At 72.6% G+C, this 55,700-nt stretch carries 51 protein-coding genes (2 of these 51 running past the window's edge); 22 read left to right on the plus strand and 29 right to left on the minus strand.

Annotated features, from left to right (window positions below):
• The 4 genes from IEZ20_RS31940 to IEZ20_RS31955 form a co-directional block, all read right to left on the minus strand.
• Positions 1–288 carry the beginning of an ATP-dependent DNA helicase gene (locus tag IEZ20_RS31940; RefSeq protein WP_189305154.1) on the minus strand. Its footprint begins 1,704 nt before the window's first position, so 288 of the gene's 1,992 nt are visible here — the first part of the coding sequence; it begins with the start codon at positions 286–288; the stop codon falls past the left edge of the window.
• A 496-nt stretch (positions 289–784) separates the two neighbouring features.
• A complete protein-coding gene (locus tag IEZ20_RS31945) occupies positions 785–1,555 on the minus strand; it encodes a GNAT family N-acetyltransferase (RefSeq protein WP_189305155.1) in 771 nt (256 codons plus the stop codon).
• Between the two features lie 122 nt (positions 1,556–1,677).
• Complete coding sequence (locus tag IEZ20_RS31950) at positions 1,678–3,870, minus strand: IucA/IucC family protein (RefSeq protein WP_189305156.1); 2,193 nt, start codon at positions 3,868–3,870, stop codon at positions 1,678–1,680.
• 254 nt (positions 3,871–4,124) lie between these two features.
• On the minus strand, positions 4,125–5,579 hold the full coding sequence (locus IEZ20_RS31955) for a diaminobutyrate--2-oxoglutarate transaminase family protein (protein WP_189305157.1): 1,455 nt from the start codon (positions 5,577–5,579) through the stop codon (positions 4,125–4,127).
• 354 nt (positions 5,580–5,933) lie between these two features.
• Here IEZ20_RS31955 and IEZ20_RS31960 point away from each other — a divergent pair, with 354 nt between their 5' ends.
• Positions 5,934–7,160, plus strand: coding sequence for a trypsin-like serine peptidase (locus IEZ20_RS31960; protein ID WP_189305158.1), 1,227 nt, complete (start codon positions 5,934–5,936; stop codon positions 7,158–7,160).
• A gap of 66 nt (positions 7,161–7,226) precedes the next feature.
• Here IEZ20_RS31960 and hflX read toward each other — a convergent pair whose 3' ends face one another.
• The 6 genes from hflX to miaA all read right to left on the minus strand — a co-directional run bounded on the left by hflX (position 7,227) and on the right by miaA (position 15,804).
• Positions 7,227–8,717 (minus strand): GTPase HflX, encoded by a 1,491-nt coding sequence (gene hflX, locus IEZ20_RS31965; RefSeq protein ID WP_189305159.1) that lies wholly within the window; start codon positions 8,715–8,717, stop codon positions 7,227–7,229.
• Positions 8,718–8,893: 176 nt separating this feature from the next.
• On the minus strand, positions 8,894–10,417 hold the full coding sequence (locus IEZ20_RS31970; RefSeq protein WP_189305160.1) for a M1 family metallopeptidase: 1,524 nt from the start codon (positions 10,415–10,417) through the stop codon (positions 8,894–8,896).
• 82 nt (positions 10,418–10,499) lie between these two features.
• Positions 10,500–12,833, minus strand: coding sequence for a RelA/SpoT family protein (locus tag IEZ20_RS31975; RefSeq protein WP_189305161.1), 2,334 nt, complete (start codon positions 12,831–12,833; stop codon positions 10,500–10,502).
• A gap of 185 nt (positions 12,834–13,018) precedes the next feature.
• Complete coding sequence (gene dapF / locus IEZ20_RS31980; RefSeq protein WP_189305162.1) at positions 13,019–13,888, minus strand: diaminopimelate epimerase; 870 nt, start codon at positions 13,886–13,888, stop codon at positions 13,019–13,021.
• Between the two features lie 159 nt (positions 13,889–14,047).
• Positions 14,048–14,758, minus strand: coding sequence for a hypothetical protein (locus IEZ20_RS31985; RefSeq protein ID WP_444545263.1), 711 nt, complete (start codon positions 14,756–14,758; stop codon positions 14,048–14,050).
• 107 nt (positions 14,759–14,865) lie between these two features.
• Entirely contained in the window at positions 14,866–15,804 is a 939-nt protein-coding gene (gene miaA, locus IEZ20_RS31990; protein ID WP_189305163.1) for a tRNA (adenosine(37)-N6)-dimethylallyltransferase MiaA, read from the minus strand.
• A gap of 183 nt (positions 15,805–15,987) precedes the next feature.
• Here miaA and IEZ20_RS31995 point away from each other — a divergent pair, with 183 nt between their 5' ends.
• Both IEZ20_RS31995 and IEZ20_RS32000 read left to right on the plus strand, forming a co-directional pair.
• The gene (locus tag IEZ20_RS31995) at positions 15,988–16,284 is read left to right on the plus strand and encodes a hypothetical protein (RefSeq protein WP_189305164.1); all 297 of its coding nucleotides are present in this window, start codon (positions 15,988–15,990) and stop codon (positions 16,282–16,284) included.
• Positions 16,285–16,308: 24 nt separating this feature from the next.
• Positions 16,309–16,596: an antitoxin gene (locus IEZ20_RS32000; protein WP_189305165.1), complete on the plus strand. Its 288-nt coding sequence runs from the start codon at positions 16,309–16,311 to the stop codon at positions 16,594–16,596.
• 221 nt (positions 16,597–16,817) lie between these two features.
• On the opposite strand, the gene IEZ20_RS32005 is transcribed toward IEZ20_RS32000, so the two are convergent.
• A complete protein-coding gene (locus IEZ20_RS32005) occupies positions 16,818–17,531 on the minus strand; it encodes a class III extradiol dioxygenase subunit B-like domain-containing protein (protein ID WP_189305167.1) in 714 nt (237 codons plus the stop codon).
• 346 nt (positions 17,532–17,877) lie between these two features.
• Entirely contained in the window at positions 17,878–19,407 is a 1,530-nt protein-coding gene (miaB, locus tag IEZ20_RS32010; RefSeq protein ID WP_189305169.1) for a tRNA (N6-isopentenyl adenosine(37)-C2)-methylthiotransferase MiaB, read from the minus strand.
• Positions 19,408–19,757: 350 nt separating this feature from the next.
• Between miaB and IEZ20_RS32015 the strand changes: the two genes are divergently transcribed.
• Entirely contained in the window at positions 19,758–20,174 is a 417-nt protein-coding gene (locus tag IEZ20_RS32015; protein WP_229896371.1) for a regulator component, read from the plus strand.
• Positions 20,167–21,321 (plus strand): MAB_1171c family putative transporter, encoded by a 1,155-nt coding sequence (locus IEZ20_RS32020; RefSeq protein ID WP_189305172.1) that lies wholly within the window; start codon positions 20,167–20,169, stop codon positions 21,319–21,321. Before IEZ20_RS32015 ends, IEZ20_RS32020 begins: the two co-directional genes overlap by 8 nt.
• 159 nt (positions 21,322–21,480) lie before the next feature.
• On the opposite strand, the gene IEZ20_RS32025 is transcribed toward IEZ20_RS32020, so the two are convergent.
• Positions 21,481–22,293: an SDR family NAD(P)-dependent oxidoreductase gene (locus IEZ20_RS32025; RefSeq protein ID WP_189305173.1), complete on the minus strand. Its 813-nt coding sequence runs from the start codon at positions 22,291–22,293 to the stop codon at positions 21,481–21,483.
• A 279-nt stretch (positions 22,294–22,572) separates the two neighbouring features.
• Here IEZ20_RS32025 and IEZ20_RS32030 point away from each other — a divergent pair, with 279 nt between their 5' ends.
• Complete coding sequence (locus IEZ20_RS32030) at positions 22,573–23,949, plus strand: chitinase (RefSeq protein ID WP_189305175.1); 1,377 nt, start codon at positions 22,573–22,575, stop codon at positions 23,947–23,949.
• 57 nt (positions 23,950–24,006) lie between these two features.
• On the opposite strand, the gene IEZ20_RS32035 is transcribed toward IEZ20_RS32030, so the two are convergent.
• The 4 genes from IEZ20_RS32035 to IEZ20_RS32050 form a co-directional block, all read right to left on the minus strand.
• Positions 24,007–24,639, minus strand: a complete 633-nt coding sequence (locus tag IEZ20_RS32035) for a DUF1697 domain-containing protein (protein ID WP_189305178.1) — start codon at positions 24,637–24,639, stop codon at positions 24,007–24,009.
• Between the two features lie 124 nt (positions 24,640–24,763).
• Positions 24,764–25,432, minus strand: a complete 669-nt coding sequence (locus IEZ20_RS32040; RefSeq protein WP_189305180.1) for an RES family NAD+ phosphorylase — start codon at positions 25,430–25,432, stop codon at positions 24,764–24,766.
• Positions 25,432–26,115, minus strand: coding sequence for a hypothetical protein (locus IEZ20_RS32045; RefSeq protein ID WP_189305182.1), 684 nt, complete (start codon positions 26,113–26,115; stop codon positions 25,432–25,434). Before IEZ20_RS32045 ends, IEZ20_RS32040 begins: the two co-directional genes overlap by 1 nt.
• Before the next feature lie 138 nt (positions 26,116–26,253).
• Positions 26,254–26,796 carry a hypothetical protein gene (locus IEZ20_RS32050; RefSeq protein WP_189305184.1) on the minus strand — a complete coding sequence of 181 codons (543 nt, stop codon included), beginning with the start codon at positions 26,794–26,796 and terminating at the stop codon, positions 26,254–26,256.
• A gap of 243 nt (positions 26,797–27,039) precedes the next feature.
• Between IEZ20_RS32050 and IEZ20_RS32055 the strand changes: the two genes are divergently transcribed.
• From IEZ20_RS32055 to IEZ20_RS32065, 3 genes are all read left to right on the plus strand, one after another.
• Entirely contained in the window at positions 27,040–27,399 is a 360-nt protein-coding gene (locus IEZ20_RS32055) for a DUF6204 family protein (protein WP_189305186.1), read from the plus strand.
• Between the two features lie 118 nt (positions 27,400–27,517).
• On the plus strand, positions 27,518–27,961 hold the full coding sequence (locus IEZ20_RS32060) for a MarR family winged helix-turn-helix transcriptional regulator (protein ID WP_189305189.1): 444 nt from the start codon (positions 27,518–27,520) through the stop codon (positions 27,959–27,961).
• 211 nt (positions 27,962–28,172) lie between these two features.
• Positions 28,173–29,684: a hypothetical protein gene (locus IEZ20_RS32065; protein WP_189305191.1), complete on the plus strand. Its 1,512-nt coding sequence runs from the start codon at positions 28,173–28,175 to the stop codon at positions 29,682–29,684.
• A gap of 32 nt (positions 29,685–29,716) precedes the next feature.
• On the opposite strand, the gene IEZ20_RS32070 is transcribed toward IEZ20_RS32065, so the two are convergent.
• On the minus strand, positions 29,717–30,121 hold the full coding sequence (locus IEZ20_RS32070; protein ID WP_189305193.1) for a pyrophosphohydrolase domain-containing protein: 405 nt from the start codon (positions 30,119–30,121) through the stop codon (positions 29,717–29,719).
• A 161-nt stretch (positions 30,122–30,282) separates the two neighbouring features.
• Here IEZ20_RS32070 and IEZ20_RS32075 point away from each other — a divergent pair, with 161 nt between their 5' ends.
• A complete protein-coding gene (locus IEZ20_RS32075) occupies positions 30,283–31,281 on the plus strand; it encodes a TAXI family TRAP transporter solute-binding subunit (protein ID WP_189305195.1) in 999 nt (332 codons plus the stop codon).
• Positions 31,282–31,461: 180 nt separating this feature from the next.
• Here IEZ20_RS32075 and IEZ20_RS32080 read toward each other — a convergent pair whose 3' ends face one another.
• Together IEZ20_RS32080 and IEZ20_RS32085 are read right to left on the minus strand one after the other, a co-directional pair.
• Positions 31,462–32,898 carry a sensor histidine kinase gene (locus IEZ20_RS32080; protein WP_189305197.1) on the minus strand — a complete coding sequence of 479 codons (1,437 nt, stop codon included), beginning with the start codon at positions 32,896–32,898 and terminating at the stop codon, positions 31,462–31,464.
• Between the two features lie 9 nt (positions 32,899–32,907).
• Positions 32,908–33,594: a response regulator transcription factor gene (locus IEZ20_RS32085; RefSeq protein WP_189305199.1), complete on the minus strand. Its 687-nt coding sequence runs from the start codon at positions 33,592–33,594 to the stop codon at positions 32,908–32,910.
• A gap of 294 nt (positions 33,595–33,888) precedes the next feature.
• Between IEZ20_RS32085 and IEZ20_RS32090 the strand changes: the two genes are divergently transcribed.
• From IEZ20_RS32090 to IEZ20_RS32120, 8 genes are all read left to right on the plus strand, one after another.
• Entirely contained in the window at positions 33,889–34,665 is a 777-nt protein-coding gene (locus IEZ20_RS32090) for an amino acid ABC transporter ATP-binding protein (protein ID WP_189305201.1), read from the plus strand.
• Between the two features lie 115 nt (positions 34,666–34,780).
• Positions 34,781–35,617, plus strand: a complete 837-nt coding sequence (locus IEZ20_RS32095) for a glutamate ABC transporter substrate-binding protein (RefSeq protein WP_189305203.1) — start codon at positions 34,781–34,783, stop codon at positions 35,615–35,617.
• 75 nt (positions 35,618–35,692) lie between these two features.
• The gene (locus tag IEZ20_RS32100) at positions 35,693–36,358 is read left to right on the plus strand and encodes an amino acid ABC transporter permease (RefSeq protein WP_189305205.1); all 666 of its coding nucleotides are present in this window, start codon (positions 35,693–35,695) and stop codon (positions 36,356–36,358) included.
• Complete coding sequence (locus tag IEZ20_RS32105) at positions 36,355–37,248, plus strand: amino acid ABC transporter permease (protein ID WP_189305207.1); 894 nt, start codon at positions 36,355–36,357, stop codon at positions 37,246–37,248. Before IEZ20_RS32100 ends, IEZ20_RS32105 begins: the two co-directional genes overlap by 4 nt.
• A gap of 177 nt (positions 37,249–37,425) precedes the next feature.
• Positions 37,426–39,087: an FAD-dependent monooxygenase gene (locus tag IEZ20_RS32110; RefSeq protein ID WP_189305209.1), complete on the plus strand. Its 1,662-nt coding sequence runs from the start codon at positions 37,426–37,428 to the stop codon at positions 39,085–39,087.
• 272 nt (positions 39,088–39,359) lie between these two features.
• Positions 39,360–39,431, plus strand: a complete 72-nt coding sequence (locus IEZ20_RS40820; RefSeq protein WP_309544753.1) for a putative leader peptide — start codon at positions 39,360–39,362, stop codon at positions 39,429–39,431.
• A gap of 70 nt (positions 39,432–39,501) precedes the next feature.
• The gene (locus IEZ20_RS32115; RefSeq protein WP_229896372.1) at positions 39,502–40,047 is read left to right on the plus strand and encodes a cupin domain-containing protein; all 546 of its coding nucleotides are present in this window, start codon (positions 39,502–39,504) and stop codon (positions 40,045–40,047) included.
• Positions 40,044–40,499: a rhodanese-like domain-containing protein gene (locus IEZ20_RS32120; RefSeq protein WP_373304008.1), complete on the plus strand. Its 456-nt coding sequence runs from the start codon at positions 40,044–40,046 to the stop codon at positions 40,497–40,499. The genes IEZ20_RS32115 and IEZ20_RS32120 overlap by 4 nt, the downstream gene beginning before the upstream one ends.
• Positions 40,500–40,607: 108 nt before the next feature.
• Here the strand turns inward: IEZ20_RS32120 and IEZ20_RS32125 are convergent, their stop codons facing one another.
• From IEZ20_RS32125 to recA, 3 genes are all read right to left on the minus strand, one after another.
• The gene (locus IEZ20_RS32125) at positions 40,608–43,136 is read right to left on the minus strand and encodes an ABC transporter permease (RefSeq protein ID WP_189305213.1); all 2,529 of its coding nucleotides are present in this window, start codon (positions 43,134–43,136) and stop codon (positions 40,608–40,610) included.
• Positions 43,137–43,340: 204 nt separating this feature from the next.
• Complete coding sequence (recX, locus tag IEZ20_RS32130) at positions 43,341–44,264, minus strand: recombination regulator RecX (RefSeq protein WP_189305215.1); 924 nt, start codon at positions 44,262–44,264, stop codon at positions 43,341–43,343.
• A gap of 3 nt (positions 44,265–44,267) precedes the next feature.
• The gene (gene recA, locus IEZ20_RS32135; RefSeq protein WP_189305217.1) at positions 44,268–45,395 is read right to left on the minus strand and encodes a recombinase RecA; all 1,128 of its coding nucleotides are present in this window, start codon (positions 45,393–45,395) and stop codon (positions 44,268–44,270) included.
• A 230-nt stretch (positions 45,396–45,625) separates the two neighbouring features.
• Here recA and IEZ20_RS32140 point away from each other — a divergent pair, with 230 nt between their 5' ends.
• On the plus strand, positions 45,626–46,567 hold the full coding sequence (locus IEZ20_RS32140; protein WP_189305219.1) for an aminoglycoside phosphotransferase family protein: 942 nt from the start codon (positions 45,626–45,628) through the stop codon (positions 46,565–46,567).
• 12 nt (positions 46,568–46,579) lie between these two features.
• On the opposite strand, the gene IEZ20_RS32145 is transcribed toward IEZ20_RS32140, so the two are convergent.
• Positions 46,580–47,116, minus strand: coding sequence for a hypothetical protein (locus IEZ20_RS32145; protein ID WP_189305221.1), 537 nt, complete (start codon positions 47,114–47,116; stop codon positions 46,580–46,582).
• 143 nt (positions 47,117–47,259) lie between these two features.
• Between IEZ20_RS32145 and IEZ20_RS32150 the strand changes: the two genes are divergently transcribed.
• On the plus strand, positions 47,260–47,757 hold the full coding sequence (locus IEZ20_RS32150; RefSeq protein WP_189305223.1) for a hypothetical protein: 498 nt from the start codon (positions 47,260–47,262) through the stop codon (positions 47,755–47,757).
• 65 nt (positions 47,758–47,822) lie between these two features.
• Here the strand turns inward: IEZ20_RS32150 and IEZ20_RS32155 are convergent, their stop codons facing one another.
• Both IEZ20_RS32155 and IEZ20_RS32160 read right to left on the minus strand, forming a co-directional pair.
• Positions 47,823–48,962: an AI-2E family transporter gene (locus IEZ20_RS32155; protein ID WP_373304010.1), complete on the minus strand. Its 1,140-nt coding sequence runs from the start codon at positions 48,960–48,962 to the stop codon at positions 47,823–47,825.
• 249 nt (positions 48,963–49,211) lie between these two features.
• Entirely contained in the window at positions 49,212–49,406 is a 195-nt protein-coding gene (locus IEZ20_RS32160) for a DUF3046 domain-containing protein (RefSeq protein WP_189305224.1), read from the minus strand.
• Between the two features lie 80 nt (positions 49,407–49,486).
• Here IEZ20_RS32160 and IEZ20_RS32165 point away from each other — a divergent pair, with 80 nt between their 5' ends.
• Positions 49,487–50,431, plus strand: coding sequence for a hypothetical protein (locus tag IEZ20_RS32165; protein ID WP_189305225.1), 945 nt, complete (start codon positions 49,487–49,489; stop codon positions 50,429–50,431).
• 141 nt (positions 50,432–50,572) lie between these two features.
• On the opposite strand, the gene IEZ20_RS32170 is transcribed toward IEZ20_RS32165, so the two are convergent.
• Genes IEZ20_RS32170 through IEZ20_RS32180 form a run of 3 tightly spaced genes read right to left on the minus strand, consistent with a single transcriptional unit; the run spans position 50,573 to position 52,550 of the window.
• On the minus strand, positions 50,573–50,881 hold the full coding sequence (locus IEZ20_RS32170) for an AzlD domain-containing protein (RefSeq protein ID WP_189305226.1): 309 nt from the start codon (positions 50,879–50,881) through the stop codon (positions 50,573–50,575).
• Positions 50,878–51,633 (minus strand): AzlC family ABC transporter permease, encoded by a 756-nt coding sequence (locus IEZ20_RS32175; protein WP_189305227.1) that lies wholly within the window; start codon positions 51,631–51,633, stop codon positions 50,878–50,880. Before IEZ20_RS32175 ends, IEZ20_RS32170 begins: the two co-directional genes overlap by 4 nt.
• Before the next feature lie 23 nt (positions 51,634–51,656).
• Positions 51,657–52,550, minus strand: a complete 894-nt coding sequence (locus IEZ20_RS32180; RefSeq protein ID WP_189305228.1) for an AraC family transcriptional regulator — start codon at positions 52,548–52,550, stop codon at positions 51,657–51,659.
• A gap of 155 nt (positions 52,551–52,705) precedes the next feature.
• Here IEZ20_RS32180 and IEZ20_RS32185 point away from each other — a divergent pair, with 155 nt between their 5' ends.
• Positions 52,706–55,700: the 5' portion of an ATP-dependent helicase gene (locus tag IEZ20_RS32185; RefSeq protein WP_189305229.1), read on the plus strand. 2,057 nt of this gene lie beyond the right edge of the window; only the first 2,995 of its 5,052 coding nucleotides appear in the window; it begins with the start codon at positions 52,706–52,708; the stop codon falls past the right edge of the window.

Raw genomic sequence — 55,700 nt, forward strand, 5'->3', positions numbered from 1 at the left:
CAGCAGCGGGTGCAGGGCGTCGACCGTGCGCGGCAGGTCCCGCTCGACCAGCTGGCGCTGCAGGGCGAGCGTGGCCGTCGCGACGACCACCCGTTCTCCGTGCGCGAGCGCGGGCACGAGGTAGCCGAGCGACTTTCCGGTGCCGGTGCCGGCCTGGACCAGCAGGTGGGATCCGTCGTCGATCGCCTCGGCGACCGCTTCTGCCATGGTCACCTGGCCAGGGCGCTCCGTGCCGCCGACGGCCGAGACAGCGGCATGCAGGAGTTCGGGGAGTGAGGGCTTCGTCATAGCCTGACCACCCTACGACCCTGCACTGACAAACGGGTGATCACGGCGGAGGCAGGGGGTGGAATCACGGCCGGGGCTCCTAGGGGCGGTGAGCTGCTGGGCGGGCGGAACGAGGCAGACGCAGCGAGGCTGACGGGGGGGCACGGGCGCTCGGCGCATTGCCGGACCGCCGGATCGCCGGGCCGTGGGAGCGCCGGGGCGGGACACCGACGGGACTGGGCACCGACGGGGCTGGGCACCGACGACCGGGCGGAGCGGAAGTCGGTAGGAGGCGGACCGGACGTCGGCGGCTCGGCGGCTCGGCGGCTCGGCGGCTCGGCGGCTCGGCGGCTCGGCGGCTCGGCGGCTCGGCGGCTCGGCGGCTCGGCGGCTCGGCGGGATGTAACGCGTCCAGCACATCCCTCCCGCACACGGACGCCCTCGAATTTTTTTCTCGGACCGGGAACACCGCGGATCCACCACTCGTATCTCATTGTGAGCAGCCAGTCACGTGACGCTACAACACATCGCGCAGGTCCCGGTCCCGGATCATGAGGGCGGCCCGCTTGCCGGGCAGGTCGATCTCGTCCGCGTACCGGAAGCCGGCGCTCAGGAACGCGGCAACGGAGGGGGTGTTACGAAGATCGGGTTCTGACACGACCCGTGCACAGGTGGGACACCGGTCGAGGATCAGGTCGGCCACGGCTCGCAGGAGGGCGGATCCCAGCCCCCGTCTCCGGTCGGCGGGGTCACCGACGAGAAGGTGGATCCCGGTGTCATGCGGGCGGGCCGGATAGTGGCGGGCCAGCGGATCCAGGTCTGCCCGGTAGACCTCCCAATAACTCATCGGGGTGCCGTCGAGTACGCCGAGGCACGGCACGCTGCGCCCGTCGCCGTGGAGTTGAGTGCGCAGGTGGTCCTCGGTCCGGTCGCGGGGCCCGGCCAGGTCCCAGAAATGCGCGACGGCGGGGTCGTTCATCCAGCGGTGGACGAGCGGCAGGTCCTGGTCGATGCGTACGGGCACCAGCCGGAAGGAGCCGACGGGGGTCGTGACCGGGCCCCACGCGGCGAGTCGGGCGAGGAGGCCGACCGTCGCCCCGGCGCAGAGAGTGACGAACCGAGCCGGCAGGCACAGTTCCAGCGTGTCCTCGCTGTCGGGGTCGTCGTCCTCGACGGTGAACCGGCCGAACGGAGAGTTCCGGGGGCCCGCGGTGTCCGTTCGCGGTCCGGCGCTGTCCGGGTGGGCAGAAGCGGGGCCGGTTCCGGCGTTCGCGTCGGTGGGAGGCACGGTGCGCTCCTCTCAGGAGACGAGGTGGGTCATGTTCCTCGGATGTGCGGAGGTTGGTACGGCTCGCTACGGGTGCCGCCCGCTCAGGAGGCGCGGACGGACGACTGGCTCAGGAACGAAGTTCACAGGTGCAGGGGGTTGGCGATGGTGACGTAGACGGACTGGGTGTCGACCGGGCCGACGAGTTCGTCGAGACCGTGCAGCCGAGTCAGCAGGTTGGCTTTGCAGCGCAGGAGGGGTGAGTGGAGCAGGAGGTCGGGCAGGGAGGTGCGCAAGGGGGTGGGCCCTGAGGCGAGGTCGGTGAGGAATCGACGGAAGGCCGCGAGGAGCAGTCGCTCGTCGGCGAGGCGTTGGGAGCCGAAGGCACCGATGAGGCCGAGCACGTTGTTGACGGCGAGGTAGTAGGCGAAGCGTTCGTCGGTGACCTCGTCCGGCACAAAGGTGTCGCTGCGCTCCCCGATGCCGGGGAGCCGGGCGTCCAGTTCGGCTCGCCGGGACTCGCGGAAGTAGTACCCCTGGTTGTCCCGGTAGCGGCCACCGGCCGGCCAGCCGTCGCCGTCCAGGAGGAGCAGTGTGTTCTGCTGATGGGCTTCGAGGGCGACGCCGGCCTCGCTGTCCAGCCAGAGGACGGGCCGGACCACGTGCTCCAGATAGCGGAGGAACCACTCCGCGGAGACGGCGCCGACAGGCCGACCGGTGCGGGTGGCGAGGCGGGCGACGACCTGGGCCAGGCGCGACCGCAGCGGCCTTGTCGTGGGGCGTGACGCGGTGGTGGCGGACGGCTCGACGTAGGGGCGGGGTGAGACGAGCCCGGCAACGCAGCCGACGTCGTCGGTCGGGGCGAACGGGTTGTGCCGGATCACCACGTCGAGCCCCGGCACGGGCCGGCCGTCCGGGTCGTCGACGGCCAGCCAGGCCGGGTCGCGGACGATGTCGAAGCAGGGGTGGGCCGCCTGCCACTGGCCGGCCAGGCCGGTGCGCAGCAGCCGGTGCACCTCGACTCCGCGGTGGAGTTCCTTGCGGAGGTTCTCGCGGCGGGAGTTGGTGATGCGCAGGGCCAGCGAGAGCTTGAGCATCGCGGGCGCACCGGGTCGGTGCACGGTTCGCACGGAGGAGGTGGGATGCCAGGGAGTGCCCAGGGGGCCGAGTTCGCAGAGGAGCCCGGAGTCGAGCAGTGCGGTGATGGAAGGGCGGTGCCGTACCTCGCGCGCCTGCCAGGGGTGAAGGGGCAAGGCGGTGTAGCCCTCGGGCAGCGGTGGTTCGGTTCCGGCGCCGGCCAGCCGGCGGATGAGGTGCCCTGCGGGGACGGGACGGCCGCGCTCGGTCCAGGCGGAGTCGGTCGCGAGGAGAGAGGGGGCGACAGCCAGCCAGTGCAGGGGGAAGGAGCCGCGCAACTCCGGTGAGTACCGGTGGGCTTCGGCCTCGGTCAGCCCTTCCCGGCTCTTCGGGGTCGGGTGCAGGGGATGTCCGAGGAGGAGGGCCTGTTCGGCGCTGAGGAAGAGGTCCGGGGGGTCGGTGGGGTCCTGGCGCCGATGCCGGATGAAGGTCGCGGTACGTCGGACGGAGTCGGCCACCCTGGCCACGAGGTCGACGCCGTCACCTGGACCGGAGCCAGGGCCGGGACCGGAGCCAGGGCCGAGGTCAGGGCCGGGGTCAGAGCCAGGGCTGTGACCCGTGCCGTCGCGGGGTTCGGGGGCATTCCCGCCACGACCACCCGGGCCGACTCCGTCACCACCCCCCAGACCCCCCAGACCGAAGCCGTCCCCACCACCCGAACCGACTCGGACACCACCCCCCGGGCCGAAGCCAACCCCACCACCCTCGGCCTCACCGGGGCCGACGGCAGTCGGGGTGGCGGCGTCCGGGGCGCTGGTCTTCTCGTCGGTGGATTCCCTGGTGAGCAGGGACGCGAGGGTGACGGCGTCGACCGGGGGTGCGGTGTCGGGTGCGTCGACCAGGTGTGGGGGGTCGAAGCGGTGCCAGCCGGAAGGGGACCAGTAGCGGACCGGTGCGATCAGGGCGGTGCCGCTGGCGGGCAGCGGGATGTGGAGGCTGCCGGTCGTCGGAGCGGCGAGGCCGGTCTCGCGGATCCAGCACCGCAGGAGGTTCTCGACGGCGGCGGCCTGGGCCGCGGAGCCGGGGTCGGGGTTCTCCAGCGGGTCGGCGCCGACGGCTGTCCCACGGGTGGGATGCGCTTCCCGCTTCTTCTGTGGCGGGACCGGCTCGGGAAGCGGTGCGGCGGAGGACGGGGGGCCGGGGGCTTTCTGGTCGTCGGGGATGCCGGAGCGGCCGTCGGGGGTGGGGGTGGCGTTCATGACGGCTCCTCTGGGGCTGGGGTGAGGTGGTGCGGGCTCTTTCCGTGGTCCGCTCCCGCTCCCGCTGTCGCTGTCGCCGTTGCTTCGTGGTGAGCGGGACTGGGAGGGAGAGCGGGACGTGCAGGGGGTGATGTGTGGGTGACGGCGGCGGTCTGTGTCGACCTCGCTGCCGGGATACCGGGAGTGCCGAGAATGCCGGGAGTCTCGGAAGGAGGTGGAGCGGAATGAGGGGACGGGAGGGGCCTGTGAGGTGGTCAGCCCGCGTGTTCGGCAGAGCCGGGGTGTCTTGGCTGGTGCGGGTCGTGGGTTGCGTGCTGGCGGGCCGCCGCCGCGACCGCGTCGGCCAGGCGGTCGAGTACGGCCGTCGCCTGTTCGTCGCTGATCGTCAGGGGTGGAAGCAGCCGGATCACGGACGCGTGACGGCCGCCGAGTTCGACGATCAGTCCGCGCTGGAGGCACTCCCGCTGTACGGCGGCGGCCAGCTGGGGGGCGGCCGGGTGCGGGGTGCGGGTGGGCTCCAGGCCGGTCGGTGCGGTGTCGGGGTGGCCCGGAAGGGGTGCCGTGTGAGAGGAGGTGTGGTCGGTGTCCGGGTCCACCAGTTCGACGCCGATCATCAGTCCGCGTCCCCGTACGTCTCCCACGCACGGGAACTGGTGGGTGAGTTCCGTCAGTTGGGTGAGCATGCGGGCACCGAGGGCGGCGGCGCGTTCGGCGAGGGCGTTCTCGCGGACGTAGGCGAGGGTGGCGGTGCCCGCGGCCATGGCGAGCTGGTTGCCGCGGAAGGTGCCGGCGTGGGCGCCGGGCTGCCAGACGTCGAGATCGTCGCGGTAGACGATCACGGCCAGCGGGAGGCTGCCGCCGATGGCCTTCGACAGGACCATGACGTCGGGGGTGATGCCGCTGTGGTCGACGGCCCAGAAGGCACCGGTGCGGCCCACTCCGGTCTGGATCTCGTCGGCGATCAGCGGGATGGCCCGGTCGGTCGTGAGCCGGCGCATGCGGCGCAGCCAGCCGTCCGGTGCGGGGATCACTCCGCCCTCGCCCTGGACGGGTTCGAGGATCATGCCGGCCGGCAGGGGGACGCCGGACTTCGGGTCGTCGAGGAGGGACTCGGTCCAGCGGGCGGCGAGTTCGGCGCCGGGCCGGCCGCCGACGCCGAAGGGGCAGCGGTAGTCCTGGGGGTAGGGCAGGCGGGCGACCTGGACATCGCGTGCGCTGCCGGAGGCGGCCAGGGCGCCGGCCGTCATGCCGTGGTAGGCGCCGGTGAAGGCGAGGATGCCGGTGCGGCCGGTCGCGGCCCGGACCAGTTTGAGGGCGGCCTCGACGGCGTCGGTGCCGGCCGGTCCGCAGAACTGCACGCGGGCCCGGTCGGTGAGGCCGGGCGGCAGGGTACGGAACAGCTCGGTGATGAAGGCGTCCTTGACGGGGGTCGCGAGGTCGAGGACGGAGAGGGGGGCGCCGGAGTCGAGGACCGTGCGGATGGCTTCGAGCACGACCGGGTGGTTGTGGCCGAGGGCGAGGGTGCCGGCGCCGGAGAGGCAGTCCAGGTAACGGCGGCCGTCGGCGCCCTCGATGGTGAGCCCGCGCGCCCGGACCGGCACGATCGGCAGGGCGCGGGCGTAGGTGCGCGCCGAGGACTCACGCGCCGACTGGCGTCTCAGGATCCCCTCGTGCACGGCCCGCTCTTGCCCGGGTGTGCCTCCAGTCATGGACTCCGTAACGGCCACTGCGCGTTGTCCTCCCCGCTGTTCAAGGATGAGTCGGTCCTCCGGGACCGCACGGACAGCTGGCCCCACCGGCTACAACCGCGGACCGTTCGGGCGGTTACGGGGTCACCGGGAGTTCGTTGGCGCGCGCCCTGTTCAGGCGGCTTTCCGGCCGGGCCTGTTCGGGCAGCCTGTGACGGAACCGTTGCCCTGCCGTCAGAACTCCCCCACGGCGACGGCATAGTGTGTGATGCCGTTCCCAGAAGGTCGTGGGACCGGCATGAACCATGCACGAGTTCGCCGCCGGTGTCGGGGCCGAAGCGCCGAGTTCCTTTCAGAGCAGGGGGAGTCAAGAACATGCGATCCATACGGCCGTCGTTCACCGCTCGGCGAGGGAGGGGCCGTCGCCGCGCCTCCACCTCGCTGACGGCGGTCGCTCTCGTGTCGGCGCTGGCGCTGACCGCCACCGCCTGCAACGGCGACGGTGACGACAACGCCAACGGCGAGCCGACCGCCACCGCGACGGCGGGCACCGGCGACGGAAAGATCACGATCCCGGACGACCTGAAGCGCAGGCTCAAGGAGCACGGGATCGACGTCGACAAGTGGAAGCACGGCGCCTGGAAGAACTGGAACAAGGACGACTGGCTGCGCGAGGCCAACGACTTCATCAACCCGATCATCAAGGGCCTGTGGGACCCGGACCGGATGCGCGACGCCGACGACCCCGACCAGGGCGTCGACGACAACGACATCTCCGGTGACCAGGGTGTGACGGACCCGACGCCGCAGCCGGTGAAGGCGCAGGCGGTCACGCCGCCGTACCACGCCGGCGCGGCCACTTCGGGCAAGCTGCTCTTCGACTCGCCCGAGGGCACCATGGTCTGCTCGGCGACGGTCGTGCAGGACCCGGCGCACCCGGGCAAGTCGAACCTCGTGTGGACGGCGGGTCACTGTGTGCACGCCGGCAAGAAGGGCGGCTGGTACCGCAACATCGCGTTCGTGCCGTCGTACAACAACCAGGGCAGGTCGGCGGCCGAGCTGGAGAACGCCAGCCGGTCCGACATCGCGCCGTTGGGCGTGTGGTGGGCCGACGCGGCGAAGACCTCGCAGCAGTGGATCAGCAAGGGCGGTCAGACGGGCGGTGACGGTGCCTCGTACGACTTCGCCGTCATCCATGTGACGCCGGAGCAGGGCAGCGGCGGCAAGTCGCTGGAGGAGACCGTCGGCGGGGCGCTGCCGGTGGACTTCGACGCTCCGGCCGTGGCGAACGTGAAGAGCATCACGGCGACCGGCTACCCGGCGGCGGCGCCGTACGACGGTCAGCTGATGTACCAGTGCCAGGACAAGCCGGGCCGGCTCTCCATCGAGCAGGCCGACCCGACGATGTACCGGATCGGGTGCACGATGACCGGTGGCTCCTCCGGTGGCGGCTGGGTGGAGACGGGCGCGGACGGCAAGCCCGCGCTGGTGTCGAACACCTCCATCGGTCCGGTGAGCGCGGGCTGGCTGGCCGGTCCCCGGCTGGGTGAGGTGGCCAAGGGTGTGTACGAGTCGGTGAGCAAGCAGTTCGCCGGGCGGTGAGCAGGCCGCGGGCATGACGGAGGCCCGTCACCCAGGTGGGGTGGCGGGCCTTCGTGTCGCGGTGGTTCAGGCCGCGGAGACCGGTGCGTAGGGCGCCAGGTCCGCCGCCAGCTCCTCGTGCACCCGGGCCTTGAGCAGGGTGCCCTCCGCGGTGTGCTCCTCGGAGATCACCTCGCCCTCGGTGTGGGCGCGGGCGACGAGCTTGCCGTGGGTGTACGGCACGAGCGCCTCGACCTCGACCGAGGGGCGGGGCAGCTCGTCGTCGATCAGGGCGAGGAGTTCCTCGATGCCCCGGCCGGTGCGTGCCGAGACGGCGATCGAGCGCTTCTCGACCCGCAGGAGCCGCTGGAGGGTCAGCGGGTCGGCCGCGTCCGCCTTGTTGATCACGACGATCTCGGGCACGCCGGTGGCGCCGACGTCCCGGATCACCTCGCGTACGGCGGCGAGCTGCTCCTCCGGGTTCGGGTGCGAGCCGTCCACCACGTGCAGGATCAGGTCGGAGTCGCCGACCTCCTCCATGGTGGAGCGGAACGCCTCGACCAGGTGGTGCGGCAGGTGCCGGACGAAGCCGACGGTGTCCGCCAGCGTGTACAGCCGGCCGCTCGGGGTCTCGGCCCGGCGGACGGTCGGGTCCAGGGTCGCGAACAGGGCGTTCTCGACCAGGACGCCGGCGCCGGTGAGGCGGTTGAGCAGGGAGGACTTGCCGGCGTTGGTGTAGCCGGCGATGGCGACGGACGGCACCTTGTTGCGCCGGCGCTCCTGGCGCTTGATCTCGCGGCCGGTCTTCATGTCCGCGATCTCCCGGCGCATCTTCGCCATCTTCTCGCGGATCCGGCGCCGGTCCGTCTCGATCTTGGTCTCACCGGGGCCACGCGTGGCGAGGCCGCCGCGACCGCCACCCATCTGCCGGGACAGCGACTGACCCCAGCCGCGCAGCCGCGGCAGCATGTACTGCATCTGGGCGAGCGCGACCTGCGCCTTGCCCTCGCGGGACTTGGCGTGCTGGGCGAAGATGTCCAGGATCAGGGCCGTACGGTCGATGACCTTGACCTTGACGACGTCCTCCAGCTGGATCAGCTGGCCGGGGCTCAGCTCACCGTCGCAGATGACGGTGTCCGCGCCCGTTTCGATGACGATGTCACGCAGCTCGGCGGCCTTGCCCGAGCCGATGTAGGTGGCCGCGTCGGGCTTGTCGCGGCGCTGGATCACGCCGTCGAGCACGAGCGCGCCCGCGGTCTCCGCGAGGGCCGCAAGCTCCGCGAGGGAGTTGTCGGCGTCCTGCGCGGTGCCGGTGGTCCACACGCCGACGAGCACGACCCGCTCCAGGCGGAGCTGGCGGTACTCGACCTCGGTGACGTCCTCCAGCTCGGTGGACAGGCCCACGACGCGGCGCAGGGCGGCGCGCTCGGAGCGGTCGAACTGGTCGCCGTCCCGCTCGCCGTCGATCTCGTAGCTCCAGGCGACGTCCTCTTCCATCAGGGCATCGGCCCGAAGACCCTCGGGATAGGCGTGCGCGAGGCGCTTGGTGTCCTGGGAAGGGGAAGAAGAGGAGGTCATTGGATCCTTACGTCGATGAGATACGTCGATGGGAGTGCCGTTACGGCGTCGGTACGGCGGTCGGTCACCCGGGCCGCACGTGAGGTACAACGCATGAGTACCCCGGGAGATTCCCGTGACCCGTGCGCGTGCCGACCCGTAGATGGTCGCACGGTACGGCCCGTCTCGTCACCGGGTTATCGCCGGACGCGGGGCCCGTCGTCCTGCGTCCGCGGCAGTGGCTTCCAGTCCGGGTGGCCGGGCATCGGCGGGGTCTTCTCGCCGTACAGCCAGGCCTGGAAGAAGCCTCTCAGGTCGCGGCCGGAGACGGCCGCGGCCAGCCGTTCGAAGTCGCTGGTGGTGGCGGTGGCGTCCCGGTGTTCCTGGACCCAGATGCGCTCCAGCCGCTCGAAGGCGGGCGCGCCGATCTCCTGCCGCAGGGCGTAGAGGACGAGTGCGGCGCCGTCGTAGATGTTGGGGCGGAAGATGCTGATCTTCTGGCCGGGGACGGGAGGCTTGGGCAGGGCGGGCGGGCCGCCGGCCTCGCGCCAGCGGTCGGAGGCGCCGTAGGCGGCCTTCATCCGCTCCTCCATGGGCCGGTGCGCGGTCTCGTCGGCGTACAGCGCCTCGTACCAGGTGGCGTGGCCCTCGTTCAGCCAGACGTCGGACCAGCTGCGCGGGGTGACGCTGTCCCCGAACCACTGGTGGGACAGCTCGTGCACCATGACCGACTCGACGTACCACTTGGGGTAGGCGGGCTCGGTGAACAGGTCCTTCTCGAAGAGCGAGAGGGTCTGTGTCTCCAGTTCGAAGCCGGTGGCGGCCTGTGCCATGAGCACGCCGTAGGTCTCGAAGGGATACCGGCCGACCTTGCTCTCCATCCAGGCGATCTGGTCGGGGGTCTTCGCGAGCCATGGTTCGAGGGCCTTGCGGTCGCTCGCGGGTACGACGTCGCGCAGGGGGAGCCCGTGCGGGCCCTCGCGGTGCACCACGGCGGAGCGGCCGATGGACACCTGGGCGAGTTCGGTGGCCATGGGGTGCTGGGTGCGGTAGGTCCAGGTGGTGGTGCGGCCGACCCGGTCGGCTCCGGCGCGCAGGCCGTTGGCGACGGCGGTGTAGTCGTTCGGCGCGGTGATGCGGAAGGTGAACATCGCCTTGTCGGACGGGTGGTCGTTGCAGGGGAACACCAGGTGGGCGGCGTCGGCCTGGTTCGCCATGGCGAGGCCGTCGGAGGTGCGCACCCAGCCGCCCTGCTGGTCGTCGCCGTAGACGGGGTCGCTGGTGTGCCGCACGGTGATCCGGGTCCAGCTGCGCTCGGCCAGGGGGTGCTCGGGGGTGACGACCAGGTCCTCGCCGGCGCGGGTGAAGCCGGCGGGACGTCCGTCGACCTCGACCGAGCGGACGGTGCCGTACCCGAAGTCGAGGTTGAGCCGCTCCAGGTCGGCCGTGGTCCAGGCGTCGATGGTGGTGACGGCCTGCAGCGGCTTGTCGTTGCTGCCGGGATAGGTGAGGGACAGGTCGTACGAGGCGACGTCGTAGCCGGGGTTGCCCAGGTACGGGTAGAGCCGGTCGCCGACGCCGAGCGGTTCGGCCGGGGCCGCGGCGGCGACGAGGCAGACGGAGACGGCGGAGGCGAGCAGGGCCGCCGTGCGGCGTCGGCGGAGCGTGCGCCGGACCGCGAGGCGGGAGAGCCGGGGGCGGGGGCGGGGGGTGAGCGGCATGGACCATCGCTACCAGTGCGTGCCCGCTGCCCGGCGGCGACGCGCGTCCGGCCCACCCGATCGGGTAAGCCGGACGCCGTCGTCAGGAGGCCGGTGCCTGGTGCTGGGCGCGGCTCACGTCGTACACCCCGGGTACGTCCCGCATGGCGCGCATCAGGGCGGGGAGGTGGGCGGCGTCGGGGAGCTGGAGGGTGTAGGTGTGGCGCACGCGCTGCTGGCTGGGCGGTTCGACGGTGGCGGAGACGATCTCGGCGCCCTGCAGGGCGATCGCCTCGGTGAGGTCGGCGAGGAGGTGGGGACGGCCGAACGATTCAGCGACCAGGGTGACCCGGCACTCGGCGGTGTCTCCCCAGCGCACGCCGATCTCCTCGCGCCCCCTGCTCTTCATGTGCGCCACGGCGGCGCACTCCACGCGGTGCACGGTCACCACCCCGCCGCGCACCGCGAACCCGGTGATCTCGTCCGGCGGTACGGGCGTACAGCACCCGGCGAGCCGTACGGCGGCGCCGGGCCGGTCCGCGAGGACGTCGGCGCGGCGGGAGCGGGGGGCGGGCGTGCCGTCCGCGGGAGGCGCGGGCGGGGCACCCGAGGAGAGACCGGGGCGAGCGGCTCCGGCGGGGGCGGCGCGGTGGGCGGCAGCGGCGGGCTGGGGCTCGGCCAGGTCCCCGTCCGGTGCCGCGGCCGGGCGGGCGGCGTCGGCGGGTGCCGCGGGGGCGCCGTCCGGCCCGTCCGTGTCGGTGCCGCCGCCGGGGTGGGCGGCGAGCCAGCGCTGGATGGCGATGCGGGCGGCCGGGGTGTGGGCGTGCTCCAGCCACTCGCGGGAGGGCTCGGAGGCCGGGTCCTGGCCCATCAGGAGCTGGACCGTGTCGCCGTCGCGCAGGACCGTGCTGAGGGTGGCCAGCCTGCCGTTGACGCGGGCGCCGATGCAGGCGTGGGCGTCCTCGCCGTACTGCGCGTAGGCGGCGTCCACGCAGGTGGCGCCCTCGGGGAGGCCGAGGGCGCCGCCGTCGGGGCGGAAGACGGTGATCTCCCGGTCCTGGGCGAGGTCCTCACGCAGGGTGGACCAGAAGGTGTCGGGATCGGGGGCGGCCTGCTGCCAGTCGAGGAGGCGGGAGAGCCAGCCGGGGCGGGTCGGGTCGACGCGCTCACCGTCGGCGGCGGAGGCGGGGCCGGAAGCGGGGGTGTCGGAGACGGACGGGTCGGACGCGGACGGGTCGAGGGCCGGTGCGTACGGGTTGCCCAGGGCTACGACGCCGGCCTCGGCCACCTTGTGCATCTGGTGGGTGCGGATGAGGACCTCGACGACCTGGCCGTCGGGACGGGCGACGGCGGTGTGCAGGGACTGGTAGAGGTTGAACTTCGGTACGGCGATGAAGTCCTTGAACTCCGAGACCACCGGGGTCATGCAGGTGTGCAGCTCGCCGAGGACGCCGTAGCAGTCCGCGTCCTCGTTCACCAGCACCAGCAGGCGGCCGAAGTCGGCGCCGCGCAGCTGACCGCGCTTGCGGGCCACGCGGTGCACGGAGACGAAGTGCCGGGGGCGGATGAGGACTTCGGCGGGGATGCCGGCCTCGCGCAGCACCCCGCGCACCTCGTCGGCGACCTCGGCGAGGGGGTCGCCGGGGCGGGCGGCGTTCTCCGCGATGAGTTCTCTGGTGTGCTCGTACTCCTCGGGGTGGAGGATGGCGAAGACCAGGTCCTCCAGTTCGGTCTTCAGGGCCTGCACGCCGAGGCGTTCGGCGAGCGGGATGAGGACGTCACGGGTGACCTTGGCGATCCGCGCCTGTTTCTCGGGGCGCATCACGCCGAGGGTGCGCATGTTGTGCAGGCGGTCGGCGAGTTTGATCGACATCACGCGCACGTCGTTGCCGGTGGCGACGAGCATTTTGCGGAAGGTCTCCGGCTCGGCGGCGGCTCCGTAGTCGACCTTCTCCAGTTTCGTGACGCCGTCGACCAGATAACGGACCTCCTCCCCGAACTGTTCCCGCACCTGATCCAGCGTCACCTCGGTGTCCTCGACGGTGTCGTGCAGCAGGGAGGCCGTCAACGTCGTGGTCTCCGCACCGAGTTCGGCGAGGATCAGGGTGACGGCGAGCGGGTGCGTGATGTACGGCTCGCCGCTCTTGCGCATCTGTCCCCGGTGCGAGGACTCCGCCAGGACGTAGGCGCGGCGCAGGGGTTCGAGGTCGGCGTCGGGGTGGTGGGCCCGGTGCGCCTCCACGACATGGCCGATCGCGTCGGGCAGCTTGTCGCGGCCGGCGGGGCCGAGCAGCGCGGCCCGGCCGAGCCGGCGCAGGTCGATCCGGGGCCGGGACTTTCTGCGCACCGCCGCGGGCGCCGCGGACGCTGTGAGCGCTTGTGGCGTTGGGGGCGCTACCGGGCCAGCGCTCGCAGGGTTCGTGGCCTCCGCACTCATGGGCACCTCCGGCTCGTGGACCGGCGGACGGAGCTCCAGGGCGTACGCGGCTCAGGGTTGGCGACGTTCCCCCGTCCGTGCCGGTGCTTGATGCTATCGAGCCCACCACGCGCGGCCGACCGCCTCTCGCCGAGCGTGAAGCGGATCACCCGTTCGAGCGATGGAAACGAGGTTTAGATTTTCGGTCAGCCGACAGCGTGAGCGAGCCACTCCCCCTCGATCTCGCCCTCGGCGACGATCACGGCGGGTCCGGTCATCTCGATCTCGCCGTCGGGGCGCTCGGTGATGACGAGGCGCCCGCCGGGCACGTCCACGGTGTACGTCGCCGGGGTGCCGGTGACGGCCGGGTCGGTGCCGTCGCGCCGGGCGGTGGCCACGGCGACGGCGCAGGCGCCCGTGCCGCACGAACGGGTCTCGCCGGAGCCGCGTTCGTGCACGCGCATGGCGACGTGACGGGGGCCGCGGTCCACGACGAACTCGACGTTCACCCCGTCCGGGTAGGCGGTCGCCGGGCTGACCGGCGGCGCGGTGTACAGGTCGCCCGCGTGCGCCAGGTCGGCGACGAAGGCCACCGCGTGCGGATTGCCCATGTTCACGTTGCGCGCGGGCCAGCTGCGCCCGCCGACGGTCACCGTGACGTCGCCCTCGGGGAGGCGGGCGCGGCCCATGCCGACGGTGACGTCACCGTCCTTCGCGATGTGGACGGTCCTCACGCCCGCGCGCGTGGCGATCGTGAGGTCTCCTTCGGCCACGTGCCCGGCGTGCTGGAGGTAGCGCGCGAACACACGGACGCCGTTGCCGCACATCTCGGCGACCGAGCCGTCGCCGTTGCGGTAGTCCATGAACCACTCGGCCTCGGCGGCCATCTCCCGGGCCTCCGGGTGCGCCGCGGACCGTACGACGTGCAGCACACCGTCGCCTCCGATGCCCGCCCGGCGGTCGCACAGGGCGGCGACGGCGGCCGGGGACAGGTCGAGGGCGTTCTCGGGGTCCGGGACGATCACGAAGTCGTTCTCGGTGCCGTGGCCCTTGAGGAAGGCGATCCGTGTGCTCATTCCTCGATCGTACGGGGTGGGTACGACCGTGCCGCCCCGGCGGGGTCTGGCCACCTGCACGTCCCGGCAGGTCCAGCAGCGCCGTGCCTGTGCTGCCCGTGCCTGTGCCTGTGCCTGTGCCTGTGCCTGTGCCTGTGCCTGTGCCTGTGCTGCCAGGGCCTAGCGGAGCCGGGCCACGCGCCACACCGCGAGGACGACCACCACGATCACGAGGAGTACGTACCCGAGGACGACCCGCCAGTCCGGCCGGCGGCCGGAGCCGCGCGGGGGGAAGCCGGGCCAGGTGTAGCCCACCCGGCGGGCGGCCATCATGCCCCAGCCGGCCGCGCAGGAGCAGATCAGCAGGCCGAGCATGGCGATGACCGCGCCGCTGTCGCCGAAGTCGAAGGCGAGCGGGAAGGCGAACATCAGGGAGCCGACGGCGGCCAGGCCGACGATGGGGGCGAGCTGCCAGATGCGCAGCCGGCGCTGCGGACGCAGCTCGACCTCGACCTCCGGACCGCCCGGGTACATCTCCTCCGGCTCCGGCCCGTCGTCGGTCACCCCGTCCGGGGTGTCGTCGGGACCGTCGTCGGCGAGACGGTTCTCGGTCAGACGGTCCTCGGTCAGACGGTCCTCGGTCAGGGGACTCCCGGACAGAGGGTCGCCGAACAGGTCGTCGGACGGGCTGTCGTCGGACGGAAGGTCGTCGGGCAGGCGGCCCGCGGCCCGGGGGACGCCGGACGGAGAACCGCCGGACAGGGGGTCGTCGAGCAGGTCCTTCCGCTGTGAGCGGTCCTCGTCGGGACGCGGCTCGTCACGGCACGGTCCGTCACCCTCGGTGGTGAGGTGCTCGGCATCCGGTGCGGTGTTGCGAGGGCCGGCCTCCATCGCCACGCGCCCTCCCAACTAGGCTCCACTTGGTCGATCGAAGCTCGATGATGGCACGGCGCCGAAGGCCGAGATGACCGGCGGCGCATCCCGATGCCATGACGTGATCAGGCTGTAACCGGTCGTTCGACCAACGCCAGGGCCTGCTGCGGAAGTTCCCCGCGGTCCGCCGCGGCCCCACTCAACCAGTGCACCCGCGGATCGCGCCTGAACCACGAATCCTGACGGCGCGCGAAGCGCTTGGTGGCACGGACGGTCTCGGCCCGCGCCTCCGCTTCGGTGCACTCCCCGGCGAGCGCCGCGAGCACCTGCTGGTAGCCGAGCGCGCGCGAGGCCGTGCGCCCCTCGCGCAGTCCCTGCGCCTCCAGTGCGCGCACCTCGTCCACGAGGCCCGCCTCCCACATGCGGTCGACGCGCCGCGCGATGCGCTCGTCCAGCTCCGGCCGGGCCACGTCGACACCGATCTGGACGGTGTCGTAGACCGAGTCGTGACCGGGCAGGTTGGCCGTGAAGGGCTGGCCGGTGATCTCGATCACTTCGAGCGCGCGGACGATACGGCGGCCGTTGCTCGGCAGGATGGCGCGGGCGGCCTCGGGATCGGCGGCGGCCAGCCGGGCGTGCAGCGCGCCCGAGCCGCGCAGCGCCAGCTCCTCCTCCAGCCGGGCCCGGACCTCCGGGTCGGTGCCGGGGAACTCCAGGTTGTCGACGGCACCGCGGATGTACAGGCCGGAGCCGCCGACGAGGACCGGCCAGCGGCCCTCGGCGAGCAGTGCGTCGATCCGCGCGCGGGCCAGCTTCTGGTACTCGGCGACCGAGGCGGCGACCGTCACGTCCCAGATGTCCAGCAGGTGGTGCGGGACGCCGCCGCGCTCCTCGGGTGTCAGCTTGGCTGTACCGATGTCCATCCCTCGGTACAGCTGCATGGAGTCGGCGTTGACGACCTCGCCGCCGAGTTGCTGGGCCAGGAAGACACCGAGATCGGACTTTCCGGCCGCGGTGGGTCCGACGACGGCGATGACGCGGGGGGCGGGGAGTGCACTGCTCACGGCACCAGTCTCGCAAACCTCCCGGTGAGGTCTCGAACGAGTTACGTGACGGTGCGTCTCGCAGGTCGTTGCCCGTGGCGAGGTACCGCCCTCCGGGGTGCCGGAGGCGGTGGCCCGGGCGGCGCAACCGTACGCACCGGGCGAAGCGGGAATTCGCCCGCACGAGTACCGTATGGAGTGGATATGGGCGTGTTTGCACGGCTTCTCGGCAGGTCGAAGGCGACTCCGGAGGCGTCGGACGCACCGGCGAACACCGGCTCGGAGCCGGAGGGAGCCGAGGCGGGGCAGGCCGAGGTGACGGTGTCGGCGAGTGAGGCCGGGCCGGCGGAGGCCGAGGAGGCGACCGGGGACGGGCACGGGGACGTGGCCGTGCGGTCGGACTCCGGTGCGGACGACGCGTCCGAGAGTGCCGGGATCCCCCGGCAGCAGTCCGCCGAGGAGGCCGCCGACAGGGAGGCCGGTGAGGGCGCCCGCAGATAACTGTCCCGCGAGGGAAGGTGGACCATGGGTCTGATGGACAACATGAAGGCCAAGCTGGGCCCGGCCAAGGACAAGGTGTCGGACCTCGCGCGGCAGCATGGGGACAAGGTCCAGCACGGGATCGACAAGGCCGCGAAGGCCGTCGACGAGCGGACCAAACACAAGTACAGCGACAAGATCCAGGCGGGCACGGGCAGGGCCAAGGAGGCGATGGACCGCCTCGCGCACAAGGGCGGCCCGGAGGCGGCGCCCCACACCCCCACGACCCCGACCCGCCCGGCCTCTCCGGAGGGCCCACCGCCGGCGTCCTGAGGAGTCCGCCACCGGTAGGCGTCCTCGTGACGGTGCGACCGGCCACCGTCGTGGTGGCCACGCGAACCGGCGACTGTCTGGTGACCACGCGACGAGCCACCGTCTCCTGGTGACCACGCGACCGGGGCGTCCCGTGAACCACGGGACGCCCCGGTCGCTGTTCGGGGCCCGGGCCCGGGGAGCCCTGTGCGGGCAAGCGGCGGCCCCGGAGTCCTCCGGGGTCAGGACCAGGTCGCCACCATGTACCCGACGCCGTACGGCGCGTCCTCGTACAGCAGGCTGCCGGTGAGGCCGGTCCCCTCGGCCGCGCCGGCCAGGATCTGCCAGGGGGCGCGGCCGGCCGCCTTCAGTTCCCGGGCCAGGCCGGGGTCCAGTGCCCGCAGGGCGGACACGTCGGCCGCTCCGAGGGCCCGGGCGGCCTCCGCGTCGAAGGGCGCCGCCCGCTCGTCCAGGTAACCGGGCGCCTTGAGCGTGCGGCAGGCGCTGCCGTCTCCCATGACCAGGAGGGCCACCCGGCCGGCCCGGCCGGCCAGCTCGCGCCCGGTCTCGGCGCACCGCTCCGGCTCCAGTGTGTCCGGGACGGCGAGTCCCTCGATCGGGGCGTCGCCCCAGCCGGTCCGCTCCAGCAGCCAGGCGGCGACGGCCAGCGAGGTCGGCAGCTCCCGCTCCGGGGCGGGGCGGCCGGCGGGCCCCAGGTGTACGTCCAGGTCGACCCCGAAGCCTCGGAAGGCACCCGGGGTGCCCTGCGGGTACCGGCCGAGCCCGCTCTGCCCGGCGGTACCGACGACCACCAGCAGGTCGGGTCGGGCGGCGGCGAGCACGCCGAGCGCGTCCGTGCAGGCCGCGCGCGCGGCGTCCAGTTCCGGGGCGGCGCCCGCGGCGACCTCGGGCACGAGCAGCGGCGGGCAGGGGCATACGGCGGCGGCGACAAGCATGATCGGCAGCGTAACCCGGCGGGACGGCCGGGCGTCACTCCTGGATCAGCACGTCGGAACGCCGCCCGAGCCGGGCCGGAGCGCCGCCTGTCCTACGCTCCAGCGCCACCTGAGCCAGGCCGAAGCTCCGCCTGACCTACGCCCCAGCGCCACCTGAGCCAGGCCGGAGCACCGCCTGACCTACGCCCCAGCGCCACCTGACCCGGGCCGGAGCTTCGCCTGGCCTGATTCGGAGCTACGTCAACGCTGCGCCGAAGCGCCGTCCGAGCACGTCGATGAGGGCGATCCCCTCAGGACGGGCGCGACGGGCTCGGCCACCGCCGGTCACGGACCGTGCGACAGGCCGTCAGTCGCAGCCGCAGCCGCTCCCCGTCGCCACCGGCAGCGGAGCCGGGGCGCCGATCCCGGGAAGGCCGAGCATGACGCCCGCCGGCTTGGCGGCCGCCGCGGCGTTGCGCTTCTCCCAGGCGTCCCCCGCGCGCGTGCGGCGCACGTCGAGGACCGGGCCCTCGGCGAGGAGGTGGTGCGGGGCGGCGTACGTCACCTCGACCGTGACCACGTCACCGGGGCGGACCTCCTGGTCCGGCTTGGTGAAGTGGACGAGGCGGTTGTCGGGGGCGCGGCCGGAGAGGCGGTGGGTGGCGCCGTCCTTGCGGCCCTCGCCCTCGGCGACCATCAGTTCCAGGGTGCGGCCGACCTGCTTCTTGTTCTCCTCCCAGGAGATGTCCTCCTGGAGGGCGACCAGTCGCTCGTAACGCGCCTGGACGACCTCCTTGGGGATCTGGTTCTCCATGGTCGCGGCGGGGGTGCCGGGGCGCTTGGAGTACTGGAAGGTGAAGGCCTGCGCGAAGCGGGCCTCGCGGACGACGTGCAGGGTCTGCTCGAAGTCCTCCTCGGTCTCGCCGGGGAAGCCCACGATGATGTCGGTGGTGATCGCGGCGTGCGGGATGGCGGCGCGCACCTTCTCGATGATCCCCAGGTAGCGCTCCTGCCGGTAGGAGCGGCGCATCGCCTTCAGGACGGTGTCCGAGCCGGACTGCAGCGGCATGTGCAGCTGGGGCATCACGTTCGGCGTCTCGGCCATGGCCGCGATCACGTCGTCGGTGAAGTCACGGGGGTGCGGGGAGGTGAAGCGGACCCGCTCCAGGCCCTCGATGTTCCCGCAGGCCCGCAGCAGCTTGCTGAAGGCCTCGCGGTCGCCGATGTCGGAGCCGTAGGCGTTGACGTTCTGGCCGAGCAGGGTGATCTCGGAGACGCCCTCGCCGACGAGGGTCTCGATCTCGGCGAGGATGTCACCGGGGCGGCGGTCCTTCTCCTTGCCGCGCAGCGCCGGGACGATACAGAACGTGCAGGTGTTGTTGCAGCCGACGGAGATCGACACCCAGGCCGCGTACGCGCTCTCGCGGCGGGTCGGCAGCGTGGAGGGGAAGGCCTCCAGGGACTCGGCGATCTCGACCTGCGCCTCCTCCTGCACGCGGGCGCGCTCCAGCAGGACGGGCAGCTTGCCGATGTTGTGCGTGCCGAAGACGACGTCCACCCAGGGCGCCTTCTTCACGATCGTGTCGCGGTCCTTCTGCGCGAGGCAGCCGCCGACCGCGATCTGCATGCCGGGGCGCGAGGCCTTCTTCGGCGCGAGCCGGCCGAGGTTGCCGTACAGCCGGTTGTCGGCGTTCTCCCGGACCGCGCACGTGTTGAAGACGACGACGTCCGCGTCGCCGTCCGAGCCCTCGGGGGCCCGCACGTACCCGGCGTCCTCCAGCAGACCGGCCAATCGCTCGGAGTCGTGGACGTTCATCTGGCACCCGTAGGTGCGGATCTCGTAACTCTTGGGGGTGGGAACGTCCACTGCCGGGCTCCGGTCGCTGCTGCTGGTCATGCTTCCAGGGTAGGTGGTGCCGGAAGGCACTCCGCCCGCCTCGTCCGGACGGGCCGCCACCGGGGCCCCGGGCCGCCGCCCGTGCCCGGCAGGGGAAGGATTTCGCCAAAGGGAGACCAAAAGGCCGGGCAGACGTGTTCAAAGGGGTGCGTGACCTGCTTAGGTGTGAGCCACACCTTGTCCGCTGGAGACGGGAAGTGGTTTCTCGCCCGGGAGTTGGAGATTTGGCCATCCGCGTACGACAGGTGAGGAGATCCGGGGAGTTCGCCGCGCTGCAGCGCCGGTGTGCCGCGATTCTGCGTGATCTCGGAGTACCTCGGTCGCTGTCCCTGGACGCGGTCTGTGCGCGGGTGGAGGAACTCAGAGGCCGTCCGCTCGTGCTGCGGGAACTGCCCGAGGAGGCGGCGGCGACCGGCGCCTGCGGGCTCTGGCTGGGCACGGACAACGCCGACTACGTGTTCTACGAGGCCCGGACCGCCCCGCTCCACCGCGAGCACATCATCCTCCACGAGATCGGCCATGTGCTGTGCGACCACCACCGGAGCATCACGGACGACGGTGACGGTCCGACGGACCGCCTCCTCGAGGGCCTCCAGCCGCACCTGGTCCGGCGGGTGATGGCCAGGACCAGTTACACGACGACCGAGGAGCAGGAGGCCGAGATGATCGCCAGCCTCATCCAGAGCGCCGGGACGGCCGGTCCGGTCGCCGGCCCGCTGGGGCGGCTCGGCGCGTTCCTCGGAGTGACGGCGGACGCCGATGAGTGAGCTGGCGGCGCACGTCGGACTCGCCAGCGTCCTCGTCCTGTGGTTCGCCCTGGTCTGGCGGGCCCGGCCCGCGCTGCGCCAGCCCAGCCTGCGCGGACTCTGGCTCACCGTCCTGGCCGCGACCACCGCGATCACCCTCTTCCAGCCCCAGGTCGTCGCCTGGCTCACGTCCGCCGGCGTCGACGTGCACACCGTGTCCCTCGTCCGCAACCTGATCGGCGTGCTCAGCGCGGGACTGGTCCTGCTGTTCGTGATCGACTCGAGCCGCACTCCGCGTCTGCGCCTCCTGGTGGCGGTGGGGATGACGGCCGCTCTGGTCTCGCTGCTCGTTCTCGACCTGCTGCAGGTCGACCACGGGGGCGCGGGGGCGGCGGCCGCCCAGCGGCCCGCGTCCGCCTCCTCCGCCTACTGGCTGATCCTCATCGCCGCCCACCTCGCCGGGGACGCCGTCGCCGTCGTGGTCTGCTGGGGGTACAGCCTGCGGACGACCGAGCGCGACCTCGTCTGGTCCCTGCGGCTGTTCGCGGCGGGCAGCGTGCTCGCCCTCGTCTTCTGGTCCGGATATCTGTTCCACCTCTACGACCCCGCCCCCCGGCTGCTGCCCTACCTGTCCGTGGTCATGGGTGTGCACGGCTTCCTGCGGGCGGCGTCGCTGCTGGTCCCGTCCGCGACCGCGCTGGCCCGGTCGGCCACCGCGCTGCGGACCACATGGCGGCTGTGGCCGCTGTGGCGCGACCTGGTGACGGCGGTGCCCCATGTGGCCCTCGCCCGGCCGCGGCGGACGCGGCTCCAGGAAGTCCTGTGGCCGCGGTATCCGCCGACGCTGCTGGCACACCGGCAGACCATCGAGACGTACGACGCGCTGCTCACGCTGCAGCAGTACGTCCAGCCCGACGCCTACGAGCGGGCCCACCGGCTCGCCCGGCAGGCGGGCGTACGGGACGACCGCCTCGCGTGCGCGGCGCTCGCCGGGGTGGTGGGGCAGGCCCGGCGGGCCGTCCTGGTCGGCGTACCCCCGTCCTCCGTGTCCCACCCGCTGCCCGGGGTGACTCACGGCAGCTCCGAGACCCTGCTGGGAATCGCCCGGATGTGGCCGTCCATGACGAACCTGCTGCCCTGCCGGGAGAGGTCGGCCTCGGCGCAGTAAGGCAGTAAGGCTGCCGCAGGGCAGTAGGGCTGCCGCAGGGCAGTAGGGCTGCCGCTGGACAGTAGGGCTGCCGTAGGGCTGAGGCGTCTGGGGCGGGGCTGGGGGCCCGGGAGACAGGGAGGGCCGACTGGCACCCGGGGGCCCGCCTCCGCCAGACCCCTAGGCCTCCCGCGGTGTGATCCGGAAGTCGAAGGCGAGGGTCCCGGGGTCCAGTGCGGTCGCACCGCCGTCGACGGTGAGCACGGCCCCGTTGACGTACGACGCCGCCGGCGACAGCAGCCAGCTGATCGCCTCGGCGACCTCGCGCGGTTCGCCCGGGCGTCCCTGGGGCAGCAGCCGGGTCGCCTCCTCGTAACCGGCCTCCACCCCGCCGCCCGGAAGCTCGGCCTCCTCGGCGAAGCGCGCCATGCGGCGGTCGGCCATCTCGGTCCGCACCCAGCCGGGGCACACGATGTTGGCCCGCACGCCCTGCCGCCCGTAGTCGACGGCGACGGAGCGGCACAGCTGGAGCAGGGCCGCCTTGGAGGTGGCGTACGGGGCGTTGCTCGTGCCGTTGCGGAGCGCGGACACCGAGGCGACCGCGACCACCGAGCCGGCGGACTCCAGCAGGTGCGGGATGGCGGCGCGGAGCAGGAGCAGCGGGCCGGTCAGGTTGGTCCGCATCACCTCGTCCCAGTCCCGCAGCGACATGTCGCCGACGGCTCCCCCGCGTCCGATGCCCGCGTTCAGCACCAGCCCGTCGAGCCGTCCGTACGCGGTCAGGGCGGCCTGGACGAGCCCCTCGGCCGCGTCGGGGTCGCCCACGTCGGACGGGTGTGCCAGCGCCCCCGTCTCCTGCGCGAGACGCTGCAGGGGCTCGGCCCGCCGCCCGGAGACGACCACATGGTGACCCGCCTCGCTCAGCAGCCGGGCGGTGGCCTGCCCGATGCCCGAGCCTCCGCCGGTCACGACGACAACCCGCTTGTCCTCCACCGCAGTTCAGGCCCTTTCCCCGAGATCGACCGGTCCGGCCGGATTGACGAGACCGCCTGGAACGCCAGGCGCCTTGAGCTTATTAGCCCACTGATCCACTGGTGACGACTTCCAGCCAGCGTCCGCGCCGGTCGCACGGGAGGCGTGCCGAACAGGGCCGCCGCATCCGCCAACGCCCTTCCCTCACTTCTTACTTCACACCTTGACGCAAGTGGTCTGGACCTCTAGCTTCTCGGGGCGACCACCCCACCACCCCCCACGAGAGGCGGGCCCCCACCCATGCCCCGAGCCAGATCCCTGCCCGTGTCCGCGTCCACCGCGCTCGCGGTCACCGCTCTCACCCTGTCCGCCGGCCTGTTCGCCGCCTCCCCCGCCCAGGCGGCCACCGGCACCATCACCGGCCTCGCCGGCAAGTGCCTCGACGTCGCCGGCGCCGACTCCGCGGACGGCACGCCCGTACAGCTCTACGACTGCAACGGCACCGCCGCCCAGCAGTGGACCGTCGGCAGCGACGGCACGATCCGCGCCCTCGGCAAGTGCCTGGACGTCACCGGCAACTCGACCGCCGACGGCGCCAAGGCACAGCTGTGGACGTGCACCGGCGGCGCCAACCAGAAGTGGACCGTCACCGCCGCCCACGACATCGTCAACCCGCAGGCCGACAAGTGCCTGGACGTCACCGGCAACACCTCCGCCAACGGCACCCGTACACAGATCTGGAGCTGCACCGGCGCCGCCAACCAGAAGTGGAACGCGCCCGCGGCCGGCGGCGGCACCACCCCTTCCGCGCCGATGGCCGTGGCGCCGTACCTCTACAACGGCTGGGGCAGCCCGCCCAGCCCCACCACGATCACCCGGGCGACCGGCGTGAAGTGGTTCACCCTGGCCTTCGTGCTCAGCAACGGCTACTGCACCCCCCAGTGGGACGGCAGCCGTCCGCTGACCGGCGGGGTGGACCAGCAGACCGTCGACACCGTGCGGGCGAACGGCGGTGACGTCATCCCGTCCTTCGGCGGCTACAGCGGCAACAAACTGGAGAGTTCCTGCTCCAGCGCCGGCGAACTCGCCGCCGCCTACCAGAAGGTCGTCAACGCCTACGGCCTGAAGGCGATCGACATCGACCTGGAGGCCGACGCCTACAGCAACGGCACCGTCCAGCAGCGCACGGTCGACGCGCTGAAGACCGTGAAGGCGAACAACCCGGGGCTGAAGGTGTACATCACCATCGGCACCGGGCAGAGCGGGCCCGACACCAGCCTCATCAACCGGGCCGCCGCCTCCGGGCTGACCGTCGACGCCTGGGCCGTCATGCCGTTCGACTTCGGCGGCGCCGGACAGAACATGGGCAACCTGACCGTGCAGGCGGCCGAGGGCCTGAAGAACGCGCTGAAGGCCGCGTACCACTACAGCGACGACCAGGCTTACCGGGACATGGGCATCTCCTCCATGAACGGCATCACCGACCAGAACGAGACCGTCACGGTGGCCGACTTCCGCACCATCCTCGGCTACGCCCAGCAGCACCACCTGGCCCGGCTGACGTTCTGGTCCGCCAACCGGGACCGCCCCTGCACCGGCGGCCCCGCCGACAGCTGCTCCGGCGTCGGCCAGTCCGACTGGGACTACACCCGCGTCTTCGCCGCCTACACCGGCTGACGCCACCGGGCTCGGGCTCGGCAGCACACCGTTCACCCGCGGCCCGCCCGGCCCGGCTCAGTCCCCGGTGGCCAGCTGGTGCAGGGCGGTGACCGTCTTCCAGTTGCGGGTCGTGGCCCGCATGCCGAGGCGGCGCTCGATGAAGGAATTGTTGAGCTTGGTCCTGCCGTAGCCGTCGGGGACGTGCAGGTGGATCTCGTCGCCGACCAGGGTGAACACGCCGGTCTCGCCGGCCGGCACCTCCAGGCGGGCGGCCTGCTCGGCGGTCGGTGCCTCGGCGAGGAAGGTGACGTGCAGCTTGGCCGGGTCGTCCTCGCGGTCCAGGTACGGGTTGGCGGCGAGGGTACGGGCCAGGGAGTCGCACGAGCGCAGCAGGACCGTGACGGACACACCGAGGTCGTCGGCGATCCGCTGCTCGATGCGCGCGGCGAGTTCCGCGGGGCGGGGCTGCCGGGCGCCCGTGGTGCCGGAAGCACCGGGAGTGCCGGAGACGCCGGGAGTGCCGGAGGAACCGGGGGTGCCGGAGGAACCGGGGGTGCCGGGGATGCCGAACACCACGTTCCCGCTCTGCAGGTAGGTCTGTACGGCTTCGAACCCCATGTCGGCGAACAGGGCGCGGAGGTCCTTCATCGCGATCCTCGCGCTGCCGCCGACGTTGACCCCGCGCAGCAGCGCGATGTGCTTCGTCATGGCCCCAACCTCTCATGCGCAGCACACCGGCACTCATGCGGAGCCGCGCCGGCCACTCATGCGGAACCGCGCCGGCCTCTCCCCGCGGAACGCGCCCGCCTCCCCGTCCGGAGCGGTTCCGGGATCACGGCCACTGGGGCTCGGCGATCCTCGCCGACAGCGGTGCGAGGAGTTCGTCGGCCCGTTCCCGGCCCTCCTCGGAGCCGAGGTCGGGGATGCCGCGGTCGGGCAGTACCTCCAGCGGGGGACCGTCCGGGCCCACGCAGCGGTCGTGGTACAGCACCATGGCGTGCTCGGACCGGTTGCGCCGCGACTCCCAGACCAGCCCCATGGCGTCGGAGGCCTGCGCTCTGATCTCGCTCGACCAGCGCCGCGCCCGCGCGTAGTTGCTCTCGTCCTCCAGGAGCGCGGCGTCCTGGCACACGGCGGCCAGGTCCGCGCCGCTGACCAGGGAGACCAGGATCAGGTCGGAGCGGGTGCGCAGACAGCTCAGCGAGCGCTGCCAGACGGCGCGGTAGGGGATCGTACGCTCGCCCGGTGCCTCGAAGGGGCGGGAGCGGAGCACGCTCTCAGCGAGCGCCGTCAACGCCGACTCCGCCATGTACAGGCTGTGGTACTGGTCCAGCACCGTGCCGTCGAAGCGGCCCCCGTGGAAGTGGATGTCCGCGAGTCTGGGATTGAACTCGTCCGGCGCGTACCGGGTGAGGTGCACCCGCCACAGCTCCGTACCCGCCGGGATCACCCGGCGGTTGGGACGCAGTTTCAGGTCGATCATCGGGAAGAAGCCGGCCATCACTCCCCCTCCGCCAGTTCACGGGCCGCGCCGACCAGCCGGTGGTCCGGGAGCCGGCCGAGCAGCGCCGCGGGGGTGCCGCCCAGCCAGGTGTTGCCGCTGAACCACCAGGCCGCCGCGCCCCAGGGGTCGATGTCCGCGAGCAGCAGCCGGTTGACCTCCAGGACGACCCCGTGCGGGGTGCCGCCGCCCGGGCCGAACTGGAACTCCGGGTAACGGTCGCCGTCCTCCGGGCCGCGCAGGCGGATCAGTTCGGCAGGCGGCGTGCCGCCGCAGCGCTCCCGCGCCTCGGCGTCCGACAGGGCCGGTTCGCCGAGCAGCCGCTGCTGCTCGGGGTCCGGGTGGTACGACGGTCCCCGCGCCGGGGACGGAAGGCTGAACCAGGCCATCAGCTCCCGCGCACCGGCCACGGTCCCCGGCCCGGGCGGCGTCACCGCGATGCGCGGAGAGTCCAGTTCCCGGCGTACCGGGTGGCCCGACGGCAGCTCCAGCAGCACCAGCCTGACGGCCTGGAGTGCCCTGCGGACCGCCCTGTCGTCCTCCGGCGCCGTCCCGGCGAGCGCCGTCAGCCGGGCCAGCAGCACCGCGTGCCGGTCGTCGCCCAGCGCCTGACGGATGGTGTCGCGGTGTTCGCCGATCAGGGCGAGCAACCGGTCCGCCGACCCCGCACCCTGCTCGTTCACCCCGTCCTCCCCTCTGCGTTCGCCGTCGTCACCGTCGTCACCGCCGCCGCGCCACTCGCGGTCCCCACCGAGACGGGCATCACCGTCACTATGCCGGGCCCTGGCGCGCGGGACGGCAGGTTCCCGCGTCCGGCCTCCTCATCGCCCGGAATCCGCCCCGAACCCGCCCAGTTCGGAGCGCATCTCGCGCCGCATCCGCCGGAGCCTGCCCCACAGTTCGTCGATGCTCTCCCGCACGGCGGCCGGTGAGTCCCCGGCGCGCGGGACACCGTCGTCCAGGCGCCGGACCATGCCGTAGACCATCCCTAGGTCGTGGCTGAGGCCGCCCGCGAGGTCGAGTACGCGGTCGGGCATCCGCAGCTGGGCCTCGGCGTACACGTCCCGGTACTGGTCGCGCGCCTCCGTGAGCCGCTGCCGTACGGTCCGCACCTCCTCGTCCCGGCCCAGCGCGTGCACCTGGTCGGTGAGCGCGGCCAGGTACTGGCGGGCGGAGGTGTTCAGGGCGACGTAGCACGCGCGCAGCTCCTGGGCGTGCCGGCGACGCTCCCGCGCCCCCTCGGCGCGCTCCTGCTCACGCCGGCGGCTGCGGTCGGCCGCGCGCTGGGTCAGCAGCGCGGACAGCAGCGTCCCGACGACCCCGACGACCGCGACCAAGGGCGCGGTCGCGTCCCCGACGTCCACACCGCCTCCGATCCCGGTGGTTCCTCACGCCGTCGTCTCCCGCTCTCGGCTCCCGCTCTCCACTGCGCTCTCAGCACCCGCCCCCGGCTCCCGCCATCAGGGAACCAGCGCCCCCGACCCGCGTGAACAGCCGACCCGAACCTCGCCCGGTGTTCGCCCGGCCGACGACCAGACCGCACCCGTACCGGACGGCCGCCGCAAAACCGCTGGAGGGCCGGCCCTCCCTGTGCCTAAGGTCGCCGAATGAGTACGCGAACCTTCCGCATCACCGTCCGCGGCGTCTTCGACGCCCTCACCGACACCCAGCGCGCCGCCCTGCTGGCCGACGCCGCCGAACACGACGTCCTGCGGGCCGCCTTCACTCCGGAGGGCACCCTCACCTACGACATCGCCGCCCGGCCCGCCTTCGCCTTCCGCTTCTCCGCGACGGGTGAGAAGGAGGAGGACATCCTGGAGGCGACGGAGCGTGCCGAGGAGACGGCGAAGGCCTGGCTCACCGAGCGCGGCTACGGCTTCAAGCACCTGCGGGCCACGGCCGAGGACCTCTCCCAGGCCCCTCTGGGCAAGCGACAGCGCCGCGCCGCCCGCACGACGGGCCGATGAAGCACCCCATAAGCTTGAGTGGTCAAGGAGTAGTGAAGGACCCTGCAAGTGACAGGAGAGAGATCCTGCGAGCGACAGGAGAGGCGAGACGTGGCAACAGGTGCCGAGGAGACGGGCCATGAGTGAGGCTCTGGACACGGCGCTACGGCTCGTCCGGGCCCAGACAGCGCTCGTACGACGCTTCGACGCCCGGCTGAGCGGGCTGCACGGCGTCAGCCTCGCCGACTTCACCCTGCTGCTCCGGCTGGGGCAGGCGCCCGGCGGCCGGATGCGCCGGGTCGACCTCGCCGAAGCACTGGGGCTGACCGCCTCCGGGGTCACGCGCGGCCTGGCTCCGCTGGAGCGGATCGGGCTGGTGACCCGGGAGCCGGACGCCCGGGACGCGCGCGTGGCGTACGCGGCGCTGACCGCGACGGGCCGGCAGCGGCTGACGGAGATGCTGGCGACGGCGGAGGAGACCGCCGCGGAGATCTTCGCCGGCCCGGCGTGGCCCGCGGCGGACATCGCCGGTCTCGCGGATCTGCTGACGCGCCTCGGCGGTACGGGTCTGTCCGGACGCTGAGTCCGCCCCTGCCGCGTACGCACACCCGGCCTCAACTCCTCGTGGCAGAGGTCACGTTGAGGTGTGGCCGGAATGTGCGCGACCTGTGCACGGAGGGTGGCATGCTCATGCTCGTCACCGAGTTACCGGCCGGTTCTACCCGCGAGTAGAGGTCTTGCCGGTGCCTCTCTGCCACCCCCCACTCCACACAGGACCCACCTTGCACAGACGCATGAGGCACAGGCGCGCCCTGCTGCCCGCCTTCGCCGTGACCTCTCTGTTCCTCGCCGCGGCCTGCTCCTCGTCCGCGCCGTCGGCCGCGGACGGGCCGGCCTCCGGAACGGGGCAGCAGGTCCGGGCCGCCGAGCAGCCCGCCGCCGGCACGGACCACTCGCTCACCGTCGCCGCCGCTCCCACCGCCGCCGCGACCGCCACCGCCACGGCGGGCCCCGGCCGCTCCGGGCATCGGGCCCACAAGACCTCGCTCACCGTCAGCTCGTACGACGGCCGCACCCGGCGTGCCGTCATCGCCGACAAGCCCAGCGGGAAGGACGGTTCACCCGTCTCACCCGCTCCGTCCACCGGCTCGCCCGGCCCGTCCGCCCGCTCATCCGGCCCGTCCACCGGCTCGCCCGCTCCTTCCGCCAGTGCCGCCGCCCCTTCCGCCGGCTCCTCCGCCGCACCGCGCCGGGCCGCCGTCGGCGACGTGATCGCCAGCGCGCCCGCGCCGGGGGCACCGCACGGACTGCTCGCCAAGGTCACCAAGGTGATCGGCGAGACGCACGGCGGCACGGAGGTGCAGACCGAACCGGCCACCCTCAACTCGCTGCTGGGCGACGCCACGGCCAAGGGCGACGTGCCCGTCGACCCGTCGTCCTTCACCGTCGACAAGCTGCTGCCCGATGTCCGGGTCTCCTGGGCGAAGACCGGTGACGTGCACGCCGGGCCCAAGGGCGCGACGGTGCCGCTCGGCAGCCTCCGGCTCGACGTCGGCACCGAGGTGCCCACCGCCAAGGACGCCCCCGCGTCCGCCACCGCCTCCGTGCACGGCTTCGTCCAGGTCGCCCCGCAGGTCGACTTCGCCTACGGCGGCGCCGGGACCGACGCACCGCCCGGATCGGCGTACCTCGGTGTGTCCGGTGACTGGAGCTCCGGCTGGGCCGTCAAGGGGCGGGCCGCGGCGGCCACCGGCACCCCGCTGCGCGTCCCCTTCGCCAAGCTGCACGCCGACCCCGTCCTGCAGGTCGGCCCGGTCCCCGTCGTCGTCAACCTCGACCTGACCTGCTACGTCCAGATCAGTGCCGACGGCCGGGTGACCGTCGATGTCGAGCAGAGCCTGAAGGGCGACTTCAAGGCGGGCGGCACCTTCGGCGCGGCCCGGGGCTGGACGCCGGTCAGCTCCTCGCACATGAACAGCACCCCCGTACACGCCTCCGTCACCGCCGCCGGGGACGTGAAGACGGCGCTCGGCGCCGAGGCCACGGTCGGCCTCTACGGCACCGTCGGCGTCACCGCCGACCTCGCCCCGTATCTGCGCGGCGAGGCATCCGGCACGCTCACCGCGGCCTCCGACCGCAGCGAGCCGAAGGCGACGGGCACCTGGGCCGTCTACGGCGGCGTGGACCTGTCCGGCACCCTGCGCCTCCAGCTGTCGGTCTTCGGTACCCCGGTCGTCCAGCGGAGCATCCCGCTGGGCGCCCTGCACCGCGAGTGGAAGCTGACGGGCGGTTCACTCTCCTCCTAGGCCCCGCCGAGTAGCCAGCCCTGCCGGCCCTCCTAGGCCCCGCCGGGTATCCAGCCCTGCCGGCGCAGTACGGCCGAGACGTCCGGCGCCCGGTAGTGCTCCCCCTTGAGCACCTTGCCGTCGGCCCGGCGGGCGACCTCCCCGTCCGGGCCGATCTTGCTCATGTTGGCGCGGTGGATCTCGGCGATCACCTCGTCGAGGTCGATGCCGTGCACCAGGGCCGTGCCGTAGGCGACGTACACGACGTCGGCCAGCTCGTGCGCGAGCCGGTCCAGCGGGCCCTCCACCGCGACCTCGGCGACCTCCGCGGCCTCCTCCGCGAGCAGTTCGCCCCGGTGGGCGGCCAGCTTCGGGTCCACCTCCGTCGGCGTGGTGCGGGCGTCGAGACCGAAGGCATGGTGGAACTCACGGACGAGGCGGGCGGGCGAAGTGGTCATGCGGCGACTCTAACGGCCGCCACTGACAACGCCCGCCGCCCGCGGACGGGGCCCGGCAGCCGCCTGCCCGGCCCCCGGACGGGCCCCCTCCGCAGCCGCTTCCCCACCACGAGTGACCCCGGCCCTGGTCAGCGCCGCACGTCGCCTGGCAGGATCGCCGCATGTCCAAGGTGTTCCCCCGGCTCGGCAGGCGCCGAGCGCTGCAGGGCGCGGTCGTCGGCGCCGTGGCCCTCGGGCTGCTGCTGTGGTGGCTGCTGCCCCTGGGCGAGAAGCCGCCGAGCGGGACGATCGTGTTCAGCACCGGCACGCCCCGCGGGGTCTACCAGGAGTACGGCGAGCGGCTGCGCACCGAGTTGGGCAAGGACATGCCGGGTCTGAAGGTGAAGCTGCTCAACAGCGCCGGTTCCCAGGAGAACGTCCAGCGGGTGGCGACCGGGCAGGCCGACTTCACCATCGCGGCGGCCGACGCGGTGGCGACCTACGAGCAGCGGCACGGCAGCGGCTCCGGCCGGCTGCGCGGCGTGGCCCGCCTCTACGACGACTACGTGCACCTCGTGGTGCCCCGCGACTCGGACATCAGGACCGTCGCCGACCTGCGGCACAAGCGGGTGGCGACCGGGCTGCCCGACTCCGGCGTGCGGTTGATAGCCGAGCGGGTGCTGCGGTCCGTCGGCATCGATCCGCGCAAGGACATCACGCCGGTGGCCGACGGCATCGACACCGGGCCCGCGCAGCTGCGCGAGGGGAGGATCGACGCCTTCTTCTGGTCCGGCGGACTGCCCACGAAGGGGTTGGTCGCGCTGGCGCAGAAGCGTGCCTTCCGCTTCGTGCCGATCGACGACACCCTCGTCGCCCGGCTGCACAGTCAGGGCGAGGGGGCGCGCTACTACCGGGTCACCAACATCCCCGAGTCGGCCTACCCGAACGTTCAGCAGGGTGTGCAGGTCCCGACGATCGCCGTGTCCAACGTGCTGATGACCCGTACGGACGTCGATCCCCGGCTGACCGAATGGGTGACCCGTACGGTGATCAAGAGCCGCGACGGCATCGGCGCCCACGTCCACTCCGCCCAACTGGTCGATCTCCGCACCGCCATCTACACCGACCCGCTGCCCCTCCAGGAGGGCGCCCGCCGCTACTACCGGTCGGTGAAGCCGTAGGGGACCGTCCCTGGGCGCAAGCCGACAGCGAAGACAGAGGGCCACAGCCACAGCCACAGCCACAGCCACAGCCACAGCCACGCAACCACGGCGGCTTCGCCCGCGGTCTCCCCGCCCGAGCCGGCACGCCCCTACGGCACGAGGCCCCTCGCCTCCGTCGCCGCCCGTCTCCGCACGCCCCTACCGCGCGCCGCCGGCGCCCGCGGTCTCCCCGCCCGTCTCCCCGTGCCGCGGCACCCTGACCGTCACCCGGAGTCCTCGTGGCTCGTGGTGGGCGTAGTCGATCGAGCCGCCGCCCGCCGCGAGCAGGGCGCGGCTGATGGACAGGCCGAGGCCCGAGCCCTTCACGTTCTGGTGCCGGCCGCTGCGCCAGAAACGGTCGCCCACGCGCGCGAGTTCCTCGTCGGTGAGTCCGGGGCCGGTGTCCGTGACCACGACCGTGGTGGAGTCGCCGTCCAGGCGGACGGCGACCTCGACGGTGCCGCCCGCGGGGGTGAACTTCACGGCGTTGTCGATGACCGCGTCCAGGGCGCTGGACAGGGCGATCGGGTCGGCCCAGGCGGTGGTCGGCGGACAGTCGCCGGTCAGCCGGGCCCCCTTGGCCTGGGCGGCCGGTGCCCACGCGGCCACCCGTTCCTCGGCCAGCGCGCCGATGTCGGTCAGCTGGAGGTCGGCCTCGGCGTGCTCGGCCAGCGCCAGGTCGAGCAGGTCGTCCAGGACCTGCGCGAGGCGCTTGCCCTCGGTGCGGACCGAGGCTATCTCCTCGTTGCCCTCCGGGAGTTCGAGGGCGAGCAGTTCGATGCGCAGCAGCAGCGCCGCGAGCGGGTTGCGCAACTGGTGCGAGGCGTCGGCGACGAAGGCGCGCTGCTGCTCCAGCACGGCCTCGACGTTGTCCGCCATCTCGTTGAACGAACGGGCCAGCCGTCTGAGTTCCGGCGGCCCGCCGCCGACCGCGACCCGGGACTTCAGACGTCCGGTGGCGATGTCATGGGTGGTGGCGTCCAGGATCCGTACCGGTCTGAGCACCCACCCGGTCAGCCTCAGCGCCGCGCCGACGGCGAGCAGCATGGCCGCGATCTCGCCGGCCCCGATGAACAGCCAGCCGCGCAGGATCCGCGACCGCAGCTGCCCGGTGGGCGAGTCGGTGACCACCACCGCGACGACGTCCCCGTCCCGGATCACCGGCGAGGCGACGACGAGCCGGCTGCGCTGCCAGGGCCACACCTGCCGCGGGTCGTGGCTGCGCCGGCTGAGCAGCGCCTCGTCGAACGCCCGGCGGACCTCACCCGTCTGCGGTACGAGCCAGTGGTCGGGCGCGTTGGCCATCGCGGAGCCGTTGCGGTAGAAGACGCCCGCGCGGATGCCGTAGACGCCGTAGTAGCTCTCCAGTTCGCTGCGCAGGCTCTCCCGGCGCTCGTCCGTGCTGGTGCGGCGGGAGCCGCCGGGTGCGTCGGTGACGAACTGGGCGAGCGCCGCGAAGCGTGCCGTGTCGTCGATGCGGTCGACGACGACGCGCTGCTGCTGGGCGGCGGCCACGCTGCCGGCGAGCGGAATGCCCAGCGCGAGCAGGACGGCTGCCAGCAGGACGATGAGCAGCGGGAGGAGGCGTGTGCGCACCCGTCCCCGCTAGGCGGCCGGGGCGACGAGCCGGTAGCCGACGCCGCGTACGGTCTCGATCAGCGCGGGCATGCGCAGTTTGGCGCGCAGGGAGGCGACGTGCACCTCCAGGGTGCGGCCGGTCCCCTCCCAACTGGTGCGCCAGACCTCGCTGATGATCTGTTCCCGGCGGAAGACCACCCCGGGCCGCTGGGCGAGCAGCGCGAGCAGGTCGAACTCCTTGCGGGTCAGCTGGACCGCGGCGCCGTCCACGCTGACCTGCCGGGTGGGCAGTTCGATCCGGACGGACCCCAGGAGCAGGGCGCTCTCGCTGCCGGTCGCCGGGTCCTCGTGGGCGGTGCGCCGGCTGACGGCGTGGATCCGGGCGAGCAGCTCCCCGGTGTCGTACGGCTTGACGACGTAGTCGTCCGCGCCCAGGTTGAGTCCGTGGATGCGGGAGCGGACGTCGGCGCGGGCCGTGACCATGATCACCGGGGTGCTGGTGCGTTTGCGGATCTTGCCGCAGACCTCGTAGCCGTCCTGGTCGGGCAGGCCGAGGTCGAGCAGGACGACACCGAAACCGGCGGCCTCGGGGACGAGCGCCTGGAGGGCCTCCTCGCCGCTGCGCGCGTGGGTGACCTGGAAGCCGTGCCGCGCGAGGACGGCCGACAGGGCCGCCGCGACGTGGTTGTCGTCCTCGACGAGGAGCAGTCTCAACCCGGCCCCCTCCGGTTCAGTGGTCGTACGGTCTCGGTTTTCGTCGGTCGTGTAGATCACGCACACGCGTGTGCACCATGGCAGTGACGCTGATGGATAAGGACGGCGTCAAGGGGGTTCCGGTTGCCCGCCGCTTCCGTTACCCGGCCGATATACGCACAGGCCGCAAGTGCTACGACATGTGTCCGATAGCTATCGGATCGTGATGCTCAGATCTCCCTCAGATGTGATGACGCAGGTCACAGCCCCTCACTACTGTCCTCGGAAACCCGAGGAGGACGGAGCCTGAGAGCGATGACCAAAGTAACGGTGGCCAAGGAGGACGCGGCCACGTCCGACGAACTGGTCGTCCTGAAGAGCGTCAACAAGCACTTCGGCGCGTTGCACGTGCTCCAGGACATCGACCTGACGATCGCCCGCGGCGAGGTCGTCGTGGTCATCGGGCCCTCCGGGTCCGGAAAGTCGACGCTGTGCCGCACCATCAACCGTCTGGAGACGATCGACTCCGGCACGATCGCGATCGACGGCAAGCCGCTGCCGCACGAGGGCCGCGAGCTGGCCCGGCTGCGGGCGGACGTCGGGATGGTGTTCCAGTCGTTCAACCTCTTCGCGCACAAGACCGTGCTCGACAACGTGATGCTGGGTCAGGTCAAGGTCCGCAAGGCGGACAAGAAGCAGGCCGAGGAGAAGGCCCGGGCCCTGCTGGACCGGGTCGGCGTGGGCGCGCAGGCCGACAAGTACCCCGCCCAGCTGTCCGGCGGCCAGCAGCAGCGCGTCGCGATCGCGCGGGCGCTGGCGATGGGCCCGAAGGTCATGCTGTTCGACGAGCCGACCTCGGCCCTCGACCCCGAGATGATCAACGAGGTCCTGGAGGTCATGCAGCAGCTCGCGCGCGAGGGCATGACGATGATCGTGGTCACCCACGAGATGGGCTTCGCACGCTCTGCGGCGAACCGTGTGGTCTTCATGGCGGACGGGCGGATCGTTGAACAATCCTCGCCCGACCAGTTCTTCAGCAACCCGCGCAGTGACCGGGCCAAGGACTTCCTGTCCAAGATCCTGCACCACTGACGCCACCGCTCCGGCCGACCGCACGCACCGCACGCACCGCCCGGCCGCCCGCACCGCCGGACCGCGCCATCCGCGTCCCAGGGACTCGTTCCTCACCACTCAGAAGGATGTTCACATGAAGCTCCGCAAGGTCACCGCCGCCTCGGCCGTCCTCCTCGCCCTCTCCGTGAGCGCCACCGCGTGCGGCGGCGACAAGAAGGACGACGGCGGCTCGTCCGGCGGTGGCAAGAAGATCGCCATCGGCATCAAGTACGACCAGCCGGGCCTCGGCCAGAAGACCCCGCAGGGCTACGCGGGCTTCGACGTGGACGTGGCCACCTACGTCGCCAAGAAGCTCGGTTACAGCGCCGACCAGATCGAGTGGAAGGAGTCGAAGAGCGCCGACCGCGAGACCATGCTGCAGCGCGGTGACGTCGACTTCATCGCCGCCACCTACTCGATCACCCCGGAGCGTCAGCAGAAGGTCGACTTCGCCGGCCCGTACCTGCTGGCCCACCAGGACGTGCTGATCCGCGCGGACGACAACACCATCAAGTCGCCGGCGGACCTGAACAAGAAGAAGCTGTGCTCGGTGACCGGCTCGACGTCGGCGCAGAACGTCAAGGACAGGCTGGCCCCCAAGGCGCAGCTGCAGCAGTACCCGACGTACTCGGCGTGTCTGACCGGTCTGCAGAGCAAGGCGATCGACGCGCTGACCACGGACGACTCGATCCTCGCCGGTTACGCCTCCCAGTCGCAGTTCAAGGGCAAGTTCAAGCTCGGCGCCTTCAAGATGACCAACGAGAACTACGGCATCGGCATCAAGAAGGGCAGCGACCTCAAGGCCAAGATCAACAAGGCCCTGGAGGAGATGGTCGCCGACGGTTCCTGGCAGAAGGCCGTGGACAAGAACCTCGGTCCGGCCGGCTACAAGAACGAGCCCGCTCCGAAGATCGGTGACATCAAGAGCTGAGGCAATGCCCTGTGGGTGCGCCGTCCGTGAGGCCGGCGCACCCGGGCATCCCTACACGCGGAAGCGCGGGAGATCGTGTTCGACTTTCTTGACAAGTACGACGTGCTGGGAGCCTTCTGGACGACGGTGCAGCTCACGCTGCTGTCCGCCGTGGGCTCCCTGATCTGGGGCACCCTGCTGGCCGCCATGCGGGTGGGCCCGGTGCCGCTGATGCGCGGGTTCGGCACCGCGTACGTGAACATCGTGCGGAACATCCCGCTCACGGTGATCATCCTGTTCGCCGCGCTCGGGCTGAAGGACACGCTGGGCATCAGCCTGGGCTCGGACGTGGTCGACACGAGCAACTTCCGGCTGTCCGTGCTCGGTCTGACCGTCTACACGTCGGCCTTCGTCTGCGAGGCGATCCGCGCCGGCATCAACACGGTTCCGGTCGGCCAGGCGGAGGCGGCCCGGGCCATCGGCCTCAGCTTCACGCAGGTGCTCGGCCTGGTCGTGCTGCCGCAGGCCTTCCGCGCGGCCGTCGGCCCGCTGACCAACGTGCTGATCGCGTTGACGAAGAACACGACCGTGGCGGCGGCGATCGGCGTGGCGGAAGCGGCACTCCTGATGAAGGAGATGGTGGAGAACGAGGCGCAACTGCTGCTGATCTCCGCGATCATCGCCTTCGGGTTCTGCTGTCTGACCCTGCCGACCGGTCTGATCCTCGGCTGGGTGGGCAAGAAGGTGGCGGTGAAGCGATGAGCTCGGTCCTGTACGACGCCCAGGGCCCCCGGGCCAAGCGGCGCAACATCCTCTACACGGCGGGCTTCCTCGTCGTCCTCGCGGCCGTCCTGTGGTGGGTGTACAAGGCCCTGGACGACAAGGGCCAGCTGGAGTGGGCGCTCTGGAAGCCCTTCTTCAGCGGCACCGAGGCCTACTCGACGTACATCTGGCCGGGTCTGCAGAACACCCTGAAGGCCGCGGCCCTGTCCATGGTCATCGCCCTCCCCCTGGGCGCCGTCCTCGGCATCGCCCGCCTCTCGGACCACGCGTGGATACGCGTCCCGGTCGCGATGGTCGTGGAGTTCTTCCGCGCCATCCCGGTGCTGGTCCTGATGATCTTCGGGCTCGCGCTGTTCGCCGAGTACACCGACGTCAGTTCGGACGACCGTCCCCTGTACGCGGTCGTCACCGGCCTGGTGCTGTACAACGCGTCGGTGCTCGCGGAGATCGTCCGCGCGGGCATCCTCGCCCTGCCGCAGGGCCAGTCCGAGGCGGCCATGGCGATCGGGCTGCGCAAGAACCAGGTGATGCGGCTCATCCTGCTGCCGCAGTCGGTCACCGCGATGCTCCCGGCGATCGTCAGCCAGCTGGTCGTGATCGTGAAGGACACCGCACTCGGCGGCGCGGTCCTCACCTTCCCGGAGCTGCTCGCCTCGGCCAACACGATGAGCGGCTACTACGGCGCCAACACCATCGCCTCCTTCACGGTCGTCGCCGTGATCTTCGTGCTGATCAACTTCTCGCTGACCTCGTTCGCGAGCTGGCTGGAGGGCCGGCTGCGGCGCCGCAAGAAGTCGACCGGTGCGGTGCTCGGAGTCCAGGACACCGCGGACATCGCGGGCGCCGCGGGAACCGGAACCGCCGCCTGACGCCCGGTCAGACCCGAATGCACCACCCGGAGGCAGTGGCATGATCGCCACTGCCTCCGGTCGCTTGACGCAAACTCCGCCAATGGGTTGCATACGTTGTGTGATCGTGCACCCCGCTCCACCTTCCTGTTCACTTGTCTCCGTCAGGGCATCGTCACGGGCAGGGGGCGCCGCGTCATGGACCCGGTGATCATCGTCGGAGCGGGGCCCGTCGGACTCACGCTCGCGCTGGCCCTGGCCCGGCAGGAGGTGCCCACCGTCGTCCTGGACGAGGGACCCGGCAAGGACGAACCCCGCCCGGCACGCACCGTGGTCCTGCGCGAGGACACGGCCGCTCTGCTGGAACGGCTGACCGGGGTCCCCCTCAGTGCGCACGGCATGCGCTGGACCGGATGGCGGTCCCTGCGGCGCAGGCAGGTGATGAGCGAGATCGCCTTCACCGCCGACGACCCCGCCCCGCTGCACATCGCCCAGCACCTCCTCACCGGGTTCCTGCGCGCGGCCGTCGCGGCGCAGCCCCTGGTCCGGCTGGTGGTGGACGGCCGCGTGGACGCGATCGAGCAGGAGCGTTCCGGCGTCACCGCGCACACCCGTGGCGCCCAGGGCACCTGGTGGCGCGGCAGTTACCTGGTCGGCTGCGACGGTCCCCGCTCGACCGTGCGCAAACTCCAGGACATCCGCTTCCCCGGCCGTACGGCGGTGGAGCGGCACGCCGTCGCCGCGCTGCGCACGGAACTTCCGTGGGAGGGTCGGGCGTTGCTCCATCGGATGCCGCCGTGGCGGTCGTCCGGGCCCTCGGCCGGGGAGGTGACCGCCCGCCCCCTCCCGGACGGCGTGTGGCGCCTGGACTGGCTGCTGCCGCAGGGCAAGGACCTGGTCACGCCCGAGGTCCTGCTCTCCCTGGTCCGCGAGACCCTCGCGGGCTGGTCGGACGGCACCGCACCGGCGTACGACCTGCTCGACACCGGTGTCCACACGGTGCACCACCGGCTGGCCCGACGGTGGCGCAACGGCCGGGTCTTCCTCGCCGGGGACGCGGCGCACCTGCTCGGCGCGCTCGGCACCCAGGGTCTCGACGAAGGGCTCCGGGACGCCGACAACCTCGCCTGGAAGCTGGGCACCGCCTGGCACCACGGCCCGCACGAGGCCCTGCTGGACAGCTACCAGACCGAGCGGCGCGCGGTGGTCGCCGCCCGGCTGCGCATCGCCGACCAGGTGCTGCCGGCGCTGCGCGGCGCGGGCGCGCTGCGCCACATCGTGCCCGGCGCGGCCCGTAGCCACGACACAGTGTTCACCGACGGTCATCTGGGACGCGGTCCGCTGGGCGCGCCCGGCAGATACGGCGACTCGCCGCTCACGCCCCGGCATCTGGAGGGGGTCATCCCGGTCGACACCGCGCCCGGGGCTCCGGTCACCGACGTCCGGGTCACGGCGGAGGACGGTTCCTTCGTCCGGTTGCACGACCGGTTCGGCCGCGGTGCGCTGCTCGTCGTGCTGATCGCACCCGGTACGGGTGTCTGGGAGCGCAAGCACTGGATGTCCGCGGGGGTGATGCCCCGGCTCGCGGCGGCCGTGTCCGCGCTGCCGCACCCCGCCGAGCTGCTGGTCGCCGAGAGCTACCCGGGTGCGCCGGCGCACAGCGTGCTGCTCGTACGCCCCGACGGCCACCTGGTCGCCGCGCTGAGCGGCGTCCGTCCGGCCGAGCTGTACGCGGCGGCCGAGGCCACGCTGGGCGGCGCGGAGCGGGCGGGACAGGAACAGGAGCGGGAGCAGACGCAGGAGCAGAAGCAGCCGAAGGAGGAGCAGGGGGCGGCGCGAGCCGGTTCGGGCGCACGCTGACCGCGCGCCGGAGCGTGCATTCAGGGCACGTCACCACTTGATTCGACACGCGCCGACCGCGCGCCGACCGGGCGCCCGGACAGCGACTTCGTCGGCGGCGTGGTGCCCTGGGGACACCCGGGCGCCGACTCCCCCGAGGTCCGCCGAGCCTGCGCGCGGAGACGCCCGGCGCGCGCCGGAACGTACCCCTCCGCACCCTCCGTCCGCAGAGTGACACTCGGTTGACCGGAGTACGGCAGCATGCTGTACTCCGGATCGTGACCGACACCTGTGTGCGCCTGTGGCGGAGGGTCCACATGGACCTCGTCCGCTACGCGGGCTGCGTGTGTCGCCCGTCCTGCTGATTCGCATCCCCTCTTCTTTCCGGGCGCCGTCGCGCGCCCGTTTCCGCGAACCTTCCTCAGGACGGTGCACGTGTCTGTCCCCTCCCCTTCCCTGCCCTCGTCCGCGTCCCGGGCAGCCGGTACGGCACCCACCCAGGCGGACCTCCTCGACTTCGTCCGGCGAACGGCGGCCGACGCCGAGCTGATCGCCTCCCTGCCGCTCGATCCCGAGGGCCGTACCTGGGTACGGCTGGACGGCCCCGGCGGCAGCGAGGCCTGGCTGATCGGCTGGCCGCCCGGCTCCGGCACCGGCTGGCACGACCACGCCGACTCGGTCGGCGCCTTCCTCACCGCCTCGGGCGACCTCACGGAGTACTCCCTCGCCGCGCGGCTGCCCACCGACGGCTGGAAGACCCTGGAACTCACCGAGGGCGTGGACCGCCTACGCCGGTTGCCCGCCGGACAGGGCCGCGCCTTCGGCCGTCACCATGTGCACGAGGTACTCAACGAGTCCCGCGACCGACACGCGATCTCGGTCCACGCCTACTATCCGCCGCTGCCCCGCATCCGCCGTTACAGTCGCTCGGGCCAGGTGCTGCGCCTGGAGCAGGTCGAACGCCCGGAGGACTGGCAGTGAGCGGCACGAGCGAGCGGTCGGCGGTGGCCGAGGTGACCGACGAGAGCGCCGTGGGTGAAGCACCCCTCGGCATCGACGCGCTGCTGGAACGGGTCCGCGCGGGATACCGGCGCATCGAGGCACGTGAGGCGCATGAGGAGGCCCGGTCCGGTGAGGCCTTGCTGGTCGACATCCGGTACGCGGCCCTGCGTGAGCGAGACGGGCTCATCCCGGGCGCGGTCGTGGTCGAGCGCAACGAACTGGAATGGCGCCTCGATCCCCAGGGCAGCCACCGCCTCCCCGAGGCCACCGGACACGACCTGCGTGTCGTGGTGATCTGCAACGAGGGCTACGCCTCCAGCCTCGCCGCCGCCTCCCTCCACCAACTGGGCCTGCACCGGGCGACGGACCTGGTCGGCGGCTTCCAGGCCTGGCGCGCGGAGGGACTGCCGGTGACACCGGTGACGTCCTGAACGAGGGGTGCGGTGTGACGTCCTGAACGAGGGGTGCGGTGTGACGTCCTGAACGAGGGGGCGGCGTGCCCGCCGACGACGGCGCCGGTGCTGCTCCGGCGCCGTCTCCTACTCCTTCGCCGTCGCGACCGTCACCGCCCGCACCCGCAGCGCCGCCCGCCCCGGTACGGCACTGGCCACGAGCACGAGGAGGCCGGCGACGGCGACCACGCCGAGGTAGAGCAGCGGGGCGACCGTCGGTGCGGCCCGGCCCGTCATGCCGACGCTGAACGCGGAGAGCACCGCCAGGGCGATGCCGCTGCCGAGCGCAGTGGCGAGGAGCAGAACGGACAGCACCTCGGTGCGCAGCATGCGCAGCACCTGACGGCGGGTCGCGCCGGCGAGACGCAGCAACGCGAACTCCCGGACACGCTCGGCGACCGACATGGCGAGCGTGTTGACGACGGCGATGGCGGTGAAGGCCAGCACGAGGCCCATGGCGAGGTAGTTGACCTCGGCGTTCGTCTGCTGCCGGTCGGCCTGGAGGGCGTCGGCGGCAGCCGGCGAAAGAATGCGCAACCCCGGGAACTCACGCAGCGTAGTCGCGAGTTGTATCTGTGTGCGGGTCGTGCTGACGAGGGCGGAGGAGGCGAGCGGGTTGTCGACGTGGTGGGCCACGAGGTCGTGGGCGAAGGTGAGGTCGCCGAAGCCGAGACCCCTGGCGTAGACGGCGGCGACGGTGAGCGTGGCGGGCGTGCCGTCGCCGAGTGTGAGTTTCAGGGTGCTGCCGGGCTTCAGATGCTGTTGGTCCGCGGCCAGTTCGCTGACGGCGACGGTCCCGGGGCCGAGCCGGGCGAGGGAGCCGGCGGTGACCTGCGGGTCCCAGGTGCGGGTCAGTCCGGCGGGGGTGACGCCCTGTGCGGGGTACTTGTCGAGGCCGACGCGGACGGTCGTGCGGACCACCTCGGTGACGGTGTCGTGCTGAGCGCGCAGTCGTTCGGCTGCCTCGCCGGGCACGCCGGGCCCCTGGGCGGCGACGACCCAGTCAGCCCGGACACCTTCGCGGACCTGGGTGCGGGCCGCATTCCCGAGGGTGTCCTGGACGAAGAGGACGGTGCAGGTCATGCCGACGAGCAGGGTGAGGGGGGTGACCACTGAGGCCATGCGGGCGGCGTTGCCGCGCAGGTTGGCGGTGGCGAGCCTGCCACCGTGGCCGGTGAGCCGCAGCGGGCCGGCGAGCAGCAGCGCGGCGGCCCTGACCAGGATGGGGCCGAGCAGAGCGACGGAGGTGGACAGGACGACGACGGCGAGGAACGTCACGGGTGTCGAGGCGGGCTCGGTACGCAGGGAGGCGAGGACGACGACGAGGACGGCTCCGCCGGCCAGGAGCAGCAGCCCGCCGGCGATCCGGCCCCAGGCGGGCCGGGTGCGTTCGGTCCTGGCCTCGGCCAGGGCCTCGACCGGCCGGATCCGGGCGATCCTGCGGGAGGCGATCCGGGCCGCCGCCCAGGCGCCGAGCAGGGTGGCGGCGAGAGCGGCCAGCGGCGGGAAGACACCAACGGTGTGTTCGAGCGTGTCGGGTACGGCGCCGAGGGCGACGAACCGGGAGTGCAGCCAGCCGCCCAGCGGCAGCCCGAGCAGTGCGCCGGCGGTGCCCGCCGCCGCGCCGACGATCAGCGCCTCCCGGCCGAGCAGCCCGCGGATCTGCCCGGGCGTGGCGGCGATCGCCCGGAGCAGGGCCAGTTCACGATGGCGCTGCTGGACGGTGAGCGTGAAGGTACCGACGACCACGAGCACCGCCACCAGCAGCGAGGTGCCGCCCATGGCACCGCCCATGCTGACCAGCCGGGTGCGGGCGGCAGCGGCGTCCAGGAACTCGACGGGGCCGCGGGCGTCGCCGGTGCTCACCTGGGCCGTGGTGCCGTACAGCGCCCGCGCCACGGCCCGGCGCACCTGCTCGGGGTCCGTCCCCTTGGCCGGCAGCACCCCGAACGCGCTGACCTGACCGGGGTGGCCGGCCAGCCGTCGGGCCTCCGCGGCGGAGAAGAACAGGGATGTCTGGTGGCGCACGGCGGTGGCCGGGGTGGCGATACCGGTGATCCGGTAGTCGCGCGGGGCCTGCGTGGACTGCACGGTGAGCCGGTCGCCGGGCCGCAGCCGGGCCCGCGTGGCGAGGCCGTCGTCGATCACGAGGTCCCCCGGGGCCTCGGGGGCACGGCCGGCGGTCAGCCGGTAAGGGGTCAGCGCGGCGGAGTCCCAGGCATGGCCGTAGGCGGTACGGCCGCCGGTGCCGGCCGGGGTCAACGGCTGGGCGGGGAAAGTGAGTTCGGGGACGACCCGGGCCACGCCGGGGGTGCGGTCGAGTGATCCGCGCAGCCGCTCGGAAAGCCAGGCGCGTTCGGCGATGGGTTTCGCCTTGTGCTTGACCTTGGTCTTGCCCTTCTTGTGCTTGACGGTGGTGCGGTGCACGTACTGGTCGGCGGAGACCACGACGGGAGCGGCGGCGAAGCGCTCGGTACGGATGGTGCCGCGCAGGCCGGTGTCGAGGAGGGTGCCGCACGCGGTGATCAGAGCCGCCGCGCACATCAGGGCGAGGAAGGCACCGAGAAAACCCGCCTTGCGGGCGCGGACTGTCTGCAGGGCGTAACGCAGCATCATGGGGACGGGCTCTCTTCGGTTGTACGCGTCGGCTGTGGCGTGCGCTGGGCGCGCGTACAGACTCGCCGGTGCGGGGCGCGAGGAGCACTGCGGTGGCCCGGCGTCTTGCGCCGGGGGCATGCCGCCCGCCGGGGGCGGGGGTTAACCTCACCCGACGCCGGTTCACACCGGTCGGACCCGGGAGAGCCGTACCCGGTGACCGCGTCAGAAGTCCCCGTCCCCGAGGAACTCCGTGTCCTCGCCCTCCTCTTCCAGGGCCTGGCGGACGACGCGGAGGGCCATGCCCTCGGAGTAGCCCTTGCGGGCGAGCATGCCCGCGAGCCGGCGGAGCCGCTTGTCGCGGTCGAGGCCGCGGGTGGCGCGCAGCTTGCGGGCGACGAGTTCGCGGGCGGTCGCCTCCTCCTGCTCGGAGTCGAGCTGGGCGACGGCGTCCTCGATCAGCGCCGAGTCGACGCCCTTGGTCCGCAGTTCCCGGGCGAGTGCGCGGCGGGCGAGACCCCGGCCGTGATGCCGGGACTCCACCCAGGCGTCCGCGAAGGCGCCGTCGTCGATGAGCCCGACTTCTTCGAACCGGTTCAGCACCTCGTCGGCGACGTCCTCCGGGATCTCCCGCTTGCGCAGGGCGTCCGCGAGTTGTTTGCGGGTGCGCGGGGTCCCGGTGAGCAGGCGCAGGCAGATCGCCCGGGCCCGCTCAGCCGGGTCCCCTGAAGACTCCCCCCGCTCGTCCCTCGCCGAGGAGGGGGCGCCTTCGTCCTGGTCGGTCGCGTCCCCGAAGCCGCGCCGACGACGGCCGCGCCCCCGGCCACCGCCTCGCGCGCCACCGTCCCGCGCGCCGCCGGGTCCGCCGAAGCCGCGGCCGCGGCCGCCGGACGAACCGCCCCCGTGCGGCTCACCGCCCGCGCCGCCGTCGTCCTCGTCCCCGCCGGTTCCGCGGTACGCGTCCTGCCCGCCATGGCCGTGCGTGTCCCACTCGCGGTACTCACCCTGCCCCCGGTACCGGTCGTACCCGTCGTCCCGGTGTCCGTCGGCACCGTCCGGGGCGGAGTCCGGGTAGCCCCCGGTGCCCCTCCCCCGTGGGGCACCGGGGGTGGCGTACTCGTACTCGGCCCAGTCGGTTCGTCGTGTCACGGGTCAGCTCTTGGCTGCGGCGGCCTTGGGCTTGGTGGCCTTGGCGGCTGCCGGGGCGGGCACCGACTTGGCGGCGTCGTCGGCCGCGGTGCTGACCGCAGCGTCGGCGCCCGGCTCGACGGCGGGCTCCTCCGGCCGGACCCCCACGCCCAGCTTCTCCTTGATCTTCTTCTCGATCTCGTTGGCCAGGTCGGGGTTGTCCTTGAGGAAGTTGCGCGCGTTCTCCTTGCCCTGGCCGAGCTGGTCGCCCTCGTACGTGTACCAGGCACCGGCCTTGCGCACGAAGCCGTGCTCCACGCCCATGTCGATCAGACCGCCCTCGCGGCTGATGCCCTGGCCGTAGAGGATGTCGAACTCGGCCTGCTTGAAGGGCGGCGCGACCTTGTTCTTGACGACCTTGCAGCGGGTGCGGTTGCCGACCGCCTCCGTGCCGTCCTTCAGGGTTTCGATGCGGCGGATGTCGATGCGCACCGAGGCGTAGAACTTGAGCGCCCGGCCACCGGTCGTGGTCTCCGGGGAGCCGAACATCACGCCGATCTTCTCGCGGAGCTGGTTGATGAAGATCGCGGTGGTCTTGGACTGGTTGAGCGCGCTGGTGATCTTCCGGAGCGCCTGGCTCATCAGGCGGGCCTGGAGACCGACGTGGCTGTCGCCCATCTCGCCCTCGATCTCCGCGCGCGGCACGAGGGCGGCGACGGAGTCGATGACGATGAGGTCGAGGGCACCGGAGCGGACCAGCATGTCCACGATCTCCAGGGCCTGCTCACCGTTGTCGGGCTGGGAGAGGATCAGGTTGTCGATGTCGACGCCGAGCTTGCGCGCGTACTCGGGGTCGAGGGCGTGCTCGGCGTCCACGAAGGCGACCTGGCCGCCGGCCTTCTGCGCGTTCGCCACGGCGTGCAGGGTCAGGGTCGTCTTACCGGAGGACTCCGGTCCGTAGATCTCCACGACACGGCCGCGCGGCAGGCCACCGACGCCGAGGGCGACGTCGAGCGCGGTCGATCCGGTCGGGATGACCTCGATGGGCTCCTTCGACCGCTCGCCCATGCGCATGACCGCGCCCTTGCCGAATTGCCGTTCAATCTGCGCGAGCGCGGCGTCGAGCGCCTTCTCGCGGTCGGTTCCTGCCATGGGTTCCACCCGGTTTGCTTGAGTCGATCGCTTCACGTCAAAGACGCTAACGCCTGCCACTGACAATGCGCCCCGACGCAGGCCCAGCCTGTGGATAACCAGGGGACATATACCCGCGAATCGGGAGAAAGCCCCCAACCGATGGCCTCGCCTGAGCCCCCATAAGAATGGATGTTCGATTTTTGTGTCAAGCGCACCACGCGGCCGCCGGCCGACTACCGTGGCTCCGCATGACCCCTGCCGAGACCGAGATCACCGCCGACCTGGTCCGGGATCTCCTGCGCGACCATCATCCGGACCTGGCCGGGCTCCCCCTGGAACTCGGCGCCCGCGGCTGGGACAACCAGCTGTGGCGGCTCGGGGACGACCTCGCCGTCCGGCTGCCCTGGGCGACGCCGTCCGCGGACGCACTGCTGCGCAAGGAGCACGAGTGGCTCCCGGCCCTCGCCCCGCGTCTCCCCTTGCCGGTCCCCGTCCCGCAGCGCCTCAGCGAACCCTCCGAGCGGTTTCCGCGCCCCTGGCTGGTCACCACCTGGGTGCCGGGAACGCCCGCCGACCGTGCCCCCGCCACGCGCGCCGCGGAGGCGGCGGACACGCTGGCCGCCTTCCTGACCGCGCTTCACCGCCCCGCCCCCGACGGGGCGCCGGCCGGCCGCGACCGTGGCGGTCCGCTGGCCGGCCATGCCGAGGGGTTCGCGCAGCAGCTGGCCTCGGCCGCCGGGCTGGGGCTGGTCCCCGATCCGGGCGCCGTCCGCGCGGTCTGGGAGGACGCCGTCGCCGCGCCCGGCTGGACGGGGCCGGCCCTGTGGCTCCACGGCGATCTGCACCCGGCCAACGTCCTCACCGCGGACGGCACCTTCTGCGGGGTGATCGACTTCGGCGACCTCTTCGCGGGCGATCCGGCCTGCGACCTGGCCGCCGCGTGGCTCCTGCTGCCGGACGGCGCCGTCGACCGCTTCCACGAGGCCTACCGACCGGCCCCCGACCCGGCGACCCTTCGCCGCGCCCGTGGCTGGGCGGTGCTGAAGGCCCTCGCCTGCGTCCACATCGGAGAGGCAGGCGTCCAGGGCCGCCCGGGCGGCAAGCGCACCTGGGGTCCGCCCGCCCACGCCGCGCTGCGACGCCTCACCGCGACGGTCCGCCATCCCGGCTCCCCGGCGTCGGAGAAGTGACCGCGGGGCCCGTCAGTCCTGGTCCGCGCAGGCCAGCGCCTTGGTGATCAGACGGGTGGCGAAGTCCTGGTCGCCGGTGACCCGGTTGATGTGCTCCGCGAGCAGGAAGGCGGTGACTTCCAGGGGGTTCATCTCGCCCTTGGTCCAGTCTCCGTACTGCCTGCGCCACAGGCCGGGGCTCAGGTCGAGGCCTGCCGCGATGACCAGGCCGGCCATGATGGGGATGGCCTCGGGACGGACGCTCTTGGGCATCATGCGCATCGTGGCCACGAGGTTGGGCACCACGTACTCGATCACGTCCTTGTCGTGGTCCTCGTACGCCATCCGCAGCCACCTCATGTACATGTAGATGAGCGTGCACGCGCCGTCCAGCAGGTCCTGGACTCCCTCGGGGCCCAAGGACGCCGCGAACTGGTCGATCAACTGCTGCTGCTCGGGGTCGGTCTCGGTCCTGCCGTCGTAGACGACCCTGAGCCGGGAGTCGATCACCATGAGGGCCGCACCCACATCGCCGACGGGGGCGTACCGGGGGTCGCAGGGGGATGACACAGGCTTCCTCCTTGGGTGACCGCGGAACGTGACGCGGCATGTACGTACGGTAGACCGCCGGTCGGACGGGGGTCCGGCGAATCCCGATGGAGGGGCTTTGCTCGGTTCGGCCGCGCAGGAAGCCTCCGTAAGGTATGGCGGAGATGAACGACGACAACCGGTTGCTCGCCCTGCTGCACGCGCTCGACCGGCTGCCCGCACCGCACCACCTGGAGCACCCCGACGGCTTCGACCACCCCGGGGCCCGGCTTCGCGCGACCAGGCTGCGGGACCGGCTGACCCGGGATCTCGGGAGCCCCTGCCGGCTCGACGAGGGCATCCAGGACGCCAGTTTCTCGTTCTGCGTCGACGTCCCGGCCGAAGCGGTGGAAGCCTGGGTGCCGCTCTCCGTGCGGCTGAGCAACTACGGCGACCTGGCGGCGGTCACCACCGAGGCGCCGGACGGCCACGACGACCTGGACGACGCCGTCCGTGACGGAGCCCTGTCCGAGGCGGACCGCGTCCGCATCACCACCGCCCTGTCCGACCTCGGCTACCGGCTGGTCCCGCAACGGCTGCTCCACCGGCCCTACGACGGTGCGACCTGGCTCGCGCGCGAGGACCAGGCGACCTGGTGGACCCGCTTCTTCGACCACCTCTGAGAGCGACGCCGGCGGTGCGGCGGCGGAGGCCGCGGCGATGGAGGCCGAGGGGGGGCGGAGGCCGGTTACGGCCGCTGCTGCTCGCCGGGGCGGCGGTCGGCCCAGAGCCGTCGCGCGCGCGTGACCATCCCGGGGCCGGCCGGGTTCCTGCCGCGGTGCCCGTGCACGCGGGGGTCGTCCGTGACGTCGTACCGCTTCACGTACGCCCCCAGGAACGCCTGCAGCGTGGCCACCGCCGGGATGGCGACCAGCGCGCCGACCGCGCCCAGCAGGGCGGTGCCGGCGATCACCGAGCCGAACGCGACCGCCGGGTGGATGTCCACCGTCTTGGCGGTCAGCTTGGGCTGCAGCACGTAGTTCTCGAACTGCTGGTAGATCACGACGAAGACCAGCACCCACACCGCGTACCAGGGATTGACGGTGAACGCGATCAGCATCGGCAGCGCGCCCGCGAGGTACGTGCCGATGGTGGGGATGAACTGCGAGACCAGGCCCACCCAGACGCCCAGCACCGGCGCGTACGGCACCCCCAGGGATTCGAGCAGGATGTAGTGCGCGATGCCGGAGATGAGCGCCATGAGGCCGCGCGAGTACAGATAGCCGCCCGTCTTGTCGACGGCGATCTCCCAGGCGCGCAGCACCTCGGCCTGGCGCGCGGGCGGCAGCACGGAACACAGGGCGCGGCGCAGCCGGGGGCCGTCCGCCGCGAAGTAGAACGAGAACAGCCCGACCGTCAGCAGCTGGAACAGCCCGCCGAGCACCTGGGCGGACACGTCGAGGACACCGGCGGCGCTGTTCTGCGCGTACTTGCGCAGCCAGTCGGAGTGGAGCAGGCCCTCCTGGACGTCCACGCGTCTGAGTTCCGTGTGGAAGGTCTGGTTGATCCAGTTGATGAGCGAGTCAAGGTAGTCCGGGAAGCCCTCGACCATCTTGATGATCTGTCCGGCGAGCATCGACCCGAGCAAGGTGACGAACCCGGCGGCGAAGATGGTCAGGCCGAGGAAGACCAGGAAGGTCGCGAGCCCCCGGCGCATGCCACGGGCCGCCATCCGGCTCACCGCGGGCTCGATCGCCAGGGCCAGGAAGAACGCGATCAATATGTTGATCAAGAGTCCGGTCAGCTGGTGGAAGGCCCAGCTGCCGAACTGGAACGTGGCGATCAGCGCGAGCGCGAGCACCATGGCGCGCGGCAGCCAGCGCGGCATCCGGCCGTCGGGAGCGACGGCGCCGGGGGCCGGGGGGCGGCCGGGCGGGGTCGTAGCGGCCGGTGCTTCCTGCCGCGGGGACGGATCGCCGGCCTCGGCGGAGGATGCCAGAGGGTGCTCGTCAATGGGTGCCACGCGCCCAGTCTCGCCCACGCCACCGACAACCGGCGCCCGCCGGCGATCTTCGTGACAGATCGGTGCCGTACTGTCGCGTTCTTCTCCGGCAATCCGGGCGTTTCGCCCGGTGTCTCAGCGCTTCTCGCCCGGCACGTCCATGACCGCGCAGACCACGCGCCAGACCTCCTTGGCCTCCCAGCCGGCGTCCAGCGCCTCGTTGACGGTGCGCCCGCCCAGTTCCGACATGACGTGGTCGCGCGCGAAGGTGTCGGCGTACCCCGGACCGAAGTGTTCCGCCATCCGCTGCCTGAAGACCGTCAACCGCATGCCTCCAGTATCCCGCCCACGGGGGGTGGGCCCTGCCCGGGAGCGTCTGCGAGACCGCTTTCCGTCCTACGGTCTGACGCATGGCCGAAACCGGAGCTTCCCCACTCCCCTCCACGCCCCCGGCGCGCTCCCCGCTCTTCCGCGCCGAACAGTTCGTGTGGCTCACCGCGCGCGTGCTGGAGCAGCATCTCTTCGCGTACCACTTCCTGCACGGCAGCCCCGAGGCGGTGGAAGCGGCACTGGACGCCTACCGCAACGACGACGGCGGGTACGGACACGCCCTGGAGCCCGATCTGCGCGGTCCGGTCAGCCAGCCCCTGCACACCGCGCACGCGCTGCGCGTCCTGGACGCCATCGGGCACTGCGGCGGGCAGCGCGTGGAGCGCGTGTGCCGCTATCTGACCTCCGTCTCCGCCCCGGACGGCGCCCTGCCCGTGATCCACCCGAGCCAGCGCGGGTATCCGACGGCGCCCTTCGTCCCGGTCGTGGACGACCCTCCCAGCGAGCTGCTGGCCACCGGACCGGTGGTCGGGCTGCTGCACCGCAACGAGGTCTGGCACGCCTGGCTGTTCCGGGCCACCGACTTCTGCTGGCAGGCGGTGGAGTCCCTGGACAAGACGCACCCCTACGAGGTCCAGGCCGCCGTGACCTTCCTGGACTCCGTTCCCGACCGCACGCGCGCGGAGGCCGCCGCCGACCGGCTGGGCCGCCTGGTGCGGGAGCAGCGGCTCGCGGTGCTGGACCCGGACCGGCTCGACGCGTTCCCGGTCGCCTCCGGCTACGCCCCGGGCGAGCACCACTTCCCGCACGACTTCGCCCGTGGTCCGGACTCGCTCGCGCGCGCGTGGTTCACCGACGACGAGATGGCACGGTCGCTGGACCACTTGGCCGCCGAGCAGCAGGAGGACGGCGGCTGGCCGGTCCGGTGGCGCCGGTGGGCCCCGGCCCCGGCGCTGGAGGCACGTCCGATGGTGACGATCGAGGCCCTGCGCACCCTGCGGGCCCACGGCCGCTTCGTGGGCTGAGCCGGCCCTCGGTCGCGGGCCGGGCCCGCACCGTCGGCGGGCCGCCGGGCGGCCCGCCTGACCGGCCGCGGCCGCCGCATCCGCCGACGGCCCGCCTCGCACGCCGAGGGCCCGCCTCACGCTGCGAGGGCCCGCCTTCCGTCACCCGCCGAGGGCCCGTACCCCCGCCGTCACCACCACGGCCGCCGCGACGACCAGCAGGAACGGCGCGCGCAGCACCAGGGCCACGGCAGCCGCACCGAGCCCCGCGGCCCGCGCGTCCAGCACCAGCGCGTGCCCGTCGGCGAACGTCTGCTGCGCGGTGAGCGCGGCGAGCAGGGCGACCGGCAGCAGGGCCGCGAGCCGCCGCACGTACGGCCGCTCGACGGTGTGCGCCGGCACCAGCAGGCCGGCGAGCTTGACGGCGTAACAGCCGAGGGCGGTCACGCCGATCGCGATCCAGACGTTCACCGGTCCTCCTCCGCGCCGTCGTGTGCGTCCTGTCGGGTACGGTCGCCGCGCCGGCCCTCCGCGAGGAGCGCGAGGGGGGCCGCCAGCGCCGCCACCAGCACCGGCACGCCCGCCGGCAGCACGGGCAGCAGTCCGAGGCCGAGCAGGACGGCGAGGCCCGCGACCGCGCGCTCGGTGGCCGTCTTCAGCATCGGGGCGAGCAGCGCCAGGAACACCGCGGGTCCCGCCGCGTCCAGGCCCCACGCGCGCGTGTCGCCGATCGCCCTGGCGCCGAGGCCACCGAGCAGCGTGGTGAGGTTCCACAGCGCGTACAGGCTGAGGCCGGTGACGGTGAAGCCGAGCCGCGCGGCCCGCCGGGTCGGCTGTGCCAGCGTCACCGCGGTGGTCTCGTCGATCACCCACTGGGCGGCGAACGGCCGCACCGCGCGCGGGAGGGCGAGCAACTGCGACAGCCGCAGCCCGTAGAAGGCGTTGCGCACGCCGAGGAAGAAGGCGCCGGCGGCGGCCGTGAACGGACTGCCCCCGGCGGCGAGCGCTCCGACCAGCGCGAACTGGGAGGCGCCGGTGAACACCAGGAGGCTGAGTGCGCAGGTCTGGAGCAGGCCGAGTCCGCTGCCGGCCGAGGTCACCCCGAAGGCGAACCCGGACAGGCCCACGGCGACGCCGACGCCGAGGGCGTCCCGTACGACGGCCAGGTCCGGCTTGTCCGCTCCTTCGGCGGTCTGGTCCCTGAGAGCTATGTGCTGTGTCACGCCCCGGACGGTACGGGCGGCCGTCACCTCGCGTCTTGTACGTTCTTGCGCTCGCGCCGGCTCGTGCGCTCACCTTGGCTCGTGCGCTCGCGCCCGCTCCTCCGCTCGCGCTGGTACGCGCCCGGGGGCACGCCGACGATCCGGGTGAAGTGCCGGTTGAGGTGGGGCTGGTCGGTGAAGCCGACGGCGACGGCCGCCTCGGCGGGGGTCGCCCCCGCGTCCAGCAGCCGCCGGGCGCGGCGCACGCGGGCGTCGGTCAGCCAGGTGTGCGGCGGCATGCCGTAGGCGTCGCGGAACGCCCGCAGCAGGGCGAACGGACTGGCCCCGAGATCCATGGCCAGCCGTTCCAGGGGCGGCGGCTGCGCCATCCGCTCCTCCAGCACCGCACGCGCGCGTGCGGCGATCCGGGCGCCCGCCGCCCGAGGCCGACGCTGGGGCAGCGGGCCGCCGTTCAGCCGCAGCAGCCTCGTCACGGCGACCCGCAGGAGCGTGTCGGCGGCCAGCGCGTTGCCCTCGTCGGCGGCGCGCAGCACCTGGTGGACCAGACGGGCGGTGTAGGGGTCGTCGAGGACGGGGGTGACGAAGCCGGGCGCGCCCCGCAGGGTGGTGGTCTCGGCGGCGATCGCGGCGACCACGTCGGGTGACGGGTAGAGAGCGCCGTACCGCCAGCCCTCCGGCACGCCGGCCCGGCCGGTGTGCGGGGTGTCCGGGTTGATCAGGGCGAGCGCTCCCGCGCCGGCGGAGACGTCGGAGCCGTGGTGGTGGAAGACCTCGACACCGTCCGCTATGGCCGCGATCACGAAGTTCTCGTGGGTGTGGCGGATGAAGGTCTTGCGGATGTACCGGGCCCGTAGGAGGTCGACCCCGGGCAGATCCGTGTACCGCCAGTGCCGCGCCCGCTCCCCTGAACCCGCCATACGCTCCATTGTCCGCCCCGCCCACCGCCGCACCGACTCCGCGTCGGCGGCACAGGCCCTGCCCGACCCGCCGCACCCCCAGCACACGGCCCTGCCCGACCCCGCCGTTTGCGCAGGTCAGGCCGATTGTCAGTGGGCGGGTGCAGGATGGACGCATGGTCAGCTCCGCACACCGAGCCCTCGACGGCTTCTCCCCCGCGACCCGCGGCTGGTTCACGGGGGCCTTCTCCGCGCCCACCGCGGCCCAGGCGGGCGCGTGGCAGGCCATCCGGGAGGGGTCGGACGTGCTGGTGGTCGCCCCGACCGGCTCGGGCAAGACGCTGGCCGCGTTCCTCGCCGCCCTGGACCAGCTGGCCTCGACCCCGCCCCCGGCCGACCCGAAGAAGCGCTGCCGGGTGCTGTACGTGTCGCCGCTGAAGGCCCTGGCGGTCGACGTCGAGCGCAACCTGCGCAGTCCGCTGACCGGTATCCGGCAGGAGTCGGTGCGCCTGGGCCTGCCCGAGCCGGAGGTGAAGGTCGGCATCCGGTCCGGCGACACCCCGGCCGCGGAGCGCCGCGCCCTGTCCACCCGCCCGCCGGACATCCTGATCACCACCCCCGAGTCGCTGTTCCTGATGCTGACGTCGGCCACGCGCGACGCGCTCACGGGCGTGGAGACGGTGATCCTGGACGAGGTGCACGCGGTCGCGGGCACCAAGCGCGGCGCGCACCTCGCCCTCTCCCTGGAGCGGCTGGACGAGCTGCTGCCGAAGCCCGCCCGCCGGATCGGCCTGTCGGCGACCGTCCGCCCGGTGGACGAGGTGGCCCGGTATCTGTCCCCGCGCCGCAAGGTGGAGATCGTCCAGCCGGAGTCCGGCAAGGAGTTCGACCTCTCCGTGGTCGTCCCGGTCGAGGACATGGGCGAGCTGGGCGGCTCCCCGGCGGCCGACGCGGCCGAGGGCGGGGAGCGGCCGTCGATCTGGCCGCATGTGGAGGAGCGGATCGCCGACCTGGTCCAGGCCCACCGGTCCACGATCGTCTTCGCCAACTCCCGCCGCCTGGCGGAGCGGCTGTGCAACCGGCTCAACGAGATCGCGTACGAACGCGCGACCGGCGAGACGCTGGACGAGCACCACTCCCCCGCCCAGTTGATGGGCGGCTCCGGCGCGGCCGCGGGCGCACCCCCCGTGATCGCCCGCGCGCACCACGGCTCGGTCTCCAAGGAGCAGCGCGCCCTGGTCGAGGAGGACCTGAAGGCCGGCCGGCTGCCCGCGGTGGTCGCCACCTCCAGCCTGGAGCTCGGCATCGACATGGGTGCCGTGGATCTCGTCGTCCAGGTCGAGTCCCCGCCCTCGGTGGCCTCGGGCCTGCAGCGCGTGGGCCGCGCGGGGCACCAGGTCGGCGCCGTCTCCACCGGTGTCGTCTTCCCGAAGTACCGGGGCGACCTGGTCCAGGCGGCGGTGGTCACCGAGCGGATGCGCTCGGGCGCCATCGAGTCCCTGAAGGTCCCCGCGAACCCGCTGGACGTGCTCGCGCAGCAGCTGGTCGCCATGACGGCGCTGGACACCTGGCAGTTCGACGACCTGCTCGCCGTGGTCCGCCGCGCAGCCCCGTTCGCCTCGCTGCCGGAGTCGGCGTTCACGGCGGTCCTGGACATGCTCGCGGGCCGTTACCCGTCGGACGCGTTCGCGGAGCTGCGCCCGCGCGTGGTGTGGGACCGCGTGGCCGGCACGGTCACCGGCCGCCCCGGCGCCCAGCGCCTGGCCGTCACCTCCGGCGGCACCATCCCGGACCGCGGCCTGTTCGGCGTCTTCCTCGCCGGTTCCGACCCCAAGAAGGGCGGCGGCCGGGTCGGCGAGCTCGACGAGGAGATGGTGTACGAGTCCCGCGTCGGGGACGTCTTCACGCTGGGCACGAGTTCCTGGCGGATCGAGGACATCACGCGCGACCGCGTCCTGGTCTCGCCCGCGCCGGGCGTGCCGGGCCGGCTGCCGTTCTGGAAGGGCGACCAGCTGGGCCGGCCGCTGGAGCTGGGCCGCGCGGTGGGCGCCTTCCTGCGCGAGGTCGGCTCCCTGTCCCGGGACGACGCGCGGCTCAGGCTGCTGGCGGCGGGCCTGGACGCCTGGGCGGCGGACAACGTGCTGTCGTACCTGGACGAGCAGCGGGAGGCCTGCGGTCATGTCCCGGACGACCGCACGATCGTCGTCGAGCGTTTCCGCGACGAGTTGGGCGACTGGCGGGTCGTCGTCCACTCCCCCTTCGGTGCCCAGGTCCACGCGCCCTGGGCACTCGCCCTCGGCGCCCGGCTCTCCGAGCGGTACGGCATGGACGCGCAGGTCATGCACGCCGACGACGGCATCGTGCTGCGCCTGCCCGACGCCGATCTGATGGGCCTGGACCTGCTCGACCAGGAGCCGGTGAAGGCCGGCACCCCCCTCGACACGGCGTTCGACAGCGAGCAGGCCCCGGTCGGCGCGGCCGACGTCGCCTTCGACAAGGGCGAGGTCGACCAGATCGTCACCGACCAGGTCGGCGGCTCGGCGCTGTTCGCCTCCCGGTTCCGTGAGTGCGCCGCCCGCGCGCTGCTGCTGCCGCGCCGCAACCCCGGCAAGCGCACCCCGCTGTGGCAGCAGCGCCAGCGGGCGGCCCAGCTGCTCCAGGTGGCGAGCGAGTTCGGCTCGTTCCCGATCGTCCTGGAGGCGGTCCGCGAATGCCTCCAGGACGTCTTCGACGTCCCCGGCCTGGTCGAGCTGATGGGGGACATCGAGTCCCGCAAGGTGCGCCTGGTGGAGGTCACCACCCCGGAGCCGTCCCCGTTCGCCCGCTCCCTGCTCTTCGGGTACGTCGCCCAGTTCCTGTACGAGGGCGACTCCCCGCTGGCCGAGCGGCGCGCCGCCGCGCTGTCCCTGGACTCGCGGCTGCTGGCCGAGCTGCTGGGCCAGGCGGAGCTGCGCGAGCTGCTCGACGCCGAGGTGCTGACCGAGCTGGAGCGCGAGCTGCAGTGGCTCACCGAGGACCGCCGGATCAAGGACGTGGAGGGCGTCGCCGACGTGCTCCGGCTGCTCGGCCCGCTGACCGACGCCGAGCTGGTCGCGCGGGGCGCGGATCCGCAGTGGGCGCGGGAGCTGGCCGGGGCCCGCCGGGCCATCAAGGTGCGGATCGCGGGCATCG

It is taken from the genome of Streptomyces cinerochromogenes, from assembly GCF_014648635.1.
Lineage (GTDB): Bacteria > Actinomycetota > Actinomycetes > Streptomycetales > Streptomycetaceae > Streptomyces > Streptomyces cinerochromogenes.

Excerpts from the sequence above, each read along its gene's own strand:
- IEZ20_RS31950 (WP_189305156.1), bottom strand. The coding sequence starts at position 3,870 with ATGAACGCCACCCCCACCCCCGACGGCCGCTCCGGCATCCCCGACGAC.
- hflX (WP_189305159.1), bottom strand. The coding sequence starts at position 8,717 with ATGACCTCCTCTTCTTCCCCTTCCCAGGACACCAAGCGCCTCGCGCAC.
- IEZ20_RS32155 (WP_373304010.1), bottom strand. The coding sequence starts at position 48,962 with ATGCCGCGCTGGCTGCCGCGCGCCATGGTGCTCGCGCTCGCGCTGATC.
- IEZ20_RS32000 (WP_189305165.1), top strand. The coding sequence starts at position 16,309 with ATGGGTCTGATGGACAACATGAAGGCCAAGCTGGGCCCGGCCAAGGAC.
- IEZ20_RS32030 (WP_189305175.1), top strand. The coding sequence starts at position 22,573 with ATGCCCCGAGCCAGATCCCTGCCCGTGTCCGCGTCCACCGCGCTCGCG.
- IEZ20_RS32090 (WP_189305201.1), top strand. The coding sequence starts at position 33,889 with ATGACCAAAGTAACGGTGGCCAAGGAGGACGCGGCCACGTCCGACGAA.
- IEZ20_RS32065 (WP_189305191.1), top strand. The coding sequence starts at position 28,173 with ATGAGGCACAGGCGCGCCCTGCTGCCCGCCTTCGCCGTGACCTCTCTG.
- IEZ20_RS32125 (WP_189305213.1), bottom strand. The coding sequence starts at position 43,136 with ATGATGCTGCGTTACGCCCTGCAGACAGTCCGCGCCCGCAAGGCGGGT.
- IEZ20_RS32070 (WP_189305193.1), bottom strand. The coding sequence starts at position 30,121 with ATGACCACTTCGCCCGCCCGCCTCGTCCGTGAGTTCCACCATGCCTTC.
- miaB (WP_189305169.1), bottom strand. The coding sequence starts at position 19,407 with ATGACCAGCAGCAGCGACCGGAGCCCGGCAGTGGACGTTCCCACCCCC.
- IEZ20_RS32075 (WP_189305195.1), top strand. The coding sequence starts at position 30,283 with ATGTCCAAGGTGTTCCCCCGGCTCGGCAGGCGCCGAGCGCTGCAGGGC.
- IEZ20_RS32110 (WP_189305209.1), top strand. The coding sequence starts at position 37,426 with ATGGACCCGGTGATCATCGTCGGAGCGGGGCCCGTCGGACTCACGCTC.
- IEZ20_RS31985 (WP_444545263.1), bottom strand. The coding sequence starts at position 14,758 with ATGGAGGCCGGCCCTCGCAACACCGCACCGGATGCCGAGCACCTCACC.
- IEZ20_RS32105 (WP_189305207.1), top strand. The coding sequence starts at position 36,355 with ATGAGCTCGGTCCTGTACGACGCCCAGGGCCCCCGGGCCAAGCGGCGC.
- IEZ20_RS32005 (WP_189305167.1), bottom strand. The coding sequence starts at position 17,531 with ATGCTTGTCGCCGCCGCCGTATGCCCCTGCCCGCCGCTGCTCGTGCCC.
- IEZ20_RS32020 (WP_189305172.1), top strand. The coding sequence starts at position 20,167 with ATGAGTGAGCTGGCGGCGCACGTCGGACTCGCCAGCGTCCTCGTCCTG.
- IEZ20_RS32060 (WP_189305189.1), top strand. The coding sequence starts at position 27,518 with ATGAGTGAGGCTCTGGACACGGCGCTACGGCTCGTCCGGGCCCAGACA.
- IEZ20_RS32180 (WP_189305228.1), bottom strand. The coding sequence starts at position 52,550 with ATGGCGGGTTCAGGGGAGCGGGCGCGGCACTGGCGGTACACGGATCTG.
- IEZ20_RS31960 (WP_189305158.1), top strand. The coding sequence starts at position 5,934 with ATGCGATCCATACGGCCGTCGTTCACCGCTCGGCGAGGGAGGGGCCGT.
- IEZ20_RS31970 (WP_189305160.1), bottom strand. The coding sequence starts at position 10,417 with ATGCCGCTCACCCCCCGCCCCCGCCCCCGGCTCTCCCGCCTCGCGGTC.
- IEZ20_RS31975 (WP_189305161.1), bottom strand. The coding sequence starts at position 12,833 with ATGAGTGCGGAGGCCACGAACCCTGCGAGCGCTGGCCCGGTAGCGCCC.
- IEZ20_RS32055 (WP_189305186.1), top strand. The coding sequence starts at position 27,040 with ATGAGTACGCGAACCTTCCGCATCACCGTCCGCGGCGTCTTCGACGCC.
- IEZ20_RS32150 (WP_189305223.1), top strand. The coding sequence starts at position 47,260 with ATGAACGACGACAACCGGTTGCTCGCCCTGCTGCACGCGCTCGACCGG.
- IEZ20_RS32140 (WP_189305219.1), top strand. The coding sequence starts at position 45,626 with ATGACCCCTGCCGAGACCGAGATCACCGCCGACCTGGTCCGGGATCTC.
- IEZ20_RS32095 (WP_189305203.1), top strand. The coding sequence starts at position 34,781 with ATGAAGCTCCGCAAGGTCACCGCCGCCTCGGCCGTCCTCCTCGCCCTC.
- IEZ20_RS32035 (WP_189305178.1), bottom strand. The coding sequence starts at position 24,639 with ATGACGAAGCACATCGCGCTGCTGCGCGGGGTCAACGTCGGCGGCAGC.
- IEZ20_RS32040 (WP_189305180.1), bottom strand. The coding sequence starts at position 25,432 with ATGGCCGGCTTCTTCCCGATGATCGACCTGAAACTGCGTCCCAACCGC.
- IEZ20_RS32165 (WP_189305225.1), top strand. The coding sequence starts at position 49,487 with ATGGCCGAAACCGGAGCTTCCCCACTCCCCTCCACGCCCCCGGCGCGC.
- dapF (WP_189305162.1), bottom strand. The coding sequence starts at position 13,888 with ATGAGCACACGGATCGCCTTCCTCAAGGGCCACGGCACCGAGAACGAC.
- IEZ20_RS31955 (WP_189305157.1), bottom strand. The coding sequence starts at position 5,579 with ATGACTGGAGGCACACCCGGGCAAGAGCGGGCCGTGCACGAGGGGATC.
- recA (WP_189305217.1), bottom strand. The coding sequence starts at position 45,395 with ATGGCAGGAACCGACCGCGAGAAGGCGCTCGACGCCGCGCTCGCGCAG.
- IEZ20_RS32160 (WP_189305224.1), bottom strand. The coding sequence starts at position 49,406 with ATGCGGTTGACGGTCTTCAGGCAGCGGATGGCGGAACACTTCGGTCCG.
- IEZ20_RS31995 (WP_189305164.1), top strand. The coding sequence starts at position 15,988 with ATGGGCGTGTTTGCACGGCTTCTCGGCAGGTCGAAGGCGACTCCGGAG.